We start from the raw sequence: 57,671 nt of genomic DNA, 5'->3' as shown, positions 1-57,671 counted from the left end.
GACACCTTAGCACCTGCAGTACTTGCACCGTTGGAGGAACGCATCGCCTTGCATTATCCTAAAAAGGACAAGTCCGTCCTATTCGCACTGTTCTCCAAATTGGAAAAAGCGCGTTCTCAAAAACGTCCAGTGCGTATCCTGCATTACGGTGATTCACAATTGGAAGGCGATAGGATCACCTCCTACATCCGCAACAAATTCCAAACGCAGTTCGGAGGCAATGGACCCGGATTATTCCCGATAGCCGATATCGTTCCCAACTTTAGCGTAGAACGTGCGTTGGCCGGTGATTGGATCCGATACAGTGTTATGACCACGCGTGACCCTCAACAGGAACATACCCGGTTCGGAGCCTTATCCTCTTACTCCCGATTCACCCCCATCCTATCCGACTCCACACTACGGGACACTACTATCCATTCTGCATCGTTGACTATCACAGCGCAACAAAATGCATTCAGTAAAGCCAAGGAATTCTCCGTCTGTAAACTGTACTATGGATGGCACACAGCTCCTGTGCGAATAGATCTGCACCAAGGTGATGAATTGCTATCGACCGAAGTAGTGGAACCTGCTGAAAAGCTGTTGATCCGTGAATGGAAATTCCCCGCAACACCAGATCAGCTCACCTTCACCTTCACGGGTACACATAGTCCGGACATCTATGGTGTTTCGCTCGAAGGGGCCAACGGAGTTAATGTGGATAACATCGCCGCTCGGGGTGCATCGGGCTATGAATTCCATGCCGTCGATCAAGCATTATTACGCACCATGTATTCCGATCTGGATGTGGAGTTGTTGATCCTTCAATACGGCGGTAACGTTCTACCCAATATCAAAAGTGCGGAACAAGCCGAAAGCTATGGACACTTCTTTGGCACGCAGATCGTCCGGTTCCGAAGGCTGATCCCGGGGATTACGATCATCGTGATCGGCCCGAGCGACATGAGTATTAAGGAAGGCGAGGACTATGTTACCAGACCATTCCTTGAAGATGTTCGCAATGCAATGAAAGCAAACACATTACAGCAAGGCGCGGTATTCTGGGACATGTATGATGCCATGGGCGGCAAGAACAGCATGGTTAGCTGGGTGAATGCGGAGCCACCTCTGGCCGCAGCGGACTATACGCATTTCACCCCAAGAGGTGCACGAAAGGTGGGTGAGCTGTTCTATTCCGCATTTTTGAGCGACTACACGTTATTCCGCGTGCAGAAAGCACTACCACACATGAAAAATGACACGATAGATGTTCCTTGACAGAAGACCGCTGATCGCCATTTGCGCATTGCTTCTTGGAGGATCAGCGTTTACACAGGATAATCCCGTTCGCCCACCGGAGCGAGCATTCATCCACCCGGAAGCGAGCACCATCATCCTCAAAGGTGATAGTACGCCCTGGACACGTTGGAACAGCAAGCTGGATAGCCTTTTTACATACGGTCGCGGGCAATTGAACATCGTACATATCGGTGGCTCCCACATCCAAGCGGACATGTGGAGCATGGAATTGCGCCATCGGTTCCAGAACGTGGTTCCGGGCGTTGGTGGTGCCCGTGGATTCATATTTCCGTTTACCATGGCGAAGACGAATAATCCATACTGGTACTTGCCCAAATTCACGGGCAAATGGAGCACGGTCAAGAACATTACGCAAGGAGACACTTCGGTACTCGGTCTTGCTGGCTACTCCGTTACCACAACTGATCCGCATACCGAGCTGACCATAAATTTTCGCGGAGAAGCATACAGCGGTTATACGTTCAATACTGTGAAAGTGCTGCACAACATGGATCACAGCTTCGAAATTGCAGCAACTACCAGCGACTCCTTGATATCCATTACCAAACGCGTTGATGAAGCCAATGGCTACACGGAATTCACGTTCTCACAAGAGGTGGATACACTGAAACTCCAGTTCGATCGAACGGATTCGTTGCAGCAAAAGTTCACGCTTTACGGCATCACGTTAGAGAATGATGACCCTGGGTTCGTCTATCATGCAATAGGTGTGAACGGAGCAAGTACGCCGAGTTATTTGCGCTGCCAACGGTTCACACAGGATCTAGCCTTATTGCATCCCGATCTGGTCATTTTCTCCATCGGGATCAACGATGCGCACGACTCGAATTTCAGCGCGGAACGTTTCAAAAGCAATTACGAGCAACTGATCCGGAATGTGCTTAGCGTTTCACCGAACGCCACTATTCTGCTCACTACGAATACGGATAGTTATGTAAAACGCAGAACGCCTAACCCAAATGGTAACACGGTGCGGCAGGTGATGTTGGACCTAAGCGCCGAATATGGATGCGCAGTTTGGGACACGTACAATGTAATGGGTGGATCCGGATCCATTGCCGCATGGCAAGCCGCAGGTGTGGCCCGTCCGGACCGGATCCATTTCGATCGTGAAGGGTATGTTCTGCTCGGTGATATGATGTTCAGCTCGATAATGGAAAGCTACGGAGATTTCGTACGTCGTCGGTATGGTACCAGGTAACACATGTCAACCCTGTCCATATCGTTGATCGGCCTACTTGGAAGTATGGATTGGACATCGGTCCTACGATATGATCCGTTCAACCCGTTGATCTTCACGCGGTTCTTTTTTTGGGGATTTTTTGCCGTAGTGCTGATGGTGTTCAGCGCGGTGTATAAACGTCCACCGATCCGCAATGCATGGTTGTTCGTTGCAAGTATTTTCTTCTATTGGAAAACGAGCGGTCTGTTCGTCGGGCTATTGCTGTTCGCTGTGATCATGGATTTTTTCCTTGGCCAATGGAGTGCAAGCAGCCCGGATCGATCCAGAAAAAGATGGCTTTTGGCGACCAGTGTTTTCATCAACCTGTCACTTCTTGGGTTCTTCAAGTACGCGCACTTTGTGGTCGATAACATAAATACACTTTTCCACACCTCCTTCCAACCAGTGAATTTCTTCGCGCATTGGGCTAATATGGCGTGGGATGCGCACTTCGTAGAGAACAAGATCCTGCTTCCGGTGGGGATCAGTTTCTACACGTTCCAGACCATGAGCTATGCGATCGACATTTATCGGAACGATGTAAAACCTGTTCGGAACCTGCTGGATTTCGGGTTCTACGTTTCCTTCTTTCCGCAACTCGTAGCCGGTCCGATCGTACGCGCATCGGAATTCATTCCACAGTTATACGAGGATTTCAAACTCACGCGTACCCAGTTCGGTATTGCTGTTTTCTGGATACTCAATGGGCTTATTAAGAAGATGCTCATCGGAGATTATATCGCAGTGAACTTCATCGATCGCGTTTTCGGTGATCCGATGCGGCACACCGGTTTTGAGAACATCATGGCACTATACGGCTACTCGCTCCAGGTCTATGCGGACTTCAGTGGTTATACGGACATCGCGATCGGTGTTGCGTTGCTCATGGGCTTCACTCTCCCAATGAACTTCAACAGTCCGTATAAGGCCAGAAATGTTGGAGAATTCTGGAAACGGTGGCACATCAGCCTCAGTACGTGGTTGCGCGATTACCTCTATGTTCCAATGGGCGGCAACCGCTCTGGATCACTCTTTTCATGGATCATGTTAGGTGTGATCGGTGCAGCCCTTGTGTTGCTTACCGGTCTGCTGTGGTTGCCGGTCGTTTTTCTATCGCTGTTCGCGCTATCGATCGTGTTGGTGCGCATTAGTCCTGGAGCAGAGAAATTCATTACCACCAATTTGAACTTGATGATCACCATGCTGATCGGTGGTCTATGGCACGGTGCCAGTTGGATGTTCGTGATCTGGGGTGGCCTAAATGGCTTAGGTCTGGTTGTGTATAAGCAATGGAAGCGCATTAGTCCGTGGGAAGGTTCCAAGAAATGGTACGCACACCTTTGGATGGTTTTCTCCACGTTCAGCTTCATCACCTTCACGCGGATCTGGTTCCGTGGCGATAGTTTGGAGACAGCGAACAAGATCCTTTTCCAGATCTGGAATGATCTCGGTCTGGCCCATATTGGTGACGTGCTTTGGGGTTTCCGTACGGTCTTTTTGGTAATGTCTCTGGGGCTTACCGTTCACTGGCTTCCGGCGGCATGGAAAGAACGCTACCGCATGGAATTCGCACGATTACCATTACTCGCGATGGCGTTGATCTGCGTCGGAACAATTTTCATGCTCTATCAGACCGTAACGGCCGAAATGGTACCCTTTATCTATTTCCAATTCTAGAACCGGTGTTCACGCGAACCGTAACTTTCGACCTGTGAAGTAATATGGTGAAGGAGCAAAAGGATAAAGCGAAGCAATACTCGGAATGGGTCGTGGCATACACCAATGAACTCGTGCGTTTCGCGCGCAGCCGCGTGAAAGACGATGCTACCGCGGACGACCTCGTGCAGCTGACCTTTGTTTCAGCTTGGGAGACCTTGGACCGTTTCGAGGGGAATAGTTCTCCTCGCACATGGCTGTATGCGATACTCAAGCACAAATTGGCCGATCACTATCGCAAGGTCTATCGCGAGGGAAAACATGTGTCAGGTAAGGAGATAGCGGACGACGACCTCAGCGAAAGTTTATTTGACGAGGGTGGAATATGGCGTAACGGCCATCGCCCAAAAGCCAAGAATGATGTGTTCGGTGAACCGGAAAATGAACGTTTGGAACGTGCGCTGATGCACTGTTTGGAAACACTACCACCAAATCTGCGTAGTGCAGTGGAGATGAAGTATCTTTTGGACCTGAAGAGTGAAACGATACAAGCCGAGCTTGGGATAAGTGAAACCAACTATTGGCAACAGGTCCACCGGGCCAAAGTGAAACTGCGCTCCTGCATAGAAGGCCGGGTCAAGAACAACAACGGATGAACATACTTAGCATGCTGGTTTACTCATGTGAAAAAGCCACGTTACTGGCTGAAAGCGCTGAGCATCGCCCTCTCGGAACGGTGGATAGCTTCCGGTTCTGGTTGCACATGCGTATCTGTGCAGGTTGCAGAAACTTCGAGCGGCAGAGCAAACTACTGGATGAGTACCTTCTGAAACGAGTTGCACCGGAATCAGATACGACTGAGCTGCAACAACGGATATTGAGCCGAACATCGCAGCCGTAAAATTTACTTCAAGTTATCGTTCATTCAAGAACACCAAGAGTTTTGAAAGAGCGCAAGCAGATCATACTATTTGATGGCGTGTGCAATCTCTGTGATGGATTCGTGCAGTTCGTGATCAAACGCGACCCGAATGCACAGTTCTCTTTCGGCACATTGCAGTCCTCGGAAGCACAACGCTTATTAGCGAGTATCGACCTTGAACCAGCTGATCTTAAGACGGTGATCTATCTGAAAGATGGCAAGGAAATGACGCGATCCACCGCCGCGCTGACCATTCTTAAAGACTTGGGTAGGCTGTGGTCGTTATGCTATGCTTTCATCATCATACCGCCTTTCATACGGGATGCAGTGTATGGATTTATCGCAAAGAACCGCTACAAATGGTTCGGTGAAAAAGAAGTGTGTATGATCCCCTCACCGGAATTGAAAGCGCGGTTCTTGGAAGCGTAAAGCGCAACGTGCTTCAATATTCCTAGTTCAACCGTTGGCAACTCACTTCAGTGTATTCTTCAGAAGTACCACGAAGTCGCATCTTTGCATCACGTGCACTAATACAAGTGCCACCAGAAGCAATCAATGACAACACACCTCGTAACAGGCGGCTGCGGATTCGTAGGTCGCAACATGGTACAACGGCTGTACAACACCACCAATGATCGTGTGATCTTGATCGATGACCTAAGCGTAGGCACGCACCCGGATACCTGGGCACCGTGGAAACCTGAAGGCAACGAACATGGCATGGAGGTCTATGCTGGTGGCCGTGTGCTCTTCATGCAAGCCGATCTCCGCGATGTGCTACGCGAGCTGAATAAGGACCCAGAATACTTCCGCAAAAAACATGGAGTTGACGTGGATCGCTTTGGTGATATATTCCACTTTGCAGCGATAGTTGGCGGGCGAAGTAAGATCGATGGCGACCCGATGATCGTAGCGCAGGACCTGAGTATCGATGCGGAAATGTTCCTTTACGTATGTCGCAATAAACCGGGACGCTTCATGTATCCCAGCAGCAGCGCAGCCTATCCGATCGATCTGCAAACCGAAAGCAACACATTAAAGCTAAAGGAAAGCGACATCGATTTCAAGAAAATGGGCGAGCCGGACATGACCTACGGCTGGAGCAAGCTGACCGGGGAATTCCTTGCAAAGATCGCAGCCAGCCATTACGGGGTGCATGTCACGTGCATACGTCCGTTCAGCGGTTACGGCGAAGATCAGGACCTCTCCTATCCTGTACCGGCCATTGCAGCGCGAGCCGCACGCAAAGAAAATCCGTTCGAAGTTTGGGGTACCGGCAAACAAGGCCGCGACTTCGTTCACATTGATGACGTCCTCGACCTAACGCTCTTGGCCATGGACAAGATCAAAGATGGTCGCGCCATCAACATCGGCATGGGCAAGCTCACTAGCTTCTTGGAACTGATTGAAGTATTCACCGGTTTCGCAGGATACAAGCCCACAATAAAACCCTTACTGGATAAACCCGTGGGTGTACACAGTCGTTATTGCGATATGACCTGGGTCGAAGAAAACCTCGGCTGGAAAGCGAAGATCAGTATTGAGGAAGGGATGCGGAGGGTTTATGATGCGGCGTTGAAGAAAATTTAGACCGCGACGACGCGACGGCGCAACGGAATCGCAACGAATGATTCAGAACCAGATAGCAGAATGCATTGTGGAAGTAGATCTGAGCCGCGATGACGCAACGGAATCGCAACGAATGAGTGAGAACCAGATAGCAGAAGGCATTGTGGAAGCAGCATTCCGCGTGCATCGTCATTTTGGTCCTGGGTTGCTGGAGAACGCTTACGAGGCATGCCTAGCCCACGAATTGCTTGACATGGGCTTCAACGTTGAAAAGCAAGTAGCCTTGCCATTGGTATACCGCGAAGTGAAGCTGGATGCCGGTTATCGTCTGGACCTTTGGGTTGAACGAAGGGTGATCATTGAGGTGAAAGCTGTAGCGGATCTGCATCCTGTGCATTTCGCGCAGATGATCACTTACTTGAAACTTACCGGGAATGGACTCGGCTTGATCATCAATTTCCATAGTTCTCTCTTGAAGGATGGTATTCGCCGAGTCGTCAACAACCTACGCGAGGAATGAACCTTTTTCACCCCACTAATTTTGCGTCGCGATGCCGTTGCGTCGTAGCGCCGTAGCGGTTGACACACCTCCCATGCACATCATCTGCTTCGGTCCAGGCCCAAAATTCAAAGGTGGCATAGCGCAGTACAACACCGCGTTGGCTCGGGCATTGAGCGATGAAGGCAGTGATGTGACCATCGTTAGCTGGACACAACAATACCCGGCCATCATACCGCGTGAATTCGTTGACAAAGCCAGTCGAAATGATTTTTTGGAGGGTTACAAGATCCCGGTACACTACCTCACCAATTGGAACGATCCGCTCACCTGGAGAACTACCGCTAAGGCCATTGCCACATTGCAACCCGACAAGGTCATCATTCAATGGTACAATCCAACGCAGGGCATCCCACTGAACGCCATCGCTAAGTACCTCCGTAAAAACACTAACGCGGAGATCCTATTCGATCTGCACTTCGTAGCTGCCAAAGAACAAAGCAGCTTGGATGCTCGGCTTACGCGGATGGCTTTACAGCATGGCAATAGCTTCATTGTACACGCCTACAAAACGGCGGATGAGCTAAAGGCGCTGATGCCGGAGCGGGAATTTGAAATTACGTTGAACGGAAAGAGATCAGTTGGCAGTGAACAGTTGGCAGATGGCACACTGCAAACTGACTACCAGCAACCAACAACGATCCTCAAGCTTTACCACCCGATCTATTCCCTCTTCAAGCCCGATCCGAACTTCAATAAAGAGAATTGGAAAAAAGAACACAATTTGCGGCAACACGTATTTCTCTTTTTCGGGTTCATCCGCAAATACAAAGGGTTACACTATTGCATCGAAGCATTTTCAGAACTCGCAAAGCAGCGCGATGACGTTAGCCTGATGGTAGTTGGAGAACGCTTTTGGCAGACTGTTGACCAGAGCAAGTTCAGCACTAAAGTGAAGAATGCTTTATTCGGAACCGTAAAGAAATTATTCTTGAAAAAGTCCGACGACGAAAAGAACTACGATCCGTTGGCATTGATCGAAAAGTTGGGCTTGAAGGACCGCACATTGGTGGTTGATCGCTTCATCCCGAACGAAGAAGTACCACCCTATTTCCAAGCAGCCGATGCAGTGGTTCTATTCTACGAAACCGCCACCCCAAGCGGAGTCGAAAGCCTGAGCTACAATTTCAAACTACCAGCAGTAGCCACGCGCGTAGGCCATTTCCCGGAAACGATCAAGGATGGCTTCAATGGGTACATGGCCGAACCGAAGAACATTGCGGACATGGTGCGCGCCATGAACGCGATGATCGAAAAACCCATTCCACGCGAGAACGTGGTGGAGGCCACTAAGGAAATGAGTTGGGCGAATTACGCGAAGGCGGTACTGAAAGGCTGAGCAATGTTCCAATAATTGGAGATCCTGGATCTTAGTTGCTTTTCTGGTCTGATCCATCGGGCAACTAAACCAATTCGTCGTCGTATACACTTCACGATCGGAAAAGATCGTTAGATTCACGATCCGTTCTTGGGCAGCGAACTGGAACCTCGCTATTGGCCGGAACGGTAAACCTGCATTGACCGAAGAATGGTAAACGTACCCGTTCTATTCATCATTTTTTTGTCTTGGCTCAGCCCGAGCGCATTGCCCGTACCTGCGGAATCAGTTGTCGTTGCGTTGCCTGTTGTAACGGCTTCAGTATCGCCCAACAATGCATTGGATGCTGTGAGTTTGGCGGCTGAAGAGTTATTTGAGGAGATCGGTCTGGATGGCCAAATGACCAGTGATGCGTTCATCGCAGGCTACAAAAGTATTGCGGCACATAAGGCCCAACATCGGATCATGGCCATTGCGGATATGACCAAGCCTAGCACTGATAAACGGCTGTACCTGATTGATCTGGAGAAGAAGAAATTGATCATGCGTACTTGGGTAGCGCACGGTTCTGGGACCGGCGAATTGTATGCGGAACACTTCAGCAACATTAGCGGATCGCACCAGACCAGCTTAGGATTGTATCGTGTCGGTGTAGAGATCGTAAGCCCAAAACACGGTGCAGCACTGCTACTTCATGGATTAGATCGCAATTTGAACGATCTGGCATTGGAACGTGAAGTGATCATGCACGGAGCCGACTACGTCAGTTCTGATTTCATTGCGAAACATGGTCGCTTGGGTAGATCCTGGGGTTGCCCTACGGTGAGCAAAGAACATATGCCGCAGATGTTGGATCTATTGGCCGATGGTGGATTGCTATTCATCTACGGGAGATAACAAAAGGGTCTATTTCCGCGTTCCGCATCCCGAGCATGATCCGACCGTACGCCGTTGCTGCATTTTTGTCGTTGACCTTGTTCGCGTGCCAGCAACCCGAACCCAAGCCTACGCTAGTAGAGGTAACACAGGAGATCACGGAAGTATTTGAAACTCCGCAGGCCTATAGTATCCGCACACTGGCTCCGGACAATATCGAAGTTTATCTCACAGCTCATCCTGAGAGCAGGATCGATTCAGCTGGGATCAATGACTTCTATGCGCGACGGAACTTTCAATTTGCTTGGTTCGCGAACGACTCACTTTCCCATAGTGCAGCTGGATTCCTTTCCTTAGTAACAACGGCAGATGGCGCATACAAAGGTGTGGATGAGCTCCGAAACCGCATCCAAATGCTGATAAGTAGCACACAGGTAGACGGAAAACCTACAGTAATGTGCGACACCTGCCAGTTGGACCTTGAGCTATCGCTAACGGCACAGTTCTTCCGCTTTGCGGATAAGCAATACGGTGGAACCGTGGGCAAGGATCTACGTGAATTGGACTGGTTCATACCACGGAGCAAAAAGGACTATGCACAGCTCTTGGATTCCATGGCGGCGGGCCATATGGACCTATCGCCTATCGAGCCCTTGCATCCGCAATATGCGCTACTTAAAGCGCAGCTGAAGAAATATCACTCACTGGATAGCCTAGGGTCGTGGCCGGAACTTTCATTGGGTGAACGCAAAAAGATCGAACCGTTGGATTCGGCTCAATTAGTTGGTGATATTCGGCAACGCTTGACCTTGTTAGGTGATTTCATGTACGGGAAGGACACAGTTTCATTGAGCGATCCACACTACGATAGTACGTTGGTCCGCGCGGTACAGCGTTTCCAATCACGGCACGGATTGCACCCGGATGGTATAATTGGAAACGGATTCATGGCAGCGATCAATGTGCCACCTCGCGATAGATTACGGAGTTTGCTGGTGAACATGGAGCGGTTGCGTTGGGTACCACGCAACTATGCCCCGAACCAGATCCTTGTGAATATCCCGGAATTCCGCATGCACATTTTCGAGAACGGCGAAGAGGCCTGGAACATGGATGTGGTCGTCGGTAATACCGCAACGCGCACCGTGATCTTCAGTGATACGTTGAGCACGATCGTTTTCAGTCCGTACTGGGGCGTGCCGAAGAGCATTGTGCAAGGCGAGATCCTACCGGCGATGGCCAAGGATCCGAACTACTTGAAGAAAAAAGGAATGGAACGGATCGGTGGTTCCGATGCGAATCCGATCATCCGTCAAAAACCGGGTGCAAGAAATGCGTTGGGGTTAGTGAAGTTCCTGTTTCCGAATAGCTACAGCATCTACTTTCATGATACACCGAGCAAAGGTGGATTTGCGCGCGAGCAACGTGCATTCAGTCATGGTTGCATTCGACTGAGCAAGCCGAAAGAATTGGCTGAATACCTCTTGCGCAACGATACGACATGGACATCTCAAAAGATCGATAAAGCCATGCACAGTGGCAAGGAGCAATACGTTGTTTTGAAAGATCGAAGACCGGTAACGATCGGTTATTTCACGGCTTGGGTCGGTGTAGAAAGTGGATTGAATTTCCGAAATGATATCTATGGGCAGGATGAACGATTGGCGAAGGAGATCTTCATTGGCGCCCCTGCTGCACCTCCACTTCCTGAGGTGGTGGATCTACCGTGACGTTCCGTGCGCCCGCCAAACGGCGGTGATGATCAACCGTTACTTAACGTGGATGAACGTGAATGAAAGGCGCGTATCACTCTTTCTATTTGCGTCTTCAATAAAGGAGAATCAGTTCGAGTGAACTAAATACTCGAATGAACTACCGTGAAGGTTTCACGCGAAGTTCCAGATCCTTATTGCCGAAGAATTCAGCTAGTGATCTGTTCATCCACTGATCTGGATCTGCTCCAGGTTGTGTGATCACCAAACTGCGTGGTTGCGTGACAGGCGGTAGCACCAGCTCAGTATTCCCGTTCTCAACCGCTTGCTCGATCCGTGCAGAACGATCGAGCATTTCATGATCGTACTGCGCTGCTGAACCGGTGAACAGGTCCAAGCTCACACTCATATCCCTCCCCCAAACAAAGAACAAAAGCGTTACTAGCAACAGTGCACAATGTGTTCCCCGCAGATCCAACTGGATCGGCCATCGCTTCCTGAAAACCTGTGCATCCCACACCGCAAGTGCAACGAACCACAGCGGTATGAAGAGCAGCAAAGCCGTATTCACCGTACGATATTGACCCAATAACCCTGTTGACCAATATGGAAGTACCATCGCCAAAAGAACCGCCGATACTGGCAAGGCCGCTGCCAACCATTTGTTCATTGCGAACCAAGAGGCTCCAACAGCAGCACTGCGCAACCAGCCAATGAACAAGACTGAGAATGGCAACAACACGGTCGTAAGAACCCAGATCGCAATGAACCTACCGGATTGCAGCGTACTCCAAAGACCTGTGTGTACCAGATCATGTTTCATTGGGAAATTATCGCCGCGCACTGCATTTCCGGGTGCAAGTGCAACAACTAACGCACAGATCACTGAAAGCAAGAAGAACAGCACCACCGTTTTGTTCCATTGGCCAGTGCGCAGTCTCTGGACCAATAACAACACTGCATGTCCGGCCGTAAGCACCGCCATATGCAATTCGCTACAACCCGCGATCACGACTACAAGCAACCCCATGAACAGTGAGCGTATAAGTGGCATAGGCTTACTTGGTTCTTGCAAGTAGTTGACCCAATGCGCTGCGAGGATCAAGATCAACGCGCTAGGGAACTGATAGCTGACCGCGCCGGTATACCAATAGAACCCTTCGCTGGCATCGGGCATAGCATTGAGGTAGACCAACAAGAAGATCAACCCAGCAATACGCGCATTTGCATTGGTGAGCAGTCCACGGAACAGCGCCCTGATCAACCGATACGCACCGAGCCATGTAAGCAACATCAAGGCAAGCGGCACCAAACGATACCAGAACAATCCGCGTTCAAAACCCAATACCATGGGGCTGCGCAGTACGAGGATATTGCTGAAATAGCGCCCGTTCCAGTGGTTGTATTCCAACACCAACCGTTCCATAAGGCCGGAGCGCATGCCCACGGTAGCGTAACTAAGGTCATCCGCATAGGGATGAACATACGTAGCCAACCACACATGCCGGGAGAGTGCCAGCAGAAGCAAGAGCAGCAAAAGCCATTGAAATGTGCGGGACGACATCAGCGGTAAAGATGGGAACTGTTCGCCGGATGGCACCGACCAGTATAGCTAAAGGCCTAAGCGCTCCTTCACCTTATAGACATTGCGCTCCGGGCTATATCGCCGCACCAATTCTGCAACGAAGCCCATGGTAAAGAGCTGCACGCCAATGATCATGGCAGTGAGAGCGACAAAGAACAAGCCGCTATCCGCAACGCGCGGTGCATGCGTGTGCAGCATGTAACTGAACCACAACTTCTCGCCCACGACCCATGTTGTAGCTGCGAAACCGAGAACGAACATCAAGGAGCCCAGTGAACCGAAAAAGTGCATCGGTTTACTACCAAAACGGAATACGAAGGTGATCGTGAGCAGATCCAAGAATCCATTGATGAACCGATCGAAACCGAACTTGGTCTTTCCGTATTTGCGTGGATGGTGTTTCACCACTTTCTCGCCGATCTTGTGGAATCCTTCTTTTTTCGCAATGAACGGGATGTAACGGTGCATTTCACCGAACACTTCGATGCTCTTCACCACTTCGTTCTTGTAAGCCTTCAAACCGCAATTGAAATCGTGCAACATTACACCGCTCACACGGCGTGTGGTCCAGTTGAAGAATTTGGTGGGGATGGTCTTGGTCAATGGGTCGAAGCGTTTCTTTTTCCAACCACTTACGAGATCAAAGTTGTCCTCAACGATCATGCGATAAAGCTCCGGGATCTCGTCCGGATCGTCCTGCAGATCGGCATCCATCGTAATGACCACATTGCCCTTAGCTGCACGGAAACCCTCATTCAGCGCCGGACTTTTACCATAGTTATGTCCAAAACGAATACCCTTTACACGTGGATCGGCTTTCGCAAGACCTTGGATCACTTCCCATGACCCATCTCGACTACCATCATCCACGAAGATCACTTCGTACTGCAGCCCCATTGCACCGATCACACCATGCAAGCGTTCGGCAAGTATCGGCAACGATTCGTGCTCGTTCAGTAGCGGGACGATGACGGTAAGGTCCATACCACAAAGATGGGCTATCCGGGAAGTTTGCAGACCATGATCGAGTGGAAATACCCGACCTTATTGACCACTTCTTCGACAACAAGACCGGCCTCCTCTACGTATTGTTTCATTCGATTGGAATCATACATCTTGCTGTTGCCATTGGCCAACGCCGTGAAGTAGAGCGAAGTTCCATGCAAGCAATACGTAGCAGTAGCATTATCCTGTTGGTCCCAGAACGTTTCTTGGATGTACAACCGACCATCTGGTGAGAGCGCTTCTTTTCCGTGGGAGAGAATGTGAACGATCTGCTCCGGGCTGAAGCAATCCAGGAATTGGCTCATCCACACCGCGTCAACACCTTTTGGCAACGTGTAGTTCGGTTCCAGCACATTCTGTTCGTGGGTACTGATCCGAGCAGTCATTCCGGCTTCTTCGATACGTTCTCGGGCCATGGCGCACTGGCCTGGCAGGTCGACGATGGTTATGTGTACATCGGGATCGTGCTTCACGCACTTCAGGGACCATTTTCCGGTATTGCCACCAATGTCCAACATGGTCTTTGGTTTTCTATCGAAAACCACATCCAACGCATAGGGAAAAGCTTGGTCAGAATAAAGGTGATCGAACTTGAACCAACTCTCCTTTGCTTGCGCAGGAAGCTGCGATAAACCGTGGTAGATATTGGGCCAATCACCAAGTTCTTTCAGACCCGAAGGTCCTTCGGTCTTGATCGCTTCATCCAGATGGAACGTGCCTTTATAGCATACGTCATGGATAAAATCCGCATTCGCTATGGTCTGTTTATCCTTCAGCCAGAACGCACCCATTTTCGCCAAGCGATAGGTATATGGCTTTACCAACTTCACCAAACCCAAGCTAAGACCAGCTTCGAGTAATGTTTCAACGCCATATTGCGAAATGCCACACGCTTTACTGATCGCTTCAGAAGACACACCTTCCTTCCTGGCATCGGCAACATGTTTCAATACGCCCAAACGATTCATGGCCATGGCAGCCTGGAACATCATGGGATAAAAGGACAATCGTTCAGCGGCCTCTTTGGCCTCGTCCATGGTAGCGGTATCTTCTTCGAACTCTTTGTGCATGCTGCTTCTATCAATTCCTTCGCTAATCCACGGATCAACGAACTGCAAGGATACGGGTTGTGCGGGTTACGGCGGCCACGTTAAGCCACTTTATCAACTTAGGAGGTACACAAGTACTGATCAGGACCCCGTGCAGACAAACTCATACCGTTCGATGAAAACGATCATGATGCGCTGAAATAAACTGGTAGGGCACCGATCGCGAAGCTCAAGATGTGAGCGATAAAGACTTTGGATGTCTGGCCGACACTACGGGACGTGTTCTCGAGGGATGCGGTTGGCCTCTCCGGCATCGAGCTGAAGACAGTTCAAGACCATCTGGCATAGGAGCTGACAAGTCTTGCATAGTGCGCCAATGACATTGCATTGAGCAAGGGCATTGGCCATTAGAACTCACGGTTTTCCGGTATTGTGCAGCGGGTGGCGAAGTGTTCCATTTGTAGTGATGGCCGAGGTAGGAACCACCATTCCGCCGAGCCAAGGAACTAATAACCACGACACGCACACTTTCGCATGCTCCAAATGATCGAACAGGTCTTGGAACTGACTGAGACCTTACCGGATGCGCCCGGTCCATGGACATTCCCACTTGTGTCCACCTACCCGCCAATTGCGCATTCCGGTATTGGATCACTTAGCCGAGGCAGTCTCTTTGACCCAACAAAAACGAACATGAAAACTCAAACCCACCTTTTGATCCTCGCCTGCTTACTGTCTTTCACAGTGAACGCCCAGCTTACGGTAGATCCATCGCAAACACCTTTGCAGTTGGTTCAGAACGTCTTGCTTGGGAACGGCATATTGGCATCGAACATTACTTTCAGCGGTAATGCGCCGAACATAGTGGACCCGCAGTTCGCATCCTTCAATAGCTCGAATTCGAATGTGGGCATAACACAAGGTGTTATTCTGTCTACTGGCATTGCGACAAGAGCAGTTGGACCGAACAATGCCGACATAGCCGGGGCGAACCTTCAAGGGAACGATCCAGCCGTGGGTGGTATAAACAATGACCCCGACCTTATGATATTGACCGGTGGGACCGCTATAAGGGATGCTGCCATACTCGACTTCTCCTTCGTGCCTACGGGAAACACGATCAGCTTCCGATTCGTATTTGCATCAGAGGAATACCCGGGGTTTGTGTGCGGCGCCTTCAATGATGCGTTCGGTTTCTTTCTCAGTGGGCCAGGCATCACTGGGCCATTCTCCAACAACGCACGCAACTTGGCCGTATTACCAGGGACCAATGTTCCGGTAACGATCAATTCCGTGAACAATGGGCAGATAGGAACCGATCCCGCTTCACAGGCAGCAATTGCAAACTGCGCGAATATCGACCCCAATTGGCAGGCCAATAGCGTGTACTATGTGGGCAATGGCAATGACAACAACCCCGACAACACCGTAATGCGGTACAATGGGAGCACTGTGGTACTGACAGCCTCAGCGCAGGTGCAGTGCGGCCAGCAGTACCGGATCAAGATCGCCATTGGTGATGCCGGAGATTCCATCTATGACTCAGCCATCTTTCTGCAAGGTGGCACCTTCGCCAGCCCGGCACCTGTTGTGAACATCAATGCAGCCAGCCCGAACACAGCATGCTTGGGGAGCAACAACCTCATGCCGTTCATTCAAACACCCGGTGTGGCACCATACACTTACGCTTGGGAGACCGGTGGGAACATCATTTCAGCTGCGAACATGCTCACTGTGGTTGCCGATAGCGCACATACCTACACACTGCACCTGACCGATGCCTGTGGTGCAACCGCAACGGACTCAATCCTCATTACTCCTCAGCCAATGGTGGTGGCTATGCCCCAAGACATTACACTTCCTTGCAACTTCTCCGGAACTGTGGTACCTACTCTTTCGGGCATGGGCCCAGGTACATATTCTTACCAGTGGACAGTGAACGACAGTTTGGTGGGTACGCAGCAAGGCGTAGTGCCGATCGTCACGACAACACCACAGTACCATGTATTCTCGGCTACGGACCAATGCGGTCTTACGGTGGTGGATTCCTTCTTGGTGAGCATGGTGCAATATGCCCCACTCGCATTGGTGACCAGTGCGGATACCACCGTTTTCTGCGGAGGTGATGCCACCACGATCGCTGTGGAACAGGTCACCGGCGGTCTTCCCCCTTACGCGTACAGTTGGTCCGATGCACAAGGCAACGCACTTTCAACCGACAGCCTCTTCACAGTGTTGGTCACATCGGACATGTCCTATACTGTTACGGCCACGGATGTTTGCGGTAGCATCGGCCAAGCAACAATCAACACCTTGGTGCCGGTTCATGCCCCAATGGTGGTCTCGATCTCAGGTGCAGGTACGATCTGCGCGGATGCATCAACGGAGCTATCTGCCTTAGTTACAGGTGGTTCCGGTGTACATACCTTCCTATGGGCAGACCTACAGACCAACAACGGTAACATCACCGTTTCGCCCAATGATGCTACACAGTATACAGTGGAAGTGACCGACCAGTGCGGATACGAGGCCAGTGCTTCCATGCTGGTGCAGATCGAGCGGCCTGTTACGGATATCTACGCCATCAATGTAGGTGCGGATGAATGGTCCTTCACGGCTAGCAGTTCACCGCTGGTTGCCACCTACGATTGGGACTTTGGCGATGGCGCATGGTCAACAAGTAATGCTCCAACACACAGCTATATGGATCTCGAAAACCACATCGTGGAACTCACGATCACTACGTCGATCGGATGCATAGCCACGGACACCGTTCACTTTAAGCCAATGGCTCACGTCTACTTCCCGAACGCATTCACCCCAAATGGCGATGGCATTAACGATAGTTTCGGACCTGTTGGACACGATATGTCCTTATTGGAGTTCGTCATCTTCGATCGCTGGGGTTCCATCGTTTTCGAAGCTAGCGGCACAAGTGCACAATGGGATGGTCGTTTGGCCGATGGACAACAAGCACCGACGGGTGTGTATGTGTGCCAATACCGGGTAGCAGGTGAGCAAATGCCCACCACTGCTGGAATGTCGCATGTAACACTGCTTGCTGATGATGGTGGCTTTTGATAGCGGAATACCTTTCCACAAAGACCCCTTCGCCACCACTTTGTCCGTTCTTTCTATTCTGTCCCTGATCACGAATTGAGGTTATCCATACCCGTATATTTCGGAAAATTCACCGAACATGTTGCGGTTGTTGATCCTGCTAATGATATGCGCCGGCCTTGGGCCTTCCTGGAACACAAAAGCGCAGGAACTGGACTCCCTGTGGCGTGTTTGGTATGATGAAAGTCTACCGGATACTGCACGGATGCAGGCAATGGATTACATCACCTTCGATCACTACATGTTCAACAAACCCGATACGGCCTATGTATTGGCGGGGTTGGTCCTGGATCTGGCAAGGAGGAAAGGAAATACGAAGTACGAGGCGTGGGCCCTGAATGCCCAAGGAGCTTCCTTGCAGGAGACCGGAGACTATCCCAGAGCCTTGGATCATTTCAAGCGATCATTGAAGATCATGGAAAAACGCGGTGATGCCCGGCGTTCAGCAATTGGGCATAGCAACGTTGGGAACATACTGCATGAACTCGGTGAGAATGCTGAGGCCAAGATCCACTTTGAACGATCACTAGAATTGGGCAGGGCCATAGGAGATACAGCATCCCAAGGCGCAACGCTGATCAACTACGCCGGGTTGTTGCGGGAGAGCGGCGATACTACCCTTGCGTTGGAAATGTACCAAACAGCCACCTTGTTCAACGAAGCACCAGGGCGTGAACGCAACAAGTGCATCGCACTGTACAACTTAGGGATCGTCCGCGCTCTAAAAAAGGATTACGGCCAGGCTTCCATCGAGTACGATCGAGCAAACGAATTGGCCAGAACAATAGGTGACGCTGACCTCCTTGCGATGGTGAACCGCGGTTTAGGAAGCATGGCTCTGAGAATGGGGAAACCCGCAGAAGCTTTAGCGCATGGGCAGCGTAGTTTAGCAATAGCCAGGTCCGCATCGCTGCCCTGGGAGATGATGGAGAGCGCCCACTTGGTCTATGATGCGTACAAAGCGTTGGGCAATGCCGCCCTCGCCCTGCCGGCGTACGAACTCCATGTACGTATGCGCGATAGCTTGCAGAAGGAGGAAGACCGTGTGGAGGTGGCGCGGGCCAATGTGCGGTCGGCTTTTCGAATGGAAATGTTGACCGACAGCTTGGAGCACCGCACCGAACTCGCCCAGATGGAAAATGAACGCATGATCGAGCGTTTACGCGCTGACCGCAACCGGAACCGCGCATGGGGCTTAGGTGGTGGAGGCGTATTGTTGGTCGGTGGCATTTCGGCGTTTACGATAAGTGATCGCCGTCGGAGGAAAGCTCGGTACGAACGGGATTCGGCGGAACTGGAGATCCAAGCATTACGGAGCCAGATGAACCCGCATTTCATCTTCAACGCATTGAACTCCATCAGTGCCTTTGTACAGGAGAATGCGACCAACGCGGCAGTATCGTTTCTTGCACGTTTCGCCCGCTTGATGCGGTTGGTATTGGAGAACTCACGTCACAGTGAAGTGCCATTGAAGGATGACCTTGAAGCATTGGACCTTTACCTCCATTTGGAACGCATCCGTTGCAAGGAACGATTCGATTACCAAGTGATCGTTGATCCAAGCCTTGATCCTGAAATGGTGCTGGTACCACCTTTGGTCTCTCAACCCTTCGTGGAAAATGCCATATGGCATGGTTTGGCGCAGAAAGAAGACAAAGGCCATCTCACTATTCATCTTTCCAAACAGGGGCAAAACCTACTTATGATAATAGAAGACGATGGAATAGGCCGAGGAAAGAGCGCGGACAAGGCAATAGCGGCTGATACCACGCGTAGAAAGCAATCCTTGGGAACGGCCATAACCCAGGCCCGGCTTGATCTGGTCGGGAAAAAACATGGTCGCTCTGCCGGCTTCCGTTATATGGATGTGGCGCAGGGTACCCGCGTAGAACTTCTGCTACCGCTGCGGTTGGACGATTGATCATCAGTTCTTGGGATCGGTTTCTCCACTATATTGCTCGCCAATTGAAATCATAGCATTCGAGCATGAGCCTAAGCGCCGTCATTATCGATGACGAGGAAGACGCCCAAAAGGCCTTATCCAGTTTGCTCAAAACCAACCATTCCGATCTCCGGTTACTGGGTTCAGCTGATGGCGTGAGCAGCGGCCTTGACCTTATTTCCAGAGTGGCTCCGGACATCATGTTCCTCGATGTTGAACTTGGGACCACGACCGGATTCGAACTACTGGAGGCGCTCGGTGAAAAACGCCCCTATGTCATCTTCACCACAGCCCATGTGGGTTACGCCGTGAAGGCCATACGCTTCAGTGCCTTGGATTTCCTATTGAAGCCGATAGACCCTGTCGAGCTTGCTACGGCGATCCACAAGGCCATGGATTCTGCACGGGCTGAGCAAACGCCCCTACAGTTCCTCTCCCTACAGCGGAATTTCGCCCAAAAACAAGCAGCTCAAAAACGGCTAGCCTTACCTACCATGGACGGATTGGTAATGGCTGATGTGTGCGATATCCTATACTGCCTTGGAGATGGACATTATACCACTATAGCACAACTGAACCGTAAGCCGGTCGTGATCAGCCGGAATCTAGGGCAATTGGAAGACCTGCTTCCACAGGATGATTTTGTGCGCATTCACCATTCACACTTTGTGGCCGTGAAACACATCATCAAGTATGTGCGCGGCGAAGGTGGCGAGGTGGTTATGGCAGATGGCGCGAGCCTATCCGTGAGCAAGCGCAAGAAGCAGGACCTGATGGACCGGCTTTCTAAAGTGTGATCGTCAAAGAGGCAATTCGCAAGGCACTCGAGCAACCACTTGTGTTCCAGAGCCTCCCACTTGTGCTCATTTCCGTACACCTTGTGCGTTGGTGTTTCGGATGTACCTGTTCCTGATCCTAATTCGCTGTTATGGTTATTCACGGAAGGGGGCAGGCAATGAAAAAATCACGGTTTTCCGGTATTGTGCAATAAGCATAGAAGCCTTCCATTTGTCTTGATCGAAAAGAAAGAAGCTATCCTCTTACGAACCTTGGAACGAATGAACACGAGAAGTACTGCACATTCATGGTCTAATTCCACGAACGTGCTCATTCAATGCAGGATCCAAACCATGAACCGAAGTTCACTGCTCGATTTGCACAGCACCACCTCAACTATGAAGTCATGCAACTAGAACCAAAACCATTCCGAGCCTGTCCTGCCCTACTGCTGCTATTCGCACTCTGCTCGGCTCCGGCGATGCTCTTCGGACAGGTACCTGACCAAGATCCATCCGCGCCTGAATTGCTTTCAGCACTCGATCACGGACCGCTCGCTGTCGGCTTCAAGAGCATGGTGTTGTTCGATACGAGCCGTACGTATGATCTGAACATGGGCGACACCACGCTCGCCGCGAAACCATCGGTGGGCCGACCGATACTGGTGAACGTGTGGTATCCCACAGCCGCCCCGAACGATCTGCCAATACGCGTTCGTGAATTGTTCGAATTTCCTACCAACGATACCATTGTGTCATTCATCGATACGCTAAAGGAGTATTCCACCACGTTCAGCAAGTGGTACTGTGCAGATCAGTACCTCGACCTCGAGAATTTGAAAGCGGACACCGGCCTGCTCGATGACCAGCGCGAGCAACTCCAAGCCGCCTACTGGGACAAGCAAACATCCAGCTACCGGAATGCAAACCCGATGATGGGCGACCATCCCTTGGTCATCTACCATCAAGGGCTGGGCGGAACGATTGATGAATCCTGGATGCTGCTGGAGTACTTGGCTTCACATGGCATGGTCTGCGTGTCAAGCGCTTTTCAGGATAACGACAGTGGGAGTGAAGTTGGTGTAGGTGACTTGGACGCTACTGTTGGCGACATCGGTTTCCTAATACGCCATCGCACAGACTATGCACCGAACTCATCCGATCAGGTCGTGCTTATGGGGCATAGTTATGGAGCCAACTATATTCCTTGCTACGTGGCCCAAGGCAACCGGGATGTGAACAGTTTGGTGCTGTTGGATAATGACTTGGCCCGAGCGATGTACGACTTCGTCGGAAAGAAAGACAGCCCTTTCACGGACGAAAAGAAGAGCCTCTTCGACTTTCCGATCTATTGCGCGGCACAGACGGGTGCGGAGTTCTATTTACTGGACCGTTTCACCTCAGCAGCGCGCACCTACATTACGGTGGAGGGCATGGAGCATGATCAATTCACATCGCTGGGTGCAGCATGCACGGCCTTGAGCACCGATCTAATAAAGGAACCCAAGGAACGCATACTTGCCGCATCAAATTATCCCCTGCTTTGCGAGTCGGTCCTGAAGTTCATCCTTCACGCGACGGGTCGGGGTCAAGCGCTCACCCCAAAAGATATTGAGAACAGAAGTGGTTGGTGGTATCAGTACGTAGCACCTGGGGAAGTCCTTGCGCATAACGAAGTTTATGTGCATTCTGCAACTACATGTCCAACGCCCACACAATTCGTGAAATGGATGCTATCGGTAGGGCCTGACAGTGCTGCACAAGTGTTTTTGCACTGCGAAGCCACATTGATCGATACGAACTATCACTACATCGACGACTATCTGCAAGTCGCCTACCAAGACTTCTCGATCGAAGAATTCATCGCGTTCCTCAGCGCCTTGGATCGCCCCGGCGAACCGGTATATACTCCAGATGTGCTGTTCACTTTATGTGCGACCTGGTTGTATCACAGCGATCCGGTCGATCGTAAGGAGCTGACCGAGCGCGCGTTCCAGTTAGGCGATTGGATGATGGAGACCTTCCCTGATCGGATCGAGGGTCCGATGGCCGTGGCCATGCTCCAATTCAACGAGGAACCTGCACGGGACTATAAGCCCTATTACGAGCGCATACTGAAGATCGAACCAGGCATACTCGATCGAAAGCCGAAGAATGGGGGCGAGCAATTTGCCCAAGCTCAAGTTCGCCACTATTTGAAAGTCGAGTAGTCAATGGTAGAGATATGCCAACTGAACCGAAAGCCGATCGGCATTAGCCGCGATCAGGGACCGTTGGAAAACCTCTTCCTAAAGCATAGAATGATCTACAATGAAATTCACCAAAAGCACTCCCCCACTTATGAACCGGACCTTGCCAGTTGTGCGAGAATACGTTCACGCTAGGCATTGGTGCTTTGGGTTTTCCGGATGTTTTTCTTGTTTTGATGCATTGATGGTTTCAGCAAGAACGACTATAACTAAAGTTATATGCTGCGGGATCATACTGCGATCTAGTTTTGGGAATGATATCTGCATAATCACTTAAGTACCACTATTACTTCACTTTCAATCCTCACCACATGCTCCAACTCCTGAAGAGTTCCCATACATACCGGATAGTTCTTGTGCTCATGCACCTAGGAATGTACACTGTTGTAACCACGCAAGAAGCTCGCACCATAAGTGTAGTGTTAGCAAACTAAAGGATCGAATCACTCTCAACATCAAACTTTAAGTCCAATCCACAACCACAATGAAGAAGACATCAAATCGCTCTTGCCTTCCCCCACATATACTAGGTTCCGTATGGAGCGTATTGGCACTTTTGACATTTCCCGGACTCGGTATCGCGCAGACCGGGGAACTCGATCCATCATTCTCGCAAGACGGTATTGCGACGCCTGCAATAGTCGGCCACGTTTCATCCTTGAAGTCGGTGGTAACTGATGCGAACAACAGGATAGTAGCAATAGGGAAGAACAAGGCGCCTGGGCAGTTCGGATCCACCATGTACGTAATTAGGTTTAACGAATCCGGCATTTTGGATAACACGTTCTCCGTCGATGGTCGATTCGAATATGGAGAACAATACTCCGATGGGCAGGATATCGCCCTACAATCCGATGGGACCATCATCGCGGTCGGTACTTCCAACATCACCATTCCAACCGGAGAGTTAATGAACGTTGTTGCCTTGAGTTCCACAGGTGTTTACTCCCCATCGTTCATCAACGGTGGCTCATTACAACTCAGCCCTGGTTCGTTTGCTTCAGTAGCAACCTGTGTTGCAATCGATACGGAAGATGATATCTATGTCGGAGGAAACATTTGGGATCATGTATCCGACCGCGAATTCGTCGTGATGAAGTTGAATTCCAATGGTACTCCGAATATTAATTATGGCACCTTCGGCGCAGCGATCACAGGGTTTAATGGTTACACTGCAGGTATAGAGGACATTGCCGTGCACCAAGACGGAAAATTGATCGCCGCTGGATGGGCATATGCTAACCTACTAACAGAGATTGCCGTAGTCCGCTATGATGATGACGGGGTCTTGGACCCGACCTTCGGAACCAATGGTCGGTTTCTTTGGTCTGATCCTCAACGTAGTTTCTCTTGCAAATCAATTCAGATCCAGTCAGATGGCAAGTATTTGTTAGCGGGGGAAATTGAGGGTGCCGTTTCACACAGTGGTTTCGTGGCGCGTTTGAATGCGAATGGGACTTTTGATACCGGATTTGGAACGAATGGATTCATCGAGATGGACTACGTGAACGGAGGTATCAAATTCGCCAATGTTAAGGTTCAATCGGACAACAAAATTCTTGTAGCAGGAACTCGAGATGATGCAAATAATCATTGGGCTCAATTGGTCTGCCGTTTTTTTCCGTCAGGTAACTTGGATAGTGATTTTGGCATTAACGGATGTGCAGTAGCAACCGTCGATGATCGGGATGCGGCATTTGGTCTCGCCATTGATGATCTAAACCGGATCATTCTAGCTGGAGAGTCAGATCTCAACCTACCTTCTGAAGATATCGTTATGGTGTCACGGTTCCTTCCCGGCGTGGTCGGTATACTCGAACTATCTCTCGTTGAACAAGAAGTCTTGGTTTACCCCAACCCGATTTCAGGGCCCACAACGTTAAGTTATTCATTGCGCCGTCCTGAGTTATTGAATATCGCGCTGCATGACACAAAGGGTTCTCTGCTTACGACCTACCTCAATGGCACCCTTATGCCCGCCGGTGACCATACGCAATCTATCAGCATGCCTACAGACCTCGCATCCGGCAATTACCTGCTCGTTTTCAGTAGCCCGAATGGCAAGATGAGCATACAAGTTACCAAATAACCTGATTAGCCCCAAGGAGGGAGTACGCTTTCCCGGTCACAAAAAGCATTCAAACATCATCACGGACATGACAGCTCGAATTTTCTTCATTCTACTTGTGCCAGTTCTTCTTTTCGCCTGCAAAAAGGAAAAGGCTTCCCCCACACCAGCACCCTCATCCCCGTCTCCAACGGCGCAAGGTATCCAAGACATAGATGGGAACACCTACGACACCCTTGTGGCCGGCGGCAACACTTGGATGAAACAGAACCTGCGCGTAAGCAAATACCGCAATGGTGACTCGATCGTAACAGGATTGGATTGGGCGGATTGGCAAGGAACCTCCATTGGAGCATACGCCTACTATGACGATGCCAGCAGTAACAACAGCACTTATGGTAAACTATACAATGGTTACGCGGTGGCTGATGCACGTGGGCTCTGCCCAAGCGGTTGGCATGTGGCCACCGATAATGACTGGATAATGTTGGAGATCGCCAATGGGATGCTCGGAACCGAGTCTACAATGACCGGATTCCGCGGCCTCGCCCAAAATGTAGGTGGCAAGCTTAAATCCACACAGCTCTGGAGCAGCCCGAACACCGGAGCGAACAACAGTTCGGGGTTCACCGCGCTACCAGGAGGATTCAGATACAGCACAAGCGTTGATTGGTATATCCAGATCGGTATTCAAGGACACTTTTGGACTTCGACATCAGCTAACCCGTCTAGTGCTTGGACCCGGTTCATGGGCCACGATAATCCAGGTATTTTCCGTTACGAGTCCCAGTTGACCGACGGATTCTCCTGTCGCTGTGTGCGGGACTGATCCCTTGCATCTATTATCTCCTGTGGCACAGCCGGCATCCAACCCCATAGACACCCTGTAAAACAATCAATAACCAACAACCTATGCGACCTGAACTACTGATAACTTGTGCTGCGCTCCTCGTCCTTGTCGCTTGCAAAAAGGACAAAGAAGATGAACCACAACCCCAGCCCCCACCTGTGCCCCAAACAGGCATAGTAGACATTGACGGCAACTACTATGACACACTCACAATTGCGGGTCTCACCTGGTTCACGGAGAACCTTCAAGTAACCCGGTTCAACAACGGGGATACGATCCTGTTCGATACAAGCAATGCAAACTGGAACAACTCCAACCCGCAGAGTACAGTGTTGGATAATGACATGGGTAACAAAAGCATTTATGGCCTGCTTTACAATTATAGAGCGTTCAACGATATCCGCGGACTCTGCCCGGTCGGATGGCATCCCGGCACCGACGCGGACTGGGGCATACTGGAGCTGGCGCTGGGCATGGACCCTGCCGAAGTGACAATGAACAGCTACCCTAGTTACGGCTATCGGGGATTAGCTGCGAACGTAGCCGGAAAGCTCAAAGCCCTTCAATTTTGGCCCACTTTGGACAGCGTGACAAACAGTTCCGGAATGAGCTTACTGCCAGCTAGGGCGCGCAATGCACAGCAAAATGGTTTCATTACTTACGCTAGTGCATTCTATTGGACACCCGGAGGTAGTTCCGATTGGTATAGGTCGATCTGGGATGGTTCAGCGGGCGTGATCCGCCGTTCCCCGGCACAGAGCAGCGATGCGCCCGGTGCCGGATACTCCTGTCGTTGCGTGAAAGACTGATCCAATGAAACTATCGAGAACGATGATACGCTTTGCGCCATACCTAGCAGTTGCCCTCTTGCTCATTACCTCCTGCAAAAAGGACAAAGAAGAGGAACCACAACCCCAACCCACACCAACGCCCCAACTAGGCTTGGTGGATGTTGAAGGCAACGCATACGATACGGTGGTGATCGGCGGACAAACATGGATGGCTGAGAACCTGCGCGTACGGAAATACCGCAATGGCGATAGCATCCCGTACATGCCTGAAGCAACCGATTGGAGCCTACCCGGCAGCAACGCCTATTGCCTTTACGGTAACGCGCTACCAACAATTATTGAACATGGGTTTCTTTATGGCTATGGAGCGGTGAACGATGCCCGTGGTATTTGCCCACAGGGTTGGCACGTACCTACCGATACGGAATGGGCGCAATTGGAGCTTTACCTCGGCATGCCGATCTCTCAGCTGGATTCACTTGCTCCCGGTGGTTACGGTGCGGTGCGCGGGTCCAGCCAGAATGTGGGTGGTAAATTGAAGGACTTTGCCACTTGGGCAGACCCGAACGCTGGTGTCACTAATTCCAGCGGATTTTCAGCCTTGGCGTCGGGTCAACGCGCAATGCCAGGCTCAAGCTATGCTGGTATGGGTTCCATTGCTACGTTCTGGACCTCCACACCGGCGGTGTTCGAAGGATGGATACGGCAATTACGCAATGACAATACTGGTGTACTTCGTTACCACCACGATATGGGCAGCGACCAACCGGGCTATGGCCATTCATGCCGGTGTGTGAAAGACTAACATCCACCGAGGATGTGCAACGCTACTTCGCACTACTCATATGCTGCCAACAGATTTGGTCTTGCTGTTCTGTGCGATTGCTTGCTCACCTGCGGCAGAGTACGTAACGCATCGAGCATCCATCTAAATTTTAGCACAATGATTCATTGCTGGTAAAAAACATCTGTGTTGAATTCACCCATTGAACACAATCGCTGAACCCTTACCTTTGCGCCGGGACAAGTCCTGTACGACCAGCTCCCGTTGAATCCCCCAGGGCTGGAAGGCAGCAAGGGTAAACGGTTGTAGCGGAGCGATGCAGGTAGCTTGTCCCACTTTTTTTGCCCTGTTTTTTTTGGTGGTCGCTACACTTCGTCGATGATCTTACGCCACTATGGGTCGGTCAGGTCAGACCGCTTCCACCCAACCTACTTTCTCCTCTGAGACATACCTTTCGGCCATGTCCGAATTTGTTAAAGTGATTCTGGTTACTGGTGGCTCCAGTGGGTTGGGTAAGAGCATTTGCACACGCTTGGCCGCTGCCGGTCATGTTGTTTACGGCACATCGCGCAAAAGCAATGGCGATACGGAAGCCGGTTTCCGGATGCTCACTATGGATGTTACCGATGAAACCAGCGTCGTACAAGCCATTCGCACGGTAGTTGCGCAAGAAGGTCGCATTGATGTGGTGGTGAACAATGCTGGGCTTGGTATACAAGGACCTGCGGAGGATATAACACCCGAACTTGCCAAGACGCTTTTCGATACCAACGTCCTAGGGCCGCACCGTGTCTGCCGTGCCGTATTGCCGTTCATGCGCGAAAAGAAAAAAGGCCTGATCATCAACATCAGTAGCATCGCTGCAAATTTCGGGTTGCCTTATCGTTCTTTCTATAGCGCAAGCAAAGCGGCATTGGATCGGTATAGCGAATCGCTGAGTACCGAAGTGGATCGCTTCGGGATCGATGTGGTCACGGTGCAACCCGGCGAGTTCAATACCAACATTGCAACAAGCAGGTTGAAGCCGGAGGTGATCAGCGAAGCCAATAAACCGGGCTACGAAAAAGCCATGGAAATACTCGGTGGTAGCATGCATTACAGCCGTGATCCGGATGAGTTGGCTCAAGTTGTGTTGAAGATCATTTCGTCATCAAGACCAAAGACCGTTTACCGTGTAGCTCAAGGCATTCAAAAGTTCAGTGTACAGTTGAAGAAGATCATGCCTGCTCGGATGTTCATGCGGATGTTACGCAAACATTACGAATAGTTCTTTTGCATACATGATCACATACGATTCCCGGAATTGGTTCAGAGCGCTTGCCTTGCACAAGTCGGATACCGTGCGCAAGTTGTTCTTCTGGTTGATCTTGGTTGGTCTATTCACTTGGGCTATAGGTTACTGGGAAGTAAATTACCTGAAGATCGATAAGACCAGTTTCGTGAACAACCTTCCTGTGATGCACAGCTTGTTGGGTTTTGCCATCAGTATGCTTCTTGTATTCAGAACGAACACAGCATACGATCGATGGTGGGAAGGCCGTAAACTTTGGGGACAACTCGTCAATGTAAGTCGCAATACTGCTGTAAAAGTGGCCACTTACTTGCCAGCGGAAGATGAAAATTCACGAGCGTTGTTCTTGCGCCTGATACCGCAATTCGCCTATGAGCTTCGGCATCATTTGTTAATGGAAAAAACAAGGCTGGAGCTGGACATAGAGCCCCATCCGGAAGTGCCCGAAATGGATCGGAGCAAGCATATTCCAACGCAGATCGTTACGTTGATGCAACAACGGATCATGCGCTTGTACAAGGACAGATCCATCAGTGGCGAACAACTCATCGCGTTGAACACGGACCTATCACAATACCTCGATATCTGCGGTGCATGCGAGCGCATCAAGAACACACCGATCCCTTATTCATACAGCAGCTTCATTAAGAAATTCATTGTGATCTATGTATTCACTTTGCCATTCGGTTTTGTGTTCTCGCTAGGCTATATCGCTATTCCTGTTGTGGTCTTCATCTTCTATGTAATGGCAAGTTTGGAGATCATTGCGGAGGAGATCGAAGACCCTTTCGGTAAGGACACGAATGATCTGCCCATGAACCGGTTAAGTGAAATGATCAGCAAGAACATTGCTGAGATACTTGCTTGATATGTTCGCAGATCGTCGCACCGGCCTCTTGATCGCCGTAGCCGCTATGGGCTATTTCGTTGATATCTACGATCTGGTGCTTTTCAATGTGGTGAAGCGCGAGAGTTTGGAATTTATCTTGGGAGTTGGCGATCCACGAATTACCGATGTGGGTATCTCCCTCTTCAATTACCAGATGCTTGGCATGCTCGTCGGCGGTGTGCTTTGGGGAATTTGGGGCGATAAAAAAGGTAGGATCACTGTGTTGTTCGGAAGTATCCTACTCTACTCCATTGCGAATATCGTGAATGCCTTTACGTATGACATCACCACCTATGCTATCGTTCGTTTCATTGCGGGCGTTGGGCTTGCTGGCGAGTTGGGTGCTGGTATTACGTTGATCGCAGAGACCATGCCCAAAGGCAAGCGGGGTTATGGTGCCATGATCGTTGTGGTGTTCGGTGCATTGGGTGCCGTATTCGCAGATGAAGTAGTTCGACAAGGCCAGAGGTTCGGAGCGATCTGGGAAAGCATAACCGGCCATGGTCTCATGGATTGGCAAGTAGCGTATCTCGTGGGTGGCATGATGGGACTAGCATTGCTTATAATGCGCGTCGGAGCCTTTGAAAGTGGACTATTCACCAAAGTGAAAAAGAACTCGATCAAAAGGGGAGACATCCTGATGCTTTTCAACAACCGGGATCGCTTTCTGCGTTACCTCGGTTGCATCTTGATCGGCGTTCCGGTGTGGTATGTGATCGGCGTTCTGGTGAATTTGAGCCAGGATGTGTTCGTACCGCAATTAAAAATTGATACCAGCGCCTTGAACGAATTGGATCTGAAGCGGATCAATGGAACTGCAATTCGCTACGCTTATATCGGTCTAAGCCTTGGTGATCTTCTAAGTGCATTGTTGAGCCAAGTAATGCGGAGTCGGAAGAAGGTGATCTTCGGATACCTCACTGCTAATTTGATCTTAACGCTTTACTTCCTGTACGGTATGCACGGTGTAACCATTGCAACATACAACTGGGTGTGTTTAGCGCTCGGAATGGCAACCGGCTACTGGGTCATTTTCGTAACGGTCGCCAGCGAACAATTCGGCACCAACATTCGCAGTACGGTAGCCACATCAACACCCAATTTCGTGCGTGGGTCGGTATTGCCCATCACGAATGCGTTCAAATTCTTAGCGGTTCCGGTCGGCAATATCACGAGCGCTTTGGTCGTCGGGCTGGTGTGCATCGGTGCAGCATTCTGGGCCACCTCCCGTGTACACGAGACCTTCGATATGGATCTGGATTTTATGGAGGAGTGATCGCCTAACCTTCGTCCTCCTCTTCTTCGTCCACACCACCTCCCAAAACACTACCAAGGACATCACCGAACTTCACGGAACGCACCATGGAACTGCGACCGATGCGGCTGAATTCAGCAAGCCCATGTAGCACGAATTCCATCCATAACGGCACTTCATCTGCCTCTAGATACGGATGGCGTTCCTGCACCAATCGATCCAGACCTGGAACATTCCTCAATCCTGCTTGGTAGACCTGGTTCCTTGCCGTTAGGGCGATATCGATCCGGTTTTCATCGAACCACGCGATGATATCCGAATAAATATCACGCTTGGTCGCATTCGGTGCTGTGGCGGATCGACCCAGTTTGCGCGACTTGTCCGGATCGGGGAATAATTCCTTGAACACATTGCGAAGCGCGACATCCAATAAATGTTGTGCCACTTTCTCGGGTCCTTCTTGTTCGCCTTCATACACCAGTTCGATCTTCCCCGTAACGGCTGGTATGATCGCGAACAGATCAGTAATGCGCGCAACCGTGCGGTCCTCGCCGTTGCGTAATGCGCGTAATTCCGCAGCACTGATCACACTCTCCAACGCACTGATGGTCAAACGCGCGCTCACGCCGCTTTTCGGATCAACGAATTCACTTTTGCGTGCCTCCATGGCAATGCGTTCCACAAGCACACGGATCAGGTCCGGCACTTTTACGCGCATGGTCTGTTCCTTAGGTGAACGAACTTCCTGCGAAGTGATCTTCATCCCCAGTTCGATGGAAGACGGGTAATGCGTAAGGATCTGGCTCTGGATACGATCCTTCAGCGGTGTAATGATCGCACCGCGGTTGGTGTAGTCCTCAGGATTCGCAGTGAAGACGAATTGGATATCGAGCGGCAGTCGCAGTTTGAATCCGCGGATCTGCACATCACCTTCTTGCAGAATATTGAACAACGCAACTTGGATCCGTGGCTGCAGATCGGGTAATTCATTGATCACGAAAATACCACGGTGACTCCGTGGGATCAGTCCGAAGTGGATCACGCGTTCATCGCTGTAATCCAATTTCAGGTTCGCAGCTTTGATCGGATCGCTGTCGCCGATAAGGTCCGCGACTGTAACATCCGGTGTAGCCAATTTCTCCGTGTAACGTTGATCGCGATGCACCCAAACGATCGGTGTTGCATCACCTTTCTCAGCGATCAATTCTTTTGCATAGCGAGAGATCGGCGCCAATGGATCATCGTTGATCTCGCTTCCTTCCACTATCGGCATCCATTCGTAAAGCAGTTGCACGAGCGAACGGGCCATGCGTGTTTTCGCTTGTCCGCGCAGACCCAATAGATTGATACTGTGTCCGGCCAGAATAGCACGTTCCAACGCAGGTACAACGGTATCCTCATACCCGTGTATGCCTTCGAACAACGGTTGCTTTTTCTGGATCCGTGCGATCAAATTCGAACGCAGTTCTTCCTTTACCGAACGACTTTTATAGCCGCTTTTGATCAGTTCCGATAATGATGTTGGTCTGTTCATTTTTGTTCTTCTCGTCTATTGTTCCGATCCGCAGATCGGATGATGCGTTTTCACTAGTTTTCCCTAGGATCCTGTATTGGTCGACCCGATGGGATCGACGCTACAGTATCCATTTTTCATTTTTTCTACGACGCCTTACGGTTCGTTGTATGATCTCGAAAAACCATATCCGCTAACCCTTGCAATCCGGTATAGAATGCACGTCCTTGGTTGGCTTCCGTGAATTTCTCGATGAAACGTTGTAGGTAATTGTCCTGTGCGATCATGAACGTGGTGATCGGGATCTTGGCTTTACGCGCCCGTACTGCAGCATCCAGCGTTCGCGCAACGATGTAATCGTCCAGCCCGAAACTGTTCATGTAATATTCGCCGTTGCGCTTGATGCAACTGGGTTTGCCGTCGGTGATCATCACGATCCTCCGGTTGCGAAGTTTTCGGCGACGCAGAATATCCATGGCCAATTCAAGCCCGGCAACGGTGTTGGTATGGAACGGGCCAACTTGCAAATACGGCAGGTCTTTCAAACTCACTTGCCATGCATCGTTGCCGAACACGACAATGTCCAACGTGTCTTTCGGATATCGTCTGCGGATCAATTCCGCCAACGCCATTGCCACCTTTTTCGCCGGTGTAATGCGGTCCTCACCGTAAAGGATCATGCTATGGCTGATATCGATCATCAACACCGTGGCACAGGCGCTTTGGTGTTCGGTCTCGATCACTTCAAGGTCACTCTCGTTCAAACGCAGATCATCAACTCCGTGCTGTTGGGCGTTGCGAATGCTATCACTCATAGCGATCTGCTCAATGCGATCTCCATAACGATATGCGCGACGGTCGCTCGTCGGTTCATCACCTTCGCCAGTGCGTTTCAGCCCGTGGTTGCCTTGATCGCTTTTCTTCAATTTACCGAACACTTGGTCCAACGCACGCTCACGTATCAGTTTTTCGGCCTTCCCTGTGAGGGGTGTTTTGCCGCCCTTCGTTGGCCGATCGCCGATCATGCCTTTCTCGCGCAGGTCCGCTTCAAACTCCCTTCGACCGTACTCTTTGGTCCAGAAGCCGTGCTCCTTATTGAGTTCGTCCATCCAATCCAGCGCTTCCTCCACATCGCCACTGGTATGTGTGAGCAATTCCAAGAACAACGGTAGCAGCTGCTCAAAGGGTGAACGATCGTCCACCGGTGGAATGAATTGCGAAAAACGATGGCCAAGCATAGCGAACAAAGGTAGCGGAGGGATGTATGGTCTTTGTAAGACGTTACCGCAAGGCAACAGTCGAACGGAACACCAATTCCTTATACATGACTGATCGCTTTTTACTTCTGTTATAAAATTGAAAGACCCGCACCATCTAAATGATGCGGGCCCTCACGGGAGAGCAAAGTTCTAGTTCTTCATTACCGCGATCGTTCCTTGTTGTCCTTGTTCGTCCGTTACGCGGGCCACATACATTCCGTCCATTAGTTCACTCAGGTCCAACCGGATCGTATGGATACCTGGCGCGTTACAAGGCACGAATTGCGAGTTGACGATACGTCCTGTGGCATCAAGCATATCCACGCGTGAATTGCTCTGAATACCCATGGTCAACGTTATTTGATCCACGGTCGGGTTCGGGAAAGCGCTGATACCGATCGCATTTCCGTTGTACTCATTTACCCCACTAGCAACGGCGGTCAACCACTGTGAGCGGCGCTCCGTACTTGTGCCATTAGCGTTAATTATGGTGAAGTCGATCGTTTCCAGGATCGGTAAGCCCACTCCGGGTTTGTAATACACGTAGCGATCACCGTTCGTTGTAGAGGTGCCGCCGGCGTTGGTATCGGTATTGTCTTCTTCCAAATGAACGCGTAACACATTGGTGAGTTCACCGATAGGTAGAGGAAGGATCAATGTACCGAAGCCATCTGCTTCCCCAACGATCGTACCGGTCCGTGTTCCGATCACTTGATCCACGACCTGGTATGATCCAGAAAACCCATCACTCCATTGGGTTCCGATGGTACAAGGGAACACCAGATCCCTGCGCGGATCGCTATAATTGAGAAGCGTCTGATTGCTTACCGAGAATACGCCCCAAATATCAACTAACGAATTCGTGATCTCATAGAACTGTGAACTCTGGGATATGGCATTGTTCGTGATCAGCGTAGCGCTGGGGAACAGATCCGCGAATTGCGAGGTTTGTGCGTCAGAAAGGGTGACCTCGGTTATGGCTGCGAATTGTAAGGAACTGAAGTCCCACACCGCGAACGCTCCTCCTGGTGGAACTGGCAGTATGCCACCGATATTCACGAATACGGACTGACCGATAGGCGGAGCAATGGAACTGGCATCGATGACAGGTTGCGCCGAGATAATTAGAGGAAGTAACAGAGCGGAAAGTATATAGTATTTGGTCATGTTGGTTTGAATTTGATGATGCGAAACAAATACACTACCCGACCGCTGGCAATAGAACGTTTGTTATATCACCAGACGAAAGAGGCGATATCCAGCAAGAGACCTGCGAGCATCAAAAGCAAATTCGGCTATCATCGGCTACCTTCGGCACCCCTGTTGTAATTCAATATGAACATGAACCGTTTCGAACTATTTGCTGCTTCAGTGGCCCTGTCATTCACACTTAATGCCACAGCGCAAAAAGAACTCACCAACGAAGTGATCTGGTACTCACCAACCTTCAGCACCGAATACGTGGGGGGCTTGGCCAGTATGAACGACGGTCAGCATTACACGGCCATGGAAGAAACCGCCAATGGCATGGTGATCGACCAGTACGCGTACACCACTGGCGAGAAAGTAGCGACGTTGGTAGAAGGCAGCACGCTGATACCCTCAGGTTCGAGGGAGCCCGTAGCAATTAACGGATACAGTTTCAGCGGTGACGAAAAAAAGATGATGATCGAAACGGAAAGTGAACCGATCTATCGTCACAGTTACTTCGCATACAACTATGTATATGATAGGGCAAGTAAGAAACTCGCTCCACTCAGTGACATCAGCAAAGCGAAACAACGGTTGGCCACCTTCAGTCCGGATGGATCCCATGCTGCATTCGTGCGCGATAACAACATCTACTCTGTGGATCTCGCAACGATGGCTGAAACGCAGGTAACCACTGATGGGGAATGGAACAAGATCCTGAACGGACTTACGGACTGGGTATATGAAGAGGAGTTCTCGTTCACGCAAGGCTTTGTTTGGAGCCCGAATGGCACCAAGATCCTGTACCTACGCAGCGATGAAACCGGCGTGAAGGAATTCAACCTGACCACTTACAAGGAAAACCTTTACCCTACCGAATACCGATTCAAATACCCAAAAGCCGGCGAGGACAATAGCGTTGTATCATTGCATGTATACACACTGGCTACCAACACAACGACTACTGTACCATTGGGTGTAACCGGCGATATCTATCTGCCGCGTTTCGGTTGGACGGCAAATGACCAAGTGCTCTGGTACATGCGCATGAACCGGTTGCAGAACGAAAAAGTGATCGCAACCGTGGATCTTGCACAGCGCACGTTGAACCCCGAGCCGAAGATCGTTTACCAAGAGACCAGCAAGACCTACATCGAAGTAACCGACGACCTGTACTTCATCAAAGATGGAAGCGGATTCGTGCTTTCAAGCGAACGCGATGGTTGGAATCATATCTATTCAGTGAACATTGCTTCAGGCAAACAACTCCAACTGACCAGGGGCGGCTGGGACGTTATCGCCGTTAATGGCATTGATGAAGCCAACCAGCGCGTGATCTTCACTGCCGCAAAAAGCGACCCTAAGAACCAAGATGTACTTGCTGTTCCATTGAACGGTAAAGGCGTTATGCAATTAAGTCCGTTAGGCGGAACGAACGATCCTGAATTCAGCACAGGCTTCCGGTATTTCATTAACACCCGCAGCACACTAAACACACCTCCGGTGATCACATTACACAATAGCAAGGGCAAACAGATCAAACTCTTGAAAGACAATACAAAGCTTGCCGCAACGGTAAAAGAGTATGGTCTTGTAACCAAGGAATTCTTCACGCTCACCACCGACCAAGGCATTGAATTGAATGGCTGGATGATGAAACCACCTGCTTTCGACAGCCGCCAGAAATACCCGGTGTTCATGACCCAATACAGCGGTCCCAACAGCAACGAAGTTCTGGACCAATGGGGAGGGCGCGATCAACTGTGGCACGGTATGCTGGCCCAGAAAGGATACTTGGTCGTTTGCGTTGATCCACGCGGAACAGGTCGTCGGGGGCACGATTTCCGCCACATCACATATGGTCAATTGGGCAAGTACGAGACCATCGACCAGATCGCTTCAGCCAAATGGCTTGGCAAGCAACCTTACGTTGATGCAACTCGCATTGGTATACAAGGCTGGAGCTATGGCGGATACATGAGCAGCCTATGCATAACGAAAGGAGCTGATGTGTTCAAAGCCGCAATAGCCGTGGCACCCGTTACCAACTGGCGCTACTATGATAGCATCTATACCGAACGCTACATGGGCCTACCAAAGGACAACGGCGATGGCTACGACGATAACAGCCCGATCAACCATGTGGAAAAACTGAAAGGTAAGTACCTCTTGATCCACGGACTTGCGGATGACAACGTACACTATCAGAACAGCGCAGAGATGACGCTCTCGCTCGTAAAAGCAAACAAGCCCTTTGACCAATTCATGTACCCGGACAAGAACCACGGGATCTATGGTGGCACAACGCGCGTACACTTGTTCAGCATGATGACGGATTGGTTGGTGGAGAATCTTTAATTAGCCCGAAGTCCGAACGTCAAAATTCAGGTCGGCGTGGTATCCGTGCGTCCGATACTTTAGTTGATCATTCGAGGGTAGTACCATTACCCCTTGGACCTACCTGTTTCTTTCACAATTTGTGAACGATCCGTTGGCATATCGCCTTCGGTCCCATCCCTTTTCTATCTTGGCGCGCCTCTGGAACTTAAACTCCTGACAAAGAACACATGAGTTCAACAACGATAACCGTGCCGAAAGGCCACCCACAGGGCCTTTATTGGCTGTTCGCCGCAGAGATGTGGGAGCGTTTTTGCTACTATGGCATGCGCGCCCTTTTGCTGCTCTACTTAGTAGAATCACTCGCCATGGGTGATAACAAAGGATTTGCGGTCTATGGTGCTTATACGGCCCTGGTGTACGTAATGCCTGTAATTGGTGGTCGTATTGCCGACCAGATCCTTGGGTCCCGCTGGGCAGTACTTCTCGGTGGAATACTAATGGCCATTGGTGAATTCATAATTGTAGGTGGTACGGAAATGCTTTTGTTCTGGGGAATGGCCGTGATCATCGTCGGTAACGGTCTGTTCAAACCGAATATCAGCACAATGGTGGGTAAGCTTTATGAGGACGGTGATCCGCGTAAAGACTCTGGCTTTACTATCTTCTACATCGGCATTAATCTGGGAGCTTTGCTCGCTACTACGGTCTGTGCCGAAGTAGGAAATATCTACGGCGCTCAATACGGCTTCGCATTAGCTGGCATCGGAATGTTGCTCGGTGTTATCATCTTCCAAATGGGGAGCAAACATTACGCCCATGTAAGTGCTCCTCCAAGTCCTGAAACATTGACCAAGCCGAAGTATGGCCCTTTAAGCCCGTTCACAGCAGTAGTACTTGGCTGTTTAGCGCTTATTCCCGTGCTTTATTTCTTGTTGCGCAATACAGATATCGCTGGCTATATGATCGTTGCAGTAGGTGTAGTGGTCATTGGCAGCTTGATCATGCGAGGAATAAAGGACGGCAAGGTCCAGTTGGATAAAATGTTCGGGTTCATCATCTTAATGTTGTTCAACATTGTGTTCTGGGCCTGTTTTGAACAAGCCGGAAGTAGCCTAACGCTGTTCGCTGATCGTAACGTTGATCGCCACATCTTCGGCTGGGAAATGGGCGCCGCCACTTCACAGTTCTTCAATCCTGCATACATTCTATTGTTCGGTTCCATCTTCAGCGTCATGTGGCTGAAATTGAAAGAGCGCAAGTTGGATCCTAACATTCCGATGAAATTCGGTTTGGGCATTTTGCAATTAGGCTTAGGCTATTTGGTGATCTTGATCGCTGCACCGCTTGCCGTTGAATACCAAGTACCACTTTGGACATTGGCATTACTCTATATGTTGCACACCACGGGTGAATTGTTCCTCTCACCGATCGGGTTGAGCATGGTAACGAAACTAGTACCGAAGGATATGACCGCAACCGCAATGGGAGCATGGTTCCTCAGCATTGCCGGCGCAAATTATGTGGCAGGCCTTCTTGCTACACTGACAGGAGCTGAACATGAACCTGTCGAAGGCGAGGTCATAGACAAGGCAGCAAGCTTGTTCACCTATGTTGATGTTTACAGCAACATCGGATATGTTACGGTAGGCCTGGGTTTGCTTCTGATCGTGATCAGTCCATTGGTGAATAAGCTGTTTCACGGAATTCGTTGATCGAGATCTACTAGTCTCACGCTACCGCAGTCCATCTTCCTATGAGCGAAACCACCTCCGCATCAAAACATCCTAAAGGATTGTACGTCCTGTTCTTCACTGAGATGTGGGAACGTTTCGGTTATTACCTCATGCTGGGCATTTTCAGCCTGTACATGATCGATGGCTGGGAAAGTGGTGGTATGGGATTCGACGCATTGAAGAAAAGTGACATCTACGGCACGTACCTCGGCCTGGTCTACCTAACACCGTTCATTGGCGGCTTATTGGCAGATAGGATCCTGGGGTTCAGGAAGAGCATTGTCGGTGGAGGATTGATGATGGCTGCAGGCTATTTGACCTTGGCCATACACGATACGACCGCTTTTTATGTTGGCTTGTTATTGATCATTCTGGGCAACGGCATGTTCAAGCCGAACATCAGTACACTGGTCGGGAATTTGTATAATAACGACACGTACCGGGCCAATAAGGACGCGGGTTTCAATATCTTCTATATGGGCATCAACATTGGTGCTTTTGTGTGCAATTTCGTAGCAGCATACATGAAGATCAAATACGGTTGGGGCCATGCATTCGCTGCTGCCGGCATTGGTATGTTGATCGGTGTTGTGGTCTTTCTCTACGGACAAAAACACGTAAAGCACGCCGATATCATCAAACCATTGCAAGAGGGCGATATGAGTACCGGCAAGATCTTGATGAGCACCATTGTTCCCATGTTCATCTTCGGGATCTTGGGCTATTTGATCCCTGGGAACCTGCTCGGTACGGATACCAATGATGCGTTCATCTTCGGCTGTATTCCCGTGATCGGCTTCTTTATCTATCTCTATGTTAAAGCAAATGAAGAAGACAAACGTCCTATCGGCGCGTTGCTGGCGGTGTTCGGCTGTTTGGTGATCTTCTGGGCCGTATTCCACCAGAACGGAGATGCGTTAACGGTATTTGCTAAGAACCACACCGACCGTGAAATGGCTACCAGCATAGCCAATGTGGCAGACAAGATCAATATGGCTGAAACTGTTACCAATGCAGGTGCAGCAACGGATGCGAACAGTTCCGAATACTTCAAAACGATGGCTCCAGAGCGCGTTCCGGCGGAAGGTGAGAGCATAAAATTGTACTCCACTCAGTTGTACCAAAGCATCAATCCGGGTTGGGTGATCCTACTAACACCATTGATCGTTGCATTCTGGGCGTTCATGCGCAGCAGAGGCAAAGAACCCACCACACCGACCAAGATCGCCATCGGTCTGGTCATTACCGCACTCAGTGCTTTGGTCATGGTTGGGGCTGTATTGGCAACGAACAACCTGGAAAGCAAGGCCAGCAGTATGTGGTTGATCGCATCGTATGGCGTGATCACCGTTGGAGAACTCTGTCTAAGCCCAATGGGCCTTTCGCTCGTTAGCAAACTCAGTCCGCCACGGATCACCGCGTTGATGATGGGCGGCTTTTTCTTGAGCACCTCCGTAGGCAATAAGCTAAGTGGCATGCTTAGTGGATTGTGGGAAGGCTTTGAGGACAAAACGCACTTTTTCTATATGAACTTCGGTTTGGCCATGGCAGCAGCGATCATGCTCTTCCTGCTGTTGCGGTACCTGAATGCGGTCATGAAGGAGAAGAACATTTATTAAGTGATAAGATCACATAAAGTAAAAGACCATGGCTAAGTTGTTGGACGGCATTACAGGGCATCCGAAAGCCCTCTACATGCTCTTTTTTACGGAGATGTGGGAGCGTTTCACGTTCTATGGGATGCGTGCGTTGCTTATCCTGTTCATGACCAGCCAACTATTCTATCCCGATGCCAAAGCGAACCACATATATGGCAGCTATCAGGCATTGGTGTATGCGATGCCACTTTTTGGTGGGATCTTGGCGGATCGACTTTTAGGCTTTAGGAGGAGCATCATTTTCGGTGGGGTTGTTATGGCCTTAGGAAGTTTCGTTATGGCAATACCAAGCGAGATCGCATTTTACACGGGGATGGGGTTCATCGTAGTGGGAAACGGGTTCTTCAAACCGAACATCAGCAGTATTGTTGGCAAGCTCTATACGGAGAATGACCCACGCCGGGATGCTGGTTTTTCCTTATTCTACATGGGTATCAACATCGGTGCTCTGGCCGGTGGATTGATCTGCGGCTACATCGGCCAGACCATCGATTGGCACTTAGGTTTCGGCGTTGCAGGCATATTCATGATCATTGGGCTTTTCGTGTTCAACATGGGCAAGCACCTGCTGGAAGGAAAAGGAGAAGCCCCTGATGAAAGTGCATTGACCAAACGGTCATTCATCGGGTTCCGTCAGGATTGGAGCACATTCGCCCTTTCATTGCTCTGTATCCCGGTTTTTGCATTGACGCTATGGCACTACGAAGTGATGGACTACGTGTTCAATCCTTTGGGCATAGCGGCGCTGGTCTATCTCCTCTACCTTGCTTTCACTCAAGTTGAAAAAGCGGCAAGACAAAAGATGTTCGCAGCGATCGTAATGATCTTGTTCAGTGTTTTGTTCTGGGGATTCTACGAGCAAGCTGGCGGATCATTGAACCTTTACGCACTGCGCAACGTCGACCTGAGCGCGTTCGGTGGACAGGACACTGCTGCAGCTGTTAACAATAGCGTAAATCCACTGTTGGTGATATTGTTGAGTCCGGTATTTGCTGCATTATGGGTATGGCTTAGCAGCCGACGAATGGAGCCGAACACACCGGTCAAGTTCGGACTTGCATTCCTTCAACTTGCCCTCGGTTTTTACATGTTCATACTTGGAGCCCAGTTCGCAGATAATGGCATGGTGCCGATCATCTATTTCATTCTTGGATACATGTTCCTGTCCAGCGGTGAACTTTGCCTATCACCGATCGGGCTTAGCATGATAACGAAGCTCTCTCCTGCAAAACTTGTCGGAATGTTGATGGGCGCATGGTTCTTGGCAAGTGCATTCGGGCAGTTCGTTGCCGGTAAAGTGGGTGCGATGATGGCCATGCCAACCGTTGATGGAGAGACTACTTTGCCTCCGGCAGAATCGTTGTTGATCTACAGCGGAGTCTTCAAGGACATCGCCTACATCTCGCTTGGCGCAGGGGTAATAATGCTCCTTCTGGCTCCGATCCTTAAGAAATGGATGCATGGTGTTCATTGACCGTTGAGAACGAACCTCAACGATCTCGGCTCAATTCATGAACGTGGTCCTGATCGCCATTTCATTCTTCGTACACACTTTCATGAAAGGCCTTCGTTAGAGCTCCCATTGCTCTTTGGTCGGAATTCACATCCTTGCATTTCACGGCATGGTCATTGATAGGTAAACGCATTCACCCATCCTATCATATGCGCACGCTCATTCTCGCCCTAACGTTTTTACCATTTGCTCTACACGCACAGACGAACCTGAAAGCAGCTGCTGAAAAGGGAGGCATAAAGTGGATGACCATTGAGCAGGCACAGGAAAAGGCCAAGGAAACACCCAGGCCGTTAATGGTTGATGTGTATACAAGTTGGTGCGGTCCGTGCAAAATGTTGGAAGCACGCACATTCAGCGATCCTAAGTTGGCCGAGTACGTCAACAAGCATTTCTATGCAGTGAAATTCAACGCGGAGAGCAGCGATCCCGTAACATTCAAGGGTCAGAAATTGGAGAATCCTGATTTTGATGCTGCTAAGGTCGGAGGACGGAATGGAACGCACCATTTGACCTATGCTATCGCGAACGTGGAGGGGCGTATTGCATATCCTACGGTAACCTATCTGGATAGCGCCCTCAACGTACTCGCCCCGGTGCAAGGCTATTTAACGCCTCAACAGATGGAGCCGATATTGAACTATTTCGGCGAAAGCCATTATAAGTCCCAGGATTACCAGACGTTCATGAGTACGTTCAAGGGCAAGTGGACCGCTCCATAGCGCGTTGAATATTCCGCGAGGTAAGATCAACGCAAGCATTGGTAGAGTCCATATTCTGCGGACCGGGTAGCACCTTGGCGATCTGATCGATCAGTTCGATCAACCATTTTTGGTCAGCGATGTTCCGTGCCCTGTTCTTTATTACCTTCGCTGCCATCCAAAAATCCACATTTATTCCGGAAAGAGTCCAATGAGTGAGAAGGCGCAGATAATATTTGACGGCAAGACATACGAATTACCTGTGATCACTGGTAGCGAGGGCGAGAAAGCCATTGATATTGGGAAATTGCGCGAACAAAGTGGATTGATCACGTTGGATTACGGATACAAGAATACCGGTGCTACTACCAGTTCCATCACATTTTTGGATGGTGAACTGGGTGTTCTCAGCTACCGTGGCTATCCAATTGAACAACTCGCAGCGCAAGCAACCTTTTTGGAGGTGGCCTACCTATTGATCTGGGGCGAATTACCCACAGCACAAGAGCTATTGCAGTTCGAGGACAACATCCGGAACCACTCCTTGGTGCATGAGGATATGAAGCACTTCTTCGAGTTCTTCCCGAGCAATGCCCACCCCATGGGTATCCTTTCGGCGATGGTGAACTCGCTGAGCACCTTCTACCCGAAAAGCCAGGACCCGAACAGGTCCATGAAGGACAGGGAGCGCACCATGATGCGCTTGATCGCCAAAATGCCAACGCTGGCGGCGATCAGCTTCAAGAATAACTTAGGGCTGCCATACATGTACCCGAACAATAAGTTGAACTACATCGACAACTTCCTTTACATGATGTTCGGGTTGCCGACCGAGCCTTATGAAGTGGATCCCGTTGTGGCTGCGGCGTTGAACACGCTCTTGATCCTGCACGCGGATCACGAACAGAACTGCAGTACCAGCACGGTGCGCATCGTAGGTAGTAGCCAAGCGAATTTGTACAGCGCGGTAAGTGCTGGCATCGGAGCGCTTTGGGGACCGTTGCACGGCGGAGCGAACCAGGAAGTGATCGAAATGTTGGAGACCATCCGCAACGATGGCGGCGACATCCGTAAATGGGTTGATAAGGCAAAGGACAAAGAGGATCCATTCCGCCTTTTCGGATTCGGACACCGTGTTTACAAGAACTTCGATCCACGCGCCACCATCATCAAGAAAAGCTGTGATGATGTATTGGCCAAAATGGGTGTGAACGATCCTGTACTGGACATTGCAAAACAGCTTGAGACCATTGCCTTGAATGACGAGTATTTCATTGAGCGCAAGTTGTACCCCAACGTGGACTTTTACAGCGGCATAATTTACCGTGCCATCGGCATTCCTACACGCATGTTCACTGTTATGTTCGCACTTGGCCGTTTACCAGGATGGATCGCACAATGGAAAGAAATGATCGAAAACAAGGAGCCGATCGGCCGTCCTCGCCAGATCTATACCGGACCTTTGAAAAGGGACTACACGCAGCTCAAGGATAGGAAGTAGTCAAACACCTATTTCTTCCATCATGAAATGAAGCCTCTCTGAATTCAGAAAGGCTTCATGCGTTCTTGAGCAGATGTCCTTTGTAGATCGATCCGCATGATCGATCGATCTTCTTTGCTATCTTCATCGCACGCAATACCATTTCATCCTATACCATTCACCAATAGAACTTCGTCCAATAATGCGAAGCATTTTTTTCACAGGACGATCCAAAAAATCGTTGCATCCGCCGTACGGCGGACGGAACTATTTTTCGGAGAAGTACTGGGGAAAAAGGGCGAGTAGAATGGGTGAAGTTCTATTGGTGAATGGTATTAAACCCCCATACCGATGAATACAGCAACAGCACCTGCTACACCAAGAACCATCAACGAACTAGGTTCCGATCTTAACACATGGTTGGGAACATTGCGTTGTTATCGTGAAGAGATCATGATCTTTGAGCATCGCATGGAAGAACTCGTAGCACGGGGAGGTCTTCCAAAAGATGAATTGATCAAACTGGAACATTTCCAGAACCAGTTCATACGGCAAACCGAGGTTATCGATGAACTACGCCACGACCTGAAGCAGCACGAGAACACCCTTGAAGCGGAGGCCACGGACCGTGTGATCCCTAGGGACCATAGCATTGATATTGCTCAAGAGACACTCCGCGACAGCATGATGACGTTCGAGAAACTGTACGTTGAACTGAAAGCTGAATATACAGAGTGGCTGGACACCGTAAATAAGAACTAGATATGGTTAATGGATCTTGGTCCATGAGACCAACACGCTTCGACCAGGATGCTGCATTAACCGGATCCAACTAACAACTATCGAGCTCCCATTTCGGTGAATAGGCTACATTCGCACTCGAATAAAAGCACAATTCCAATGAAAAAGCTTATCGGTATCGGCCTATGGCTCCTCGCTTTCGCGATCCCATTCCGTTTCTCCATCCTGGACTCGAAGGACGTACTATTAGAAAATGGTACAGCAGACAATATCACGGGACTGTTGAGCTTCCTTGCAGTTGTTATTCTATTATTCGGAGGGTACGCTTTAGTCGACTCTGCATCTTCGAAACCTACAGCAGAAGACCACCATTGATACACCGACCTGATGATGGACGAACCATCATCACATAGACAGCTTGGAACTTCAACGAATACCATTAGTTGAGCTGTCGTAACTTTACACGACATGGCGCATATATTGATACCCACGGATTTCAGCGCCAATGCGTTCAATGCCGCAGCTTATGCAATTGAACTTTACGGGTCAGCGGGAAACACCTTTACCCTGCTGCATGCGTACATGTCGATCTCTGACCCTACCATTCTTCAGGCTGCTGGATTAGAAGCAGAGATAATGCGTGAGGCAGATTCTGCACTTACGGACCTTGCAGAACAGCTAAGAGAAAAATTTGCCGGAGTTGACCTCGACCTTCAGCAGAGCATGATGACCGGTGATGTGTTCTCCGCCATTCTTGCACATGCTGACGAAGAACAGAACCCGGATCTTGTAGTGATGGGTACTCAAGGCGCAAGCGGCTTAGAGGAAGTATTGTTGGGAACGCACACTGCGGATGTGATCAAACGCTGCCATTTACCAGTGCTCACGATACCCGAAGAGGCCAAATACAGAACCCCTCGACGTATTGTAATGGCCGATGATGGCGGTCCTGTGGATCGTGCATCCATCAAAGTCCTGGTTGACATTGCACGATGGTCCCAAAGTGAGATCATGATCGTTCGCGTCTTCCAGAAAGAAGGCGCCAGCAATACTGATGATCACGATTCCCCCTACGATGTAGTGCTCGGCGCGATCCCGCATTCATTCCATAGCATAAGTGGAGAGAACGTTTCGAAGGCATTGCACGATATGGCCGATCAAAGCGATGCTGATCTGGTCGTGGTCATGCATCGTCAACGCAGTATGTTCGCCCAGCTCTTTCATAGAAGCACAGCGGCGAAGCTCGCCATGCACACCCACATTCCTATGCTGGTGCTGCAACAGGGTACGAACTAATGGCCGGATCCATCCGCGGCGGCTTGCCCATCTTTTCCTTCAAAGGCATCGGTGTATTCATACACTGGACGTTCCTGCTGTTGCCGGCGTACATCGCGTTCAGTGGCTGGCAGGATGGTATGGTGCTATCCGAGATCCTCCAGGAAGTGGGCTTAGTGCTGATCGTATTCGTCTGCGTACTGCTCCATGAGTTCGGACACTCGCTAACGGCGTTGCGCTATGGCGTGCGAACAAAGAACATCGTGTTATTGCCTATTGGTGGAGTAGCCAGCTTGGAGCGTATGCCCGAAGAACCACACAAGGAATTCTGGATCACGCTGGCCGGGCCGATGGTGAATCTTGTGATCGCGCTACTGGCGTTCGGGTTGATAGCGATCACGGGAGTAACTGAATCTTTCTCGGATATTCTTTTAGGCGCGACCGAGTGGACCAGCACATTGATGTTCATTTTCGGGATGAATATTTTTCTGTTCCTGTTCAATCTGATCCCGGCCTATCCCATGGATGGCGGAAGATTATTACGCTCACTACTAAGTATGCGTATGCCACGACCTAAGGCAACGAAAATTGCGGGTCGCATTGGTCAAGTGATGGCGGTGCTATTCGTACTGGCCGCTATTTATCAGGAAGCACCCTTCCTTGGGCTGATCGGCGTGTTCATTTTCATGGCAGCTGGTGCCGAGATCCGCACATTAGCGCCTAAGACCACAGCAAATGCCGGACTGATACGGTCGCACATGACATCAACCTTCACTTCACTATTGGGCACCAACACGGTCGCAAAAGCGTTGGAGGAATTGGCTCGTAACGATGAAGAACTAATAGTCGTGTTGGACACTAACGAAGTGAAAGGCATCATAACCCGTGATGAACTGCTTGCTACTTCTCCGGAAACGTTGCTTTCAGCATTATCAATAACCCGTGTACCGGCTTGCCGTATCAATGATATGGCGGAACATGTTGGTAGGTACATGCTTACGCATGGCTACCCTATCAGTCTCGTGATGGAGAATGGATCCCTGGTTGGTATTGTAACCGCTGCCAGTTTAAGAGAGCAAGTAGCACCACTCTCCGGCATCTCCGTGCAGCGACCAGAGGTGTTATAGATATTCGTCGTTGGTTGATCCGAGTTCCCTTTGGACAACGCGTTACGACTTCTTTTTCGGTGTATGCAGCGTGAATACCCGTGAGATATTGAATCCGTAATGGATCTCGCGCTTATCCCAGTGGTTGGTGGTCTCGGTAATGAACGCTCGTTCGAACATTCCCGTACTGTTGGTAAAATGTAACTGGAAAACGTGACCACCGGTCTCGATATCAAACCCTACGGATAAGGAATTGGTCGGTTTCAAGTTCGGGTTCGCATTCAATTGAGCAGCGGAATATTCGTGCATTTGATCGGGCAGCACGTAGAAATACTCTGCGCTGAAAGCAACACGCTTGGATAGTTTCACACGACCGCCGATGCCAATATTGATCACGTCGTTCTTATCATCCGAATACGTTGTCAAATTCCGGTGAATGACCCCTGGAGTGATCTGCAATGAGATCCCCTCAGAGAACTTACGACCGATCACCAACTGCATATTGTACGATAACCGATGTGAAAAATGATCTTCCTGCCCGGGCGCATACCATGGAACCTCCTGTGCTACCAATGTCGTTACGGAAGATCCCAATACGAACGAAGCGGTAATGGGCATGCCACATCCTTCTTCACATTGGCGGAGGATCTTATACTTGGCGAAACCATCTACTGTTTTCTGATATCCACTACGGCCTACTCCGATCATCAATCGGTCGGTAACACCATAATCAAACCCAATGCGGACCGAGCTTTGATCGAGTCCGAAAAAATTGGTAATGCCTTCTTCCAACGTTCCGAAGCGGTGCCCGATCTTGAAATCGAGCACTCCATGACCCACGTTCTCAATGCTCTGGCCATTGATCACCCGAGTGGTCTTGAAACTGGCCGTTGAATAGAGCGGCCCTGTTTCTTCGGCACCAAGAAGATCCAAAAGGTCATCTTGGGCATTGGCAGAAACGGCTGTGGAAACACTCAACAGGGCGAACACGAACTTTCTTAGCATCGACAAAGGCGGAAATAGAAGAAAACAACGATACAATGGATCACATTTTGGCAAGTACCAGCGCCACAACTACCTGAACGGTTTCTGCAATGCTCTTTCGTACAACACTAGGGATCACGATATCGTGATCCTCCGGAGCAACAATGAATGTACAATCAGCTTTCATGGTACCGTCCTCGTTCACCACGATGGTCGCTTTTTCCTCGATCCCTTTTGTAACACCGTGGATCGAAAGAACCCCCGCCGCGGTCACGGGATAAGTTCCGGGTTTCGATGCCCCTTCCGGCAAACCGGTAAGTGTGCCTTTGAACGTAGCTTTAGGGAACTTGGCACTTTCCATATAATTCTCGTTGAAGTGTTCCTGCATCAACGCTTTTTCGAACTCGAACCCACGGATCAATGCCGCGAATTCAATAGCACCCGTAGCTGCATCGAAAACACACGTCACCTTGCCATTCTCCGCATGGATCTTTTCCACGGGCGTATCTGATGTGAACGTGATATTACCATCACGCGTGGCATACCTATCCTGTGCGCATAGGCCTAAGGGCAATAATGCGGCTATAAGCATCAATTTCTTCATGTTCTTTCTGTTTTTCATTTCGAGTAGAATTTCCATTGGTAAATATGGGCAGGCTCTTAGGCTCACGATGCTTTACATCGAATGAGTACAATATCCAAAAGCATGCCGGTACAGATCCCTTTAATGGAAGCTTGGTCTCCTGCTTTCCATTCGTTCGGCATGTCGTTCTTTTCAAACTCGCAGACCACACCGGCCAATGCATCACCGGTTTCCAAGGTCACATTGATCCGATCGTTGCTCGTGGGATCCACGGAACGAATGGTTCCGGACACTTGGATCACCTGTTCAACGTGGCCAACGAACCTGTCCGTGGCCGCTTTTTCGTCTGAACTGAATGCTTGGTAAAGTGCATCCGCTGTAACGCTTTCTTTGACCGGCATTGTATCGGTCTCCGCCAGTCCTCTATTGAATTCACTCCAGGCATACCTACCTCCACCCACAAGAGCGATGGTAGCTGCTACGGCGATCATGGTCTTTGGTCTCATGCTGAATATCAATTTGGGGCTCCTGCGTTTACCCAGACCTGTAGCTTTTCCAGATCGCAAGCAGATAATGTACCGTTCGATGGCATGGACCTATCCACAAGTACAAAGGTTTGGAATCTTCCATTGTCCACTACTGCTTTCACTTCAACATATTGGGTAAAGTCACCCGGAGCAGTATTTGGTCCGGATACGTGGCAGCCCGGAATTGCACACCTGCTCTGAATGATGGGTTCTACTTTATTCACATAAAGATCCGCATCGTTCACATCGCCAATATTGCAAAACCTGTATGGGTACAATTCCTGTTCATTGTCATAGTAGCATCCTGAAATTGCAACTAGTAAGGCGAGTCTACCTGCGAGAAAAATAGGTCTTGGCATGTTCAAATTACAAAGATCTCTTACCAACTTAAGGATGAGAAACTAACAGTGACTATCGCATTCCCGGATTTCACATGGCGCGAGAAAGGCTAATATAGGATGAGCGTTCATGAAGGCGGAACAAATATCAGGTCGGATGTAATAAACTCAGTGAACAATGCTGCGAACCGATGTAGATCATCCATCTCAAGAATACCCTGTGAATGTCCTACTAATTGGCGTACTGCGGCTTTGAACGCGGGGCGTTGTCCCCTGCGGATCTTAAGCTCAAACTCCTTCAAAAGCACCGTCAGTCGTGCATTCTTGGCTGCTCCGTGTTCCGATCCTTGTCGACGTATCCGTTTCAAAAGGTCTCGCCCGAATTCTACACCCAATGCATTCCAAAGATCAATGCTCCAGCCTCCAGAATGGCTCAAATGATGGATATGTTTGGGATCCAACGTGTTTACAGAAATAGTATTCAGAACGAGCTGTGCTACCATATGGTAATCCCACCACGGTGCACCAATGAACAAGGGTACGTAGGTCCGCAGTTGGCTTAGGTCATTGCGGTGTATCGCGAAGACATCAAATCCCGCAGTGCAAACCTGACCATCCGTAGAATCCGGCGTAACAAGTTCCATGCGTTGACCTACAAGTGCGTGTCCGGCGGTAACGCCTTCCAAGGTCGATCTCAATTCCTTGAATCCGGCCAATTCAATATCCGCATTCACGAGAACGATCACCTCGGCATCGTCATCCAGAACCCGATCAAGCAGATCGTTCAGCGCTACGAGCGGTCGTGTGATCGCAGGGTGTTGTGCTCTGGGAACCGCTACTGTCCTCAGGTTCGGGAATCTGGTTGCAAGTAAATGCAATTCCGGGGTCGGGTTTAACGACGTGACCGGAAAACCCAACGCATCCCATGAGCGCATGCAATCGAGCTGGTACTGAGCACCCACATCAACACCATCCACCATCCGCACCAAATTCGGTGGAACGCTAGTAAAGAGTGCTATTTTATCACTTGGAATTGCCATTCACAGAACGGGCGATGTGTATGACCGCTTGTATCCGCCAAAGGTCACGCATGAACCGTTGGCATTCAACCGGGATCACATTGTTTTTACGCCGCACAGTTTGCACAGCCAGCTAAGATGTCCGGCATGCAGGGCTTCATGTCGAATTGAATGGGTTACCACATCATGCACGGTATGACCGATCATCGCTATCCCTGTCAAGTTAGGTCCTTGCAAGGCTTCATCCGTCAGTCCTGCAACATGTGCGATCGACTTCGCGTGGATCGAATGGAACAACGTGAGCACCTCATCGAAAGGAGGACGATCGGCGATAGGTACCTGCTGGGCACCAGGCATGAAATGTTTGGCCCATGAGAATTTTTTGAACTCGCCACCTGTGGCCATCAGAATAAGGCCGTTCTGGCTGGCCGTAAGGTGTGCTATCACCCAATACGCGGTGTTGAGTGGAACACCCTCGCAAACAAAAAGCCTTTGCAGGTCCTGATCTTTCAGCTTGTTGAAGTACAACATGGTGTACTCGCGTGAGCGGCCCATCATTTGGGCTAATTGTTGTCCTTGTGTCATGTCGCGTATTTGAAGGGTTGAAGTTGGGGAAAAACTAAGTGATCAACTCCAACGCTAGGTTCGGTACGACAGTCCTATCTTCGCGGCCCTAAAAACCAAAACGGAGAGGTGCCAGAGTGGTTGAATGGGTCTGTCTCGAAAACAGGAGTACTCGCAAGGGTACCGGGGGTTCGAATCCCCCCCTCTCCGCAAAGTCAAAGCCGCGCACGAAGTGCAAGGCTTATTTCTTTTTGGACCGAACCAAGCAAAGCTTCAGTAAAGGCCCAATAAGAAATAAGCCAGCGAGCGAAGCGAGTGCGGCCTTTACTGGAAGCCCACCCAAAAAGGGATAGACTGTCTTAAAGGAGGTGAATTCCGTGCTATAGTGATCTTATCCTTAGAAGCCTTCGAGTTCGCTTGAAAATACGCAGGATCAACTACAGGTGCATCGCATAGCGATTATCCATTGAAGCCAACGCTTCGTAGCTTATTTCTCTCATCTGCGTTGATCATCTCTTTCAGCGTCATCAGCGTTCTATCCTTAACCCTTACTAATTCCAGATCAACCAGAATGTGACAATACCACCAAGGTATCCAAGCACGGCTGGGAAGGTCATTTTCTTCAGGTACCAGATGAAATCGATGTTAATGATCCCCATCGCGGCAACGCCAGCAGCGGAACCGATGATCAATAAGCTACCGCCTGTACCTGCACATAGAGCAAGCAACTCCCAGAATAAATGATCTGCCGGATATTGGCTCATGGGATACATGCCCATGGCGGCAGCAACCAATGGGACGTTATCCACAATGGCCGAGAGCACTCCGATGGCGCCGTTGATCAAATAAATATCTCCTAATGCACTGTCCAACCCTTTGGCCAGTAAGGTCAAATGGCCTGCGACCTGCAACCCAGCAACGGCGACCAGGATCCCTAAGAAGAACAGAACGCTAGGCAGATCGATCTTACGCAGTACAGCGGAAACCAGGAGATCGCCGCGTTGATCAGCATTACTGCGTTGATGGAGGATCTCGGTAACTATCCAAAGAACACCTAGGCCTAACATTACGCCAACGAACGGAGGTAAATGGGTGATCGCTTTGAACACGGGCACGAACAAGAGTGCCGAAACACCCAACCAAAAGACCAACGAACGCTCACCATCGGTCACGTTGCTTTGGTGGTGCCCTGTCAACTTTACCTTATCCGGGCGTTCGATGTTTCCTTTGAGCATGCGGCCGATCCATAATAATGGCAGCACAACGCACACCAAGCTAGGAAGGATCAACTTCATCATGATATTGAATGTGGTGACCTGACCACCCACCCAAAGCATTATCGTGGTAACATCACCGATCGGGCTCCAAGCGCCGCCAGCGTTTGCAGCGATCACGACCACACCGGTAAAGATCCAGAGTGTCTCCTTGTCCTTGATCAACTTGCGCAAAAGCGCGCACATGACGATCGTGGTGGTAAGGTTATCCAGTACTGCGCTCAGAAAGAACGTAAGGATACCCACGATCCACATCAAACTCGTCTTCTTCGTGGATGTGATCCGATCAGTGATCACACGGAAGCCTTCGTAAACGTCTATCAGCTCGACGATGGTCATGGCGCCCATCAGGAAGAACAGAATGCTACCGATCTCGCCTAAGTGCTCATGCAGTTGGTGTATCAAGCCATCGGAACCATGCTCAGCACCATCGGGAAATATACTGTCCTGGCCCAGCATGAGCACCGCCCACACCAGCGCACCGACCAATATCGCCGATGCGGCCTTATTGATGTGTAACGGGTGTTCCAGAGCAATGGCGATATAGCCTAGAACAAAAATGACGGCCATTAAGATGAACATACTGTATCGTTTCCTTTTATCGGGCCACAAGTTTAAGGGTTCCGTAGTGTACAGCCTAGTCTACGACCACGAATACAGCACTAAAAAAAAGCCCCGCGAACGGAGCTTTTTATGTGGGTGGATGACCGGGGTTGAACCGGCGACCTCCGGAATCACAATCCGGCGCTCTAACCAACTGAGCTACAACCACCATTACCCTTCACCTTTCAGCTTGGGGGCTGCAAATGTAATACTTGCATTGCTCATTCCGTTCGGTGTTCCGCGATGATCTGCATTCGATCAACCGTATCCCTTCACTCAGACAACTAACTTACTTTGCGCAACCGTAAAGGATGCACGTTCTATTCATACCCAAATGGTACCCCGGTAGGCAAGATCCGCAGCTCGGGGATTTTCTACGGAAACAGGCGGAGGCAGCATCCAGCTACGTGAAAATGTCCGTGCTGGTCATCGAAGCGGTAGAGGATAATGATCTACAGGAAACGGTAGAAACAACGAAGGACCTGTGGGAACTCCGTATCCCTTATCGGCATAACCGGAACCCAATTGGTGTGATGCGGAAGCTGATCAACCTACGTCGCTATTTGCGTGCTGCGAACCGAGGCCAACAGCGCATTTGGCAAGAACGTGGCAAGCCGGATCTCACGCACGCCTACATCATGACCAGACCCGCATTGGTCGCTTGGTTGTTCAGCAGGAAGTTCCGTATTCCGTACATCATCGGTGAACAGAGCAGTGAATACCTTGATGGCACGATCGAAAAAAAGAGTGCCACGTATTTAGCGGCAAGCCATTTCTTCTTCCGACGGGCGAAGGGGGTAACAGCCGTATCAAGCTTTCTGGGAGATCAACTGATCAAATTGGGATTCACAGCGAAGTATGACGTTGCCCCCAATGTGATACCGGGGCTCGACCGCCCCTTACCACCGCGTGTAAAACCCGGCCAATTCCTGATGGTCGCGGATCTGGTAGACAAGACCAAGAATGTGAGCGGAGTCCTCAACGCATTGCACATCGCTCGCCAAACTGAGCCGGGACTGCGCTTGAGCGTGATCGGCGACGGTCCGGATCGGGATACCCTTCAAAAACTCGCTGCATCGAAAGGATTGAGCCGTTCGGTAGCCTTCTTAGGTCGATTGCCCAATACCGGCGTTCTGGATCATATGGCAACCGTTAGCGCGGTGATCATCAACAGTCGTGTGGAAACCTTTAGTGTAGTGACCGGTGAAGCACTTGCCCAAGGCAAACCAGTGATCGCCACGCGATGCGGAGGACCAATGGCCTTTGTTGAACCGGGAAATGGGATCTTGATCGACATAGATGACGATAATGCCTTGGCGCAAGCGATGATCAAGATCACGCACGATGCGGAGAGCTATGACCCAATTAAGATACGCGCCGGATTGAGTGAACGCTTCAGTCCAAGCGTTGTAGGTGAAACCCTTGCAAAGATCTACACGAAAGCACTGAATGACTGAGCCTAGGACAACCATTCGCGTCGGGGTCTTGTGCAACGGCACCACCTTTGAACGTTGGCAGGCCGATGCGATCCGGCATGTACTAACCGTACCTGGTGTGGATTTGGTAGTGCTCGTGGTGAACGACAAGAAAGCCCGGACCGATCGGTCTTTCCTTCAAAAACTAACGCACTACCCTTTCCGCACTGCGTTGTACCGCCAATACCGGAAGCGCTGGTCAAAGCCGGACGCGATGGTCAACGAGGACCTAAGCGAGTTATTCACGACTGTTCCTCAGTTGAAATGCATCACACAAGGCAATAGTGCCGTGGATCGGTTTGATCAGGAAGACCTGAATGCTATTGCTGCCTATGCACCGGACGTTCTGTTGCGTTTCGGATTCAATATTCTGCAAGGCGGCATCCTAAGACTACCTACATACGGCGTGTGGAGCTTCCACCACGGTGACCCTACGAAATTCCGAGGAGGTCCACCTGCATTCTGGGAGATCATGGAGGGCGACCCCGTGACCGGTGCCGTACTCCAGCGCCTCTCCGAAAGCCTCGATGCCGGACAGATCCTGCGCCAAGGGTGGTTCAAAACGATCGACCACGGCCATACGGAAACGCTGGATGCCGTGCTGAGCAACAGTGCGATCTGGCCTGCACAGGTCATGCGCGAATTCCTTGCTGGCAATACCGCCGCTGCCACAGGCCCAACACCGCTCGAAAAAGGCAAGCTCTATCGTTATCCGGGCAACTTCAAGTTCCTTGGCTTCTTGCGCAAACGCATGGCAAACAAAGCCCGTTTTCATAGTATCGACCTGAACAGGCACGAGGAATGGAACATCGGAATACTGCCGCAATCCATTGATACGCTATTAGAGGAAAACCCCAGCTTGAATGTACGCTGGTTACCTGCACCCGGGGCTGGAACCTTTAGGGCCGACCCCTTCGGATATATCGCTCAGGATGGTGCGTTGAACGTGCTCTACGAGAAATTCGAGCATTCCTTGAACCGTGGTGAACTAGCGCGCATTCGCCCCAAGCCGGACAATACGCTCAAACGCTCTCGGACCATGCTCAAGACCGAGAAGCACCTCTCCTACCCGTACGTGGTCACGCACAACAACACTGTGTATGTGATCCCTGAAAGTGCCGCCGAGGGAAATGTTTCCCTGTACCGGGTCAATGACGCGAATGAAGGACTGGACTTCATCAAGATCTTGTTGGATGAGCCGTTGTTCGACCCTACCGTGTTCCAGCACGATGGCCGTTGGTGGCTGATGGGTACCAAAGCCCCGTTGACCAACGTTACGCTCTACGCTTATTGGAGCAATGACCTGGAGGGGCCGTATACAGCGCATACCTTGAACCCGATCAAATTCGATATCCGATCAGCACGGCCGGGTGGTACACCCTTCCAGAAGGGGAATGAATTGTGGCGCCCTGCGCAGGATAGTAGCAAGACCTATGGCGGCCGGATCGCGATGAATCGCGTATTGGTCCTGACGCCGGATCAGTTCAAGGAAGAGACCGTGAGCTATGTGGAACCCTTCAAGAACACGCACTACGGACAAGGCGTACACACCATCAGTGCGATCGGTGATATGACCCTGGTCGATGGCAAACGCTACGTGACCGTACCGGAGCGAAAAAAGGCGATCCGGACGCGAAAACTGCAGAAATTGAATAGGAATCGCTTGGAATGATCAAACCCATTCTCGGCACGGTGGGTTCGCGGGTCACCATCACCCTTCTCAACCTCTTGTTGGTCATGGCCACCGGCAAAATGCTGGGCGTTACCGGGCTTGGGACCATCAGTCTGATCATTCTGGGCATCACCCTCATCCTGTTGCTAAGCCATGTGGTCGGTGGTGGCGCATTGGCTTATTTAGCACCACGCTATGCCGCGAAACGCTTGCTGGGTCCCGCGTATCTCTGGGCCACGTTATCGGCGTTGGTGGCTTATGGTGTATTGACCATCTTACCGATGGTACCGGACGGTTTCGCTTTGCATGTAGCGGCCTTGGCGTGGTTGTTCGCGTTGGTCTCTATTCACACCAACATGCTTTTGGGCCGCAAGCGGATCGGTGCGCAGAACATGCTGTTGATCCTGCAAAGTGCCTTGTTACTCGGCACATATTGGTTCCTCTTGCACCGCGATGGTGCCGACCTGATGGATTACATACACGCCGCTTACGTCGCACACGGTTGCACGGCATTGATCTCCTGGATAGCGATGTTCAGCTCGGGTGATCCTGTGCCGGACGATGGCCGCTCAGCGTGGAGAGCCTTGTTCCTCCAAGGCGGCATGGTTCAAGGAGCAAATGCCATGCAACTCATCAACTACCGGTTCACGTATGTCTTGCTGGAAACATTACAAGGCCTCGGCATTCTGGGCATCTTCTCGGTAGCCGTGCAACTCGCCGAAAGCGCGTGGTTGGCCCCAAAAAGCTTGGGCACAGTACTCTATGCCGAAGTCAGCAACACCACGGACCCCGTGCGCCAACGCAATGCCACGCTCACCATTCTCAAAGCCGCGCTGGTCTTTGCCGCAGTGGTCGTGATCCTGCTCTTGCTCGTTCCGGAACCCGTGTATCAATGGTTCTTCGGTGATGAGGTCGTTGGGCTGCGCCCCATCATCGCCATCATGGTACCAGGCCTGTTGGCCATGGCCGCCTCGCAAGCCTTCAGCCATTACTTCAGTGGCACAGGCCAGAATCAGCACAACTTGATCGGTAGCGGAATTGCTTTGTGCATTACACTGCTAGCAGGCTACCTCCTGGTAAAGGCCTACGGCCTCTGGGGTGCAGCCGCTACGGCCTCGGTTGCCTATTTCGCCAATGGCATTTACCAAGCGGTTGTTTTCTCGCGGCTTACGGGAGCTAGTGCGCGGCAGTTCTTGCCGGGGCGAGCTGATTGGGAGCGGTTGGTTGGGGTTTTGGGGAAGGTGCGGGGGCGTGGATAAGTTAGGTTGAGAACCTTGTTCCTTAGGTATTCAAGTCTATCAGCTTGTCCTGCACATTCAGATACCATTCTAA

At 50.4% G+C, this 57,671-nt stretch carries 49 protein-coding genes, 2 tRNA genes and 1 other RNA gene (1 of these 52 only partly in view); 37 read left to right on the top strand and 15 right to left on the bottom strand.

Features of this window, described 5'->3' with window-relative positions:
- The 11 genes from IPF95_11165 to IPF95_11115 all read left to right on the top strand — a co-directional run.
- On the top strand, nt 1-1,260 hold the 3' portion of the coding sequence (locus tag IPF95_11165; GenBank protein ID MBK6475249.1) for a hypothetical protein. The gene continues 231 nt to the left of window position 1, outside the view; the window shows 1,260 of its 1,491 coding nt (coding positions 232-1,491); its start codon lies beyond the left edge, outside the window; it ends in the stop codon at nt 1,258-1,260.
- The gene (locus IPF95_11160) at nt 1,250-2,503 is read left to right on the top strand and encodes a hypothetical protein (GenBank protein ID MBK6475248.1); all 1,254 of its coding nucleotides are present in this window, start codon (nt 1,250-1,252) and stop codon (nt 2,501-2,503) included. The genes IPF95_11165 and IPF95_11160 overlap by 11 nt, the downstream gene beginning before the upstream one ends.
- A gap of 45 nt (nt 2,504-2,548) precedes the next feature.
- Nucleotides 2,549-4,201: an MBOAT family protein gene (locus tag IPF95_11155; protein MBK6475247.1), complete on the top strand. Its 1,653-nt coding sequence runs from the start codon at nt 2,549-2,551 to the stop codon at nt 4,199-4,201.
- Between the two features lie 44 nt (nt 4,202-4,245).
- Nucleotides 4,246-4,836, top strand: coding sequence for a sigma-70 family RNA polymerase sigma factor (locus tag IPF95_11150; GenBank protein MBK6475246.1), 591 nt, complete (start codon nt 4,246-4,248; stop codon nt 4,834-4,836).
- Complete coding sequence (locus IPF95_11145) at nt 4,833-5,081, top strand: hypothetical protein (GenBank protein ID MBK6475245.1); 249 nt, start codon at nt 4,833-4,835, stop codon at nt 5,079-5,081. Before IPF95_11150 ends, IPF95_11145 begins: the two co-directional genes overlap by 4 nt.
- Nucleotides 5,082-5,123: 42 nt before the next feature.
- A complete protein-coding gene (locus IPF95_11140; protein ID MBK6475244.1) occupies nt 5,124-5,531 on the top strand; it encodes a thiol-disulfide oxidoreductase DCC family protein in 408 nt (135 codons plus the stop codon).
- A 126-nt stretch (nt 5,532-5,657) separates the two neighbouring features.
- Nucleotides 5,658-6,692: an NAD-dependent epimerase/dehydratase family protein gene (locus IPF95_11135; GenBank protein ID MBK6475243.1), complete on the top strand. Its 1,035-nt coding sequence runs from the start codon at nt 5,658-5,660 to the stop codon at nt 6,690-6,692.
- A gap of 112 nt (nt 6,693-6,804) precedes the next feature.
- Nucleotides 6,805-7,191 carry a GxxExxY protein gene (locus IPF95_11130; protein MBK6475242.1) on the top strand — a complete coding sequence of 129 codons (387 nt, stop codon included), beginning with the start codon at nt 6,805-6,807 and terminating at the stop codon, nt 7,189-7,191.
- Nucleotides 7,192-7,264: 73 nt separating this feature from the next.
- Nucleotides 7,265-8,569, top strand: a complete 1,305-nt coding sequence (locus tag IPF95_11125) for a glycosyltransferase (GenBank protein MBK6475241.1) — start codon at nt 7,265-7,267, stop codon at nt 8,567-8,569.
- Between the two features lie 189 nt (nt 8,570-8,758).
- Nucleotides 8,759-9,445, top strand: a complete 687-nt coding sequence (locus tag IPF95_11120) for a murein L,D-transpeptidase catalytic domain family protein (GenBank protein MBK6475240.1) — start codon at nt 8,759-8,761, stop codon at nt 9,443-9,445.
- A 35-nt stretch (nt 9,446-9,480) separates the two neighbouring features.
- Nucleotides 9,481-11,154 (top strand): L,D-transpeptidase family protein, encoded by a 1,674-nt coding sequence (locus IPF95_11115; GenBank protein MBK6475239.1) that lies wholly within the window; start codon nt 9,481-9,483, stop codon nt 11,152-11,154.
- Between the two features lie 142 nt (nt 11,155-11,296).
- Here the strand turns inward: IPF95_11115 and IPF95_11110 are convergent, their stop codons facing one another.
- Genes IPF95_11110 through IPF95_11100 form a run of 3 tightly spaced genes read right to left on the bottom strand, consistent with a single transcriptional unit; the run spans nt 11,297 to nt 14,796 of the window.
- Entirely contained in the window at nt 11,297-12,700 is a 1,404-nt protein-coding gene (locus IPF95_11110; GenBank protein MBK6475238.1) for a hypothetical protein, read from the bottom strand.
- A gap of 48 nt (nt 12,701-12,748) precedes the next feature.
- On the bottom strand, nt 12,749-13,705 hold the full coding sequence (locus IPF95_11105) for a glycosyltransferase family 2 protein (protein MBK6475237.1): 957 nt from the start codon (nt 13,703-13,705) through the stop codon (nt 12,749-12,751).
- Nucleotides 13,706-13,719: 14 nt separating this feature from the next.
- Complete coding sequence (locus tag IPF95_11100; GenBank protein ID MBK6475236.1) at nt 13,720-14,796, bottom strand: class I SAM-dependent methyltransferase; 1,077 nt, start codon at nt 14,794-14,796, stop codon at nt 13,720-13,722.
- A 672-nt stretch (nt 14,797-15,468) separates the two neighbouring features.
- Here IPF95_11100 and IPF95_11095 point away from each other — a divergent pair.
- The 12 genes from IPF95_11095 to IPF95_11040 all read left to right on the top strand — a co-directional run bounded on the left by IPF95_11095 (nt 15,469) and on the right by IPF95_11040 (nt 30,811).
- On the top strand, nt 15,469-17,856 hold the full coding sequence (locus IPF95_11095) for a choice-of-anchor L domain-containing protein (protein MBK6475235.1): 2,388 nt from the start codon (nt 15,469-15,471) through the stop codon (nt 17,854-17,856).
- A gap of 118 nt (nt 17,857-17,974) precedes the next feature.
- On the top strand, nt 17,975-19,816 hold the full coding sequence (locus tag IPF95_11090) for a tetratricopeptide repeat protein (GenBank protein ID MBK6475234.1): 1,842 nt from the start codon (nt 17,975-17,977) through the stop codon (nt 19,814-19,816).
- 65 nt (nt 19,817-19,881) lie between these two features.
- Nucleotides 19,882-20,634 (top strand): response regulator transcription factor, encoded by a 753-nt coding sequence (locus IPF95_11085; protein MBK6475233.1) that lies wholly within the window; start codon nt 19,882-19,884, stop codon nt 20,632-20,634.
- Nucleotides 20,635-21,020: 386 nt separating this feature from the next.
- Nucleotides 21,021-22,823, top strand: a complete 1,803-nt coding sequence (locus IPF95_11080) for a hypothetical protein (protein MBK6475232.1) — start codon at nt 21,021-21,023, stop codon at nt 22,821-22,823.
- Between the two features lie 523 nt (nt 22,824-23,346).
- On the top strand, nt 23,347-24,951 hold the full coding sequence (locus IPF95_11075) for a hypothetical protein (GenBank protein MBK6475231.1): 1,605 nt from the start codon (nt 23,347-23,349) through the stop codon (nt 24,949-24,951).
- Between the two features lie 67 nt (nt 24,952-25,018).
- The gene (locus IPF95_11070) at nt 25,019-25,759 is read left to right on the top strand and encodes a fibrobacter succinogenes major paralogous domain-containing protein (protein ID MBK6475230.1); all 741 of its coding nucleotides are present in this window, start codon (nt 25,019-25,021) and stop codon (nt 25,757-25,759) included.
- An 83-nt stretch (nt 25,760-25,842) separates the two neighbouring features.
- Nucleotides 25,843-26,589, top strand: a complete 747-nt coding sequence (locus IPF95_11065; GenBank protein MBK6475229.1) for a fibrobacter succinogenes major paralogous domain-containing protein — start codon at nt 25,843-25,845, stop codon at nt 26,587-26,589.
- 4 nt (nt 26,590-26,593) lie between these two features.
- A complete protein-coding gene (locus IPF95_11060) occupies nt 26,594-27,376 on the top strand; it encodes a fibrobacter succinogenes major paralogous domain-containing protein (protein MBK6475228.1) in 783 nt (260 codons plus the stop codon).
- 216 nt (nt 27,377-27,592) lie between these two features.
- An RNA gene (gene ffs, locus IPF95_11055) (signal recognition particle sRNA small type) lies at nt 27,593-27,691 on the top strand.
- A gap of 124 nt (nt 27,692-27,815) precedes the next feature.
- A complete protein-coding gene (locus IPF95_11050) occupies nt 27,816-28,622 on the top strand; it encodes an SDR family oxidoreductase (GenBank protein ID MBK6475227.1) in 807 nt (268 codons plus the stop codon).
- 13 nt (nt 28,623-28,635) lie between these two features.
- Nucleotides 28,636-29,514, top strand: a complete 879-nt coding sequence (locus tag IPF95_11045; GenBank protein ID MBK6475226.1) for a hypothetical protein — start codon at nt 28,636-28,638, stop codon at nt 29,512-29,514.
- 1 nt (nt 29,515) lies between these two features.
- On the top strand, nt 29,516-30,811 hold the full coding sequence (locus tag IPF95_11040) for an MFS transporter (protein MBK6475225.1): 1,296 nt from the start codon (nt 29,516-29,518) through the stop codon (nt 30,809-30,811).
- A 4-nt stretch (nt 30,812-30,815) separates the two neighbouring features.
- On the opposite strand, the gene IPF95_11035 is transcribed toward IPF95_11040, so the two are convergent.
- From IPF95_11035 to IPF95_11025, 3 genes are all read right to left on the bottom strand, one after another.
- The gene (locus tag IPF95_11035; GenBank protein ID MBK6475224.1) at nt 30,816-32,324 is read right to left on the bottom strand and encodes a sigma 54-interacting transcriptional regulator; all 1,509 of its coding nucleotides are present in this window, start codon (nt 32,322-32,324) and stop codon (nt 30,816-30,818) included.
- Nucleotides 32,325-32,449: 125 nt separating this feature from the next.
- On the bottom strand, nt 32,450-33,541 hold the full coding sequence (locus tag IPF95_11030) for a VWA domain-containing protein (protein ID MBK6475223.1): 1,092 nt from the start codon (nt 33,539-33,541) through the stop codon (nt 32,450-32,452).
- Between the two features lie 171 nt (nt 33,542-33,712).
- Nucleotides 33,713-34,729, bottom strand: coding sequence for a T9SS type A sorting domain-containing protein (locus IPF95_11025; GenBank protein MBK6475222.1), 1,017 nt, complete (start codon nt 34,727-34,729; stop codon nt 33,713-33,715).
- A gap of 174 nt (nt 34,730-34,903) precedes the next feature.
- Between IPF95_11025 and IPF95_11020 the strand changes: the two genes are divergently transcribed.
- From IPF95_11020 to IPF95_11000, 5 genes are all read left to right on the top strand, one after another.
- Complete coding sequence (locus IPF95_11020) at nt 34,904-37,111, top strand: S9 family peptidase (GenBank protein ID MBK6475221.1); 2,208 nt, start codon at nt 34,904-34,906, stop codon at nt 37,109-37,111.
- Nucleotides 37,112-37,320: 209 nt separating this feature from the next.
- Nucleotides 37,321-38,805: an MFS transporter gene (locus IPF95_11015; protein ID MBK6475220.1), complete on the top strand. Its 1,485-nt coding sequence runs from the start codon at nt 37,321-37,323 to the stop codon at nt 38,803-38,805.
- Between the two features lie 41 nt (nt 38,806-38,846).
- Complete coding sequence (locus IPF95_11010; protein MBK6475219.1) at nt 38,847-40,445, top strand: peptide MFS transporter; 1,599 nt, start codon at nt 38,847-38,849, stop codon at nt 40,443-40,445.
- Nucleotides 40,446-40,473: 28 nt separating this feature from the next.
- Nucleotides 40,474-41,958, top strand: a complete 1,485-nt coding sequence (locus IPF95_11005; GenBank protein MBK6475218.1) for a peptide MFS transporter — start codon at nt 40,474-40,476, stop codon at nt 41,956-41,958.
- 188 nt (nt 41,959-42,146) lie between these two features.
- Nucleotides 42,147-42,719 (top strand): thioredoxin family protein, encoded by a 573-nt coding sequence (locus IPF95_11000; protein ID MBK6475217.1) that lies wholly within the window; start codon nt 42,147-42,149, stop codon nt 42,717-42,719.
- On the opposite strand, the gene IPF95_10995 is transcribed toward IPF95_11000, so the two are convergent.
- On the bottom strand, nt 42,694-42,876 hold the full coding sequence (locus IPF95_10995) for a hypothetical protein (GenBank protein ID MBK6475216.1): 183 nt from the start codon (nt 42,874-42,876) through the stop codon (nt 42,694-42,696). The genes IPF95_11000 and IPF95_10995 overlap by 26 nt on opposite strands.
- 33 nt (nt 42,877-42,909) lie before the next feature.
- On the opposite strand from IPF95_10995, the gene IPF95_10990 reads away from it, so the two are divergent.
- The 5 genes from IPF95_10990 to IPF95_10970 all read left to right on the top strand — a co-directional run bounded on the left by IPF95_10990 (nt 42,910) and on the right by IPF95_10970 (nt 47,321).
- A complete protein-coding gene (locus tag IPF95_10990; GenBank protein ID MBK6475215.1) occupies nt 42,910-44,199 on the top strand; it encodes a citrate synthase in 1,290 nt (429 codons plus the stop codon).
- 330 nt (nt 44,200-44,529) lie between these two features.
- Nucleotides 44,530-44,940, top strand: coding sequence for a hypothetical protein (locus IPF95_10985; protein MBK6475214.1), 411 nt, complete (start codon nt 44,530-44,532; stop codon nt 44,938-44,940).
- Between the two features lie 138 nt (nt 44,941-45,078).
- Nucleotides 45,079-45,294, top strand: coding sequence for a hypothetical protein (locus tag IPF95_10980; GenBank protein ID MBK6475213.1), 216 nt, complete (start codon nt 45,079-45,081; stop codon nt 45,292-45,294).
- 93 nt (nt 45,295-45,387) lie between these two features.
- Nucleotides 45,388-46,215: a universal stress protein gene (locus IPF95_10975; GenBank protein MBK6475212.1), complete on the top strand. Its 828-nt coding sequence runs from the start codon at nt 45,388-45,390 to the stop codon at nt 46,213-46,215.
- Entirely contained in the window at nt 46,215-47,321 is a 1,107-nt protein-coding gene (locus tag IPF95_10970; GenBank protein ID MBK6475211.1) for a site-2 protease family protein, read from the top strand. The genes IPF95_10975 and IPF95_10970 overlap by 1 nt, the downstream gene beginning before the upstream one ends.
- A gap of 42 nt (nt 47,322-47,363) precedes the next feature.
- Here the strand turns inward: IPF95_10970 and IPF95_10965 are convergent, their stop codons facing one another.
- The 6 genes from IPF95_10965 to IPF95_10940 form a co-directional block, all read right to left on the bottom strand.
- The gene (locus tag IPF95_10965) at nt 47,364-48,305 is read right to left on the bottom strand and encodes a hypothetical protein (GenBank protein MBK6475210.1); all 942 of its coding nucleotides are present in this window, start codon (nt 48,303-48,305) and stop codon (nt 47,364-47,366) included.
- Between the two features lie 40 nt (nt 48,306-48,345).
- Nucleotides 48,346-48,888 carry a YceI family protein gene (locus IPF95_10960; protein MBK6475209.1) on the bottom strand — a complete coding sequence of 181 codons (543 nt, stop codon included), beginning with the start codon at nt 48,886-48,888 and terminating at the stop codon, nt 48,346-48,348.
- A 62-nt stretch (nt 48,889-48,950) separates the two neighbouring features.
- A complete protein-coding gene (locus IPF95_10955; protein ID MBK6475208.1) occupies nt 48,951-49,373 on the bottom strand; it encodes a hypothetical protein in 423 nt (140 codons plus the stop codon).
- An 8-nt stretch (nt 49,374-49,381) separates the two neighbouring features.
- Nucleotides 49,382-49,753, bottom strand: coding sequence for a hypothetical protein (locus IPF95_10950; protein MBK6475207.1), 372 nt, complete (start codon nt 49,751-49,753; stop codon nt 49,382-49,384).
- 107 nt (nt 49,754-49,860) lie between these two features.
- Nucleotides 49,861-50,772, bottom strand: coding sequence for a hypothetical protein (locus IPF95_10945; GenBank protein ID MBK6475206.1), 912 nt, complete (start codon nt 50,770-50,772; stop codon nt 49,861-49,863).
- A gap of 75 nt (nt 50,773-50,847) precedes the next feature.
- A complete protein-coding gene (locus tag IPF95_10940; protein MBK6475205.1) occupies nt 50,848-51,336 on the bottom strand; it encodes a DinB family protein in 489 nt (162 codons plus the stop codon).
- Between the two features lie 102 nt (nt 51,337-51,438).
- On the opposite strand from IPF95_10940, the gene IPF95_10935 reads away from it, so the two are divergent.
- Nucleotides 51,439-51,525: transfer RNA gene (locus tag IPF95_10935), tRNA-Ser, on the top strand.
- Between the two features lie 341 nt (nt 51,526-51,866).
- Here IPF95_10935 and nhaD read toward each other — a convergent pair.
- Nucleotides 51,867-53,171 (bottom strand): sodium:proton antiporter NhaD, encoded by a 1,305-nt coding sequence (gene nhaD / locus IPF95_10930; protein ID MBK6475204.1) that lies wholly within the window; start codon nt 53,169-53,171, stop codon nt 51,867-51,869.
- 116 nt (nt 53,172-53,287) lie between these two features.
- A tRNA-His gene (locus IPF95_10925) sits at nt 53,288-53,361 on the bottom strand.
- A gap of 142 nt (nt 53,362-53,503) precedes the next feature.
- Here IPF95_10925 and IPF95_10920 point away from each other — a divergent pair.
- From IPF95_10920 to IPF95_10910, 3 genes are read left to right on the top strand one after another with little or no spacing between them, the layout of a single operon-like run.
- On the top strand, nt 53,504-54,649 hold the full coding sequence (locus tag IPF95_10920) for a glycosyltransferase (GenBank protein MBK6475203.1): 1,146 nt from the start codon (nt 53,504-53,506) through the stop codon (nt 54,647-54,649).
- Nucleotides 54,642-56,339 carry a hypothetical protein gene (locus IPF95_10915; protein MBK6475202.1) on the top strand — a complete coding sequence of 566 codons (1,698 nt, stop codon included), beginning with the start codon at nt 54,642-54,644 and terminating at the stop codon, nt 56,337-56,339. The genes IPF95_10920 and IPF95_10915 overlap by 8 nt, the downstream gene beginning before the upstream one ends.
- Entirely contained in the window at nt 56,336-57,598 is a 1,263-nt protein-coding gene (locus IPF95_10910) for a polysaccharide biosynthesis C-terminal domain-containing protein (GenBank protein MBK6475201.1), read from the top strand. The genes IPF95_10915 and IPF95_10910 overlap by 4 nt, the downstream gene beginning before the upstream one ends.
- The last annotated feature ends 73 nt before the right edge of the window (nt 57,599-57,671 follow it).

The sequence above is a fragment of the Flavobacteriales bacterium genome (assembly GCA_016704485.1).
GTDB lineage: Bacteria > Bacteroidota > Bacteroidia > Flavobacteriales_F > PHOS-HE28 > PHOS-HE28.
Note: the sequence above shows the minus strand (reverse complement) of the source record. Positions and strands in the feature narration are given on the sequence as shown.

Coding starts and splice junctions, on each gene's coding strand:
- IPF95_11160 (MBK6475248.1), top strand. CDS start 1,250: ATGTTCCTTGACAGAAGACCGCTGATCGCCATTTGCGCATTGCTTCTT.
- IPF95_11155 (MBK6475247.1), top strand. CDS start 2,549: ATGGATTGGACATCGGTCCTACGATATGATCCGTTCAACCCGTTGATC.
- IPF95_11150 (MBK6475246.1), top strand. CDS start 4,246: ATGGTGAAGGAGCAAAAGGATAAAGCGAAGCAATACTCGGAATGGGTC.
- IPF95_11145 (MBK6475245.1), top strand. CDS start 4,833: ATGAACATACTTAGCATGCTGGTTTACTCATGTGAAAAAGCCACGTTA.
- IPF95_11135 (MBK6475243.1), top strand. CDS start 5,658: ATGACAACACACCTCGTAACAGGCGGCTGCGGATTCGTAGGTCGCAAC.
- IPF95_11130 (MBK6475242.1), top strand. CDS start 6,805: ATGAGTGAGAACCAGATAGCAGAAGGCATTGTGGAAGCAGCATTCCGC.
- IPF95_11125 (MBK6475241.1), top strand. CDS start 7,265: ATGCACATCATCTGCTTCGGTCCAGGCCCAAAATTCAAAGGTGGCATA.
- IPF95_11120 (MBK6475240.1), top strand. CDS start 8,759: ATGGTAAACGTACCCGTTCTATTCATCATTTTTTTGTCTTGGCTCAGC.
- IPF95_11115 (MBK6475239.1), top strand. CDS start 9,481: ATGATCCGACCGTACGCCGTTGCTGCATTTTTGTCGTTGACCTTGTTC.
- IPF95_11110 (MBK6475238.1), bottom strand. CDS start 12,700: ATGTCGTCCCGCACATTTCAATGGCTTTTGCTGCTCTTGCTTCTGCTG.
- IPF95_11105 (MBK6475237.1), bottom strand. CDS start 13,705: ATGGACCTTACCGTCATCGTCCCGCTACTGAACGAGCACGAATCGTTG.
- IPF95_11100 (MBK6475236.1), bottom strand. CDS start 14,796: ATGCACAAAGAGTTCGAAGAAGATACCGCTACCATGGACGAGGCCAAA.
- IPF95_11095 (MBK6475235.1), top strand. CDS start 15,469: ATGAAAACTCAAACCCACCTTTTGATCCTCGCCTGCTTACTGTCTTTC.
- IPF95_11090 (MBK6475234.1), top strand. CDS start 17,975: ATGTTGCGGTTGTTGATCCTGCTAATGATATGCGCCGGCCTTGGGCCT.
- IPF95_11085 (MBK6475233.1), top strand. CDS start 19,882: ATGAGCCTAAGCGCCGTCATTATCGATGACGAGGAAGACGCCCAAAAG.
- IPF95_11080 (MBK6475232.1), top strand. CDS start 21,021: ATGCAACTAGAACCAAAACCATTCCGAGCCTGTCCTGCCCTACTGCTG.
- IPF95_11075 (MBK6475231.1), top strand. CDS start 23,347: ATGAAGAAGACATCAAATCGCTCTTGCCTTCCCCCACATATACTAGGT.
- IPF95_11070 (MBK6475230.1), top strand. CDS start 25,019: ATGACAGCTCGAATTTTCTTCATTCTACTTGTGCCAGTTCTTCTTTTC.
- IPF95_11065 (MBK6475229.1), top strand. CDS start 25,843: ATGCGACCTGAACTACTGATAACTTGTGCTGCGCTCCTCGTCCTTGTC.
- IPF95_11060 (MBK6475228.1), top strand. CDS start 26,594: ATGAAACTATCGAGAACGATGATACGCTTTGCGCCATACCTAGCAGTT.
- IPF95_11050 (MBK6475227.1), top strand. CDS start 27,816: ATGTCCGAATTTGTTAAAGTGATTCTGGTTACTGGTGGCTCCAGTGGG.
- IPF95_11045 (MBK6475226.1), top strand. CDS start 28,636: ATGATCACATACGATTCCCGGAATTGGTTCAGAGCGCTTGCCTTGCAC.
- IPF95_11040 (MBK6475225.1), top strand. CDS start 29,516: ATGTTCGCAGATCGTCGCACCGGCCTCTTGATCGCCGTAGCCGCTATG.
- IPF95_11035 (MBK6475224.1), bottom strand. CDS start 32,324: ATGAACAGACCAACATCATTATCGGAACTGATCAAAAGCGGCTATAAA.
- IPF95_11030 (MBK6475223.1), bottom strand. CDS start 33,541: ATGCTTGGCCATCGTTTTTCGCAATTCATTCCACCGGTGGACGATCGT.
- IPF95_11025 (MBK6475222.1), bottom strand. CDS start 34,729: ATGACCAAATACTATATACTTTCCGCTCTGTTACTTCCTCTAATTATC.
- IPF95_11020 (MBK6475221.1), top strand. CDS start 34,904: ATGAACCGTTTCGAACTATTTGCTGCTTCAGTGGCCCTGTCATTCACA.
- IPF95_11015 (MBK6475220.1), top strand. CDS start 37,321: ATGAGTTCAACAACGATAACCGTGCCGAAAGGCCACCCACAGGGCCTT.
- IPF95_11010 (MBK6475219.1), top strand. CDS start 38,847: ATGAGCGAAACCACCTCCGCATCAAAACATCCTAAAGGATTGTACGTC.
- IPF95_11005 (MBK6475218.1), top strand. CDS start 40,474: ATGGCTAAGTTGTTGGACGGCATTACAGGGCATCCGAAAGCCCTCTAC.
- IPF95_11000 (MBK6475217.1), top strand. CDS start 42,147: ATGCGCACGCTCATTCTCGCCCTAACGTTTTTACCATTTGCTCTACAC.
- IPF95_10995 (MBK6475216.1), bottom strand. CDS start 42,876: ATGGCAGCGAAGGTAATAAAGAACAGGGCACGGAACATCGCTGACCAA.
- IPF95_10990 (MBK6475215.1), top strand. CDS start 42,910: ATGAGTGAGAAGGCGCAGATAATATTTGACGGCAAGACATACGAATTA.
- IPF95_10985 (MBK6475214.1), top strand. CDS start 44,530: ATGAATACAGCAACAGCACCTGCTACACCAAGAACCATCAACGAACTA.
- IPF95_10980 (MBK6475213.1), top strand. CDS start 45,079: ATGAAAAAGCTTATCGGTATCGGCCTATGGCTCCTCGCTTTCGCGATC.
- IPF95_10975 (MBK6475212.1), top strand. CDS start 45,388: ATGGCGCATATATTGATACCCACGGATTTCAGCGCCAATGCGTTCAAT.
- IPF95_10970 (MBK6475211.1), top strand. CDS start 46,215: ATGGCCGGATCCATCCGCGGCGGCTTGCCCATCTTTTCCTTCAAAGGC.
- IPF95_10965 (MBK6475210.1), bottom strand. CDS start 48,305: ATGCTAAGAAAGTTCGTGTTCGCCCTGTTGAGTGTTTCCACAGCCGTT.
- IPF95_10960 (MBK6475209.1), bottom strand. CDS start 48,888: ATGAAGAAATTGATGCTTATAGCCGCATTATTGCCCTTAGGCCTATGC.
- IPF95_10955 (MBK6475208.1), bottom strand. CDS start 49,373: ATGAGACCAAAGACCATGATCGCCGTAGCAGCTACCATCGCTCTTGTG.
- IPF95_10950 (MBK6475207.1), bottom strand. CDS start 49,753: ATGCCAAGACCTATTTTTCTCGCAGGTAGACTCGCCTTACTAGTTGCA.
- IPF95_10945 (MBK6475206.1), bottom strand. CDS start 50,772: ATGGCAATTCCAAGTGATAAAATAGCACTCTTTACTAGCGTTCCACCG.
- IPF95_10940 (MBK6475205.1), bottom strand. CDS start 51,336: ATGACACAAGGACAACAATTAGCCCAAATGATGGGCCGCTCACGCGAG.
- nhaD (MBK6475204.1), bottom strand. CDS start 53,171: ATGTTCATCTTAATGGCCGTCATTTTTGTTCTAGGCTATATCGCCATT.
- IPF95_10920 (MBK6475203.1), top strand. CDS start 53,504: ATGCACGTTCTATTCATACCCAAATGGTACCCCGGTAGGCAAGATCCG.
- IPF95_10915 (MBK6475202.1), top strand. CDS start 54,642: ATGACTGAGCCTAGGACAACCATTCGCGTCGGGGTCTTGTGCAACGGC.
- IPF95_10910 (MBK6475201.1), top strand. CDS start 56,336: ATGATCAAACCCATTCTCGGCACGGTGGGTTCGCGGGTCACCATCACC.